Genomic DNA, 56,317 nt, shown 5'->3' on the forward strand with positions numbered 1-56,317 from the left:
CGGCCTTTGAATGGGTTCATGTGCAGCTCCATCAGCAAAAGGGGATGATAAGTTTATCACCACCGACTATTTGCAACAGTGCCGTCCAGCGGATATCAGCGCTGAAAGATGATGGCTGAGCGTGGAGGCAGGAATCTCAAGGTGCTTCTGCAGTTCGCCAACCGGCAGGCCTTCATGACCCGCCCTGACCAGCTCCCGGTATATGCTGAGACGTGTCGGGTGGCCCAGTTCTCGAAGTGCGTTTGCAGCAGTGTTTAAATCCATAATACCTCCTTTATCTATATTTCCAGAATAATAGAAATATAGCCTGCGTCAATCGTTTCTGCCGTGAGGGTACCGCTTTCCCAATCATGCTCTGTCCGCCAGGTTATGGGGGGCAGAGCCAGAGCACTACCGAAATCCTTGCGAATACCCGTGCAGGGAATAATTTCCGCCCCCTTTATGGCCGGAAAAAAAACTGATAAACGTCGCCTTTTCAGAAGGTTGCTTTCTTAACGTGGTTTTTCGCATGGTTGGACCTCAGACCCCGTTCCCTGTTTCAAGAATCTCAACGGTATCTCCATCCAGCACGCGCACAACCCTGCCGCTGACATCCGCGCTGGCAGAAAACGTCAGAACGATCATAACTATTGAACATAACAGGCGGATCATGCATATACCTCATGTGCTGTTCTGCTGCGATCTTCCTCATTACCAATCAACTGCACGGCATAACTAATATTTAATCCTGTCATGTTGGTATTCAGCCCCTTCATCATTCCTGCGCTCGTATACCGGACACTGTCCTTCAGGCTGCCCTGATAGCCTTTTGAGGTGACAACCGTCAACTGTTCAGGTGCTCGTAGCGTGTACCTTCCCGCGAGAAGGTCTGATTCCACGGCACGCAGGTATACTGGGGAGGCCGCCACTACAAACCGATCGTCAGGCCTTGTCTGCATCAGCATTTTCAGGGAGGTACACCGTCGTTCCGAAAGTGGACGTGTTGTCAGTCGTTCCCAGTGAGTGCGATGGCAGAACGGCATCGAGGAAAATGTCGCCTCATACGGGACCACGGGATCAGAGGCATGTAGTAGCCCCAGGCCAGCTGAAATCACCCACATTTCGGCACCGTTTCGCGCCGCAGCTGCAACTGCCCTGCACCAGTGCTGGCCCGTATACAGTTCGCCGGCGGTCATGGGGGGCGATCCGCGACGGGCCTGCGCCAGTCTTTCCATCCAGAGCCCGTAAGCTCTCTCCACGTCACGTTCATCCGGAAAGACCGCATCACCTGCAGGCACGGTTTTGCGGCGCGTGCAGGTTACAATCAAATGGACGTTGCCTGTGCTCATGACGGCGTCCCCGCGCTGTGGTTGTTCCAGACGATCACCGTGGCCAGATGTTCCGCCACCTCCTGCCCCGTGTAGCCGGCCAGGATCGCCAACGCCCGGGCGCCTGCGTCACGGGACAGCGGACTGCAGAACCCGAATCCGTCTGTAATCAGGAGCCACTGCAGACGGTCAGTCCAGCGCTCGCCGGGTTGGCGGACCGGTGAAAACACAATCTCAGTCAGCTGCTCGCGGTTGCAGTACAGCTGTCGCTGTTCCAGTTCATCCAGCAGGCTGTTCAGCTCGCGCCGGTCATATTCTTCCTGACTCATCAGCGGCCAGCGGATAAGGCGGATGAGGCGGGAAGCCTGGTCCGGCGTGAACCCGAATCCGTCCAGCAACTCTGTCAGCAGCGGGCCGGCATCCTCTTCATACCGATCCGAACGAAGGGCACCAGGGGTCCCTTCCACCGTTTTCGCCAGTGCCAGAAAACGTTCCTGTAGCGGTTGTTCCTTATTACGCCTGCCGGGCTTCACTGCGTTAAGGTGCTCCGGGTTTGTGGCGGACAGCCCCTGCACATCGTATTGTCGCAGTGCCCTCAGCAGGTACCGGTACCAGGTTTCCGTCGTGTCTGCAGCCTGCCCGCCGGGAAACTCAGCCCCTTTCAGTGAAGGTGTACCCTGTTCCGGCGCGGTGCTTTCGTTGATCTGCAGGCGGATATCAATGCCGGCATCGTGACAGGCCTGTAACCACTCAGCCACCTGCAGGGGGTCGCCTTCCTGTCGCATCACTTGCCCGGCCGTGTTCCACAGCTGCAGGCAGGTGGTGCCGTCGAGACGGATAACGTAGTCGCCCCGGCACGCCAGGTGCCAGCGACCGTCCAGCTCCACCGGCCGGTCGTCACCGAACCTGTCAGACTCGTATACCGGTTTTATCCGGACCAGGGGCAGAACCCGGATCTCCGTCGTGCGTTGCTCCGCCAGGACACGCGCCTGTTCGTCAGCCAGAAGCGGAGCGGCCAGCGCACGGCCGGCGTCCGTCAGCTCGACGGCCAGCTGCAGGTTCGGGGCGCGCAGGGTGCGCAGCCAGCCTGCGGCCTCCATACGCCGGCAGGAGGCGCGCAGGTTCGGCCCGTACACCGGGGCGTCCCCGCCCTGCTCCAGCATCCGCTCAATATCCCGCGTGGCCACCGGTCCCGGACGTTTCGCATCGAGGGCGGCCAGCACAATCAGCACCCGCCGCTGCAGCGGCGATGGTCGGCGTGTCTTAGTCATTACTTATCCGTCTCTGGCCAGATGAGCTTTCTGAGACGCTGATGATCGGCGTCGATGAGCGCTTTGGTTTGTTCGTAATTTTTCATTGGCGCACCAGTAATGGCCAGTTCATACCAGAATCCCAGAAGGGTGCTGGCCTTACTCGATTCGCTGATGTATTTGGCGCCCTGGCTGTCCAGCTCGCATTCACGGATACGTTCTTCCGCTATCCGGGTCAGTTGCTCATAGCTGAGTGAAAAATTCACTTCTTTCTCATCCATCCTGCACGCTCCGTCTGAAAATGTCGCTTGAGTAAAAAAATCATATCATGAGTGATTTTCTACTCTGTGTGCAATAATCATATTAGATATGGTTATATGATTAATGATAAATATCAAATCTGATATGATTTTATGTATTTTGTTTAATTATCATATTCTTTACGGGTTTCCCACCGTGCAGATCCGAAAATTGTCTGTTCCGGATCTTCTCTCCGGCCTCCGGCGCGCAGCGGCGCAGAAACACAACATGTGCCATGCCATCAGCTGCGTTTTCTTCTATATGTTGTGTTTATCCCCTTCCCCGTGATCCGTCGCGCAGGGGCAGATATTGCCGCTTTGCTTATTTCGTGTGCGTGGTACACTTCCGGAAACTGTTAAATACGCAATAAATCGGATCACACCGAAACGGCCATCCGGTAATTTAACGGCGTGGCTATATGCCTGCTCATTATCCTCTTATAAATGATGACGGCAGGGGAAAATCATCCGGGTGACAGACGCAGGGTTGTGCGCAGACAGATCTGCCGCCCGTAATAATTACTCTGAGTGACTATTTTATGTGTAAACGATGTACTGCTGGTCGAACTGGTAACAGGACATTACTGGAAATAAGAATGGCTCTTGGTATCCCAAACAGCACTCCATTATGGATTAGGGATTTAGAATATCCGGTTAATCCGCGTTACCTGGTGAATTCATACGGTTTTGTTATTGCTATCCAGGAGCCAGACTGCGAATTCTGGCATCTAAGAGAGTTAAGCGACGTTTCTGATGTCAAGGATGGTTGTCTTCCCGATAAGGGGGAATTTGATGAAAAGCTGGCTGATGTTGGTGACACAATGCTGTATGACATTCGGCCTGACTTCTGGGCAAGCTTCAGATAGAAGCATTAACAGAGGGTAAGGCGGGATTTCTCAATAATAAAGGAACACTGGATGGAAAAGTTTAAGTTTGATCTGGAGACATTTGTTACCGACACGGAAGAGCAGGATTTCAGTCTTGACCAGCAGACGCTGAATGAACTGGCTGCCATGCGTCCACTTTACCCCGAACTGGCCCACTGGACCCGCTTTGCGTTTTTTGTGGCCTGGGGGGCTTACTCGCAGGACATTTACGCCATCAGTTGGGTGTACTGGCTGACCCGGAAGCGGGATGAGGGTTTTCTGGCCTACTGCTATGCCTGCCAGCGCTGGCCGGCGTTTGATTTTGGCGGGACTGGGCTGTATGACGACGATATTCAGGAACTGGCAGCGCAACATCCCTGGAATTGTTCTCCGCTGCCGCCGGCTCCCGGTTGGTTACCCGCCGCATATAAACTATAACGAGGAGCAACATGACAGTGTCAACATGGGATGGAATGGCTCTTGCCGATATTCCTGCTGATTATTTTGACGAACCTTTTGAAACGTGGACGGGTAAACTGCCGGTCCTGGTGCTTGCGTCGACTCGGACAGTACCGGTCAGCACCAACCGTCAGTGGCGGCTGGCCTCCGCATCCTGTGGCGGACACCGGGAGGATATCTTCCCTGCGGCGGTGCTGCAGCTGGATATCTGTCAGGAAATGGCCGGCGTGGTCAGGGGGATCGCCGATTCTGCTTTTACTGATGAGTATCTGGGGTATTTTGAGTCACTGCCTGAAGCAGAACGCCGGTCCATACTGTCTGATTATTCCCGGTATCTGGGAGCGGCAGGTCTCACATGCAGTGAAGATAATCTGTCGCTGTTCAGCCAGGATTTATATCCTCTGGACGCGACCCCCGCGAACCTGCACAGGCTGTCTTCTTCTGCCAGTGAGGCGGAGCTTGAACGTTGCCGCGACGGCCTGGTGATGTTTATTATCGGCCCTTCAGATTTTCCGGGGTGTTAAAGCAATGAGTCATCTCATGCCGGTCACTCAAACCAATGTTCCTGCAGCACAGCTACCTGTGGCCATCGATTACCCGGCGGCTCTGGCCCTGCGTCAGATGGCGATCGTCCAGGACGAACTGCCGAAGTATCTGCTGGCGCCGGAAGTAAGCGCCCTACTCCATTATGTCCCCGATCTGCACCGCAAGATGTTGCTGGCCACGCTGTGGAATACCGGCGCGCGCATTAACGAAGCGCTGGCGCTGACCCGGAGTGATTTTTCGCTGGCGCCACCCTACCCGTTTGTGCAGCTGGCCACCCTGAAACAGCGGGCAGAAAAGGCGGCCAGAACAGCAGGAAGAATGCCTGCTGGCAGCCAGGCTCATCGCCTGGTGCCGCTGTCAGATAAACAGTACGTCAGTCAGCTGGAGATGATGGTGGCCACGCTGAAAATTCCCCTCGAGCGCCGAAATAAACGTACTGGCAGAACAGAGAAAGCACGCATCTGGGAAATTACGGACCGCACCGTCAGAACCTGGCTGAGTGAAGCGGTTGAATCCGCTGCGGCCGACGGTGTGACATTCTCGGTAGCGGTGACTCCACATACTTTTCGGCATTCCTATGCCATGCATATGCTGTACAACGGTATTCCGCTGAAGGTGCTGCAGAGTCTGATGGGGCATAAGAGTATCAGTTCAACGGAGGTCTACACGAAGGTGTTTGCACTCGATGTGGCGGCACGGCACCGGGTACAGTTTCAGATGTCCGGGGCTGAGGCTGTTGCGATGATAAAAAAAATCTAAGATAGCAGTAAGATTCAGAAAAGATTGATTTGATGTTGTTTTAATATTAAAACAACATCAAATTGAAATTGCTTTCATTGTGTTTTAATGTTTTTAGTCGCTGATTTTCTTCTTGCCAGCAATTTGCAAACCATAGTCCAGTATGTTTATGCATGACATATTAATGAAAGCAGCGCGCGATTGCCCGTTCTCTGCAGCTGCTTCATCTATACGCTTAATCAGTTCAGGGTCCATCGTGATTGTGATCTGCTGTTTTTTACCTTTAACAACTCCCTTCGACGCGGGGAGTTTTGCATCGGGGGCTGAGTTTATGAAGTTTTCTACTGCCTCATTATTTGAAACAGATTGCTGGTTTTTGGGTTTTTTTTGGAGCGCCATTTCATATCACCTATACATTACTTTAATATTATTTTGATTGCATTTAACTATTCAAATAGTGTTGATATGAGAGTATCTAGCTCTTGCACTGCAATCTTTTCATGCGAACGTAATTTCAGTTCACTCACGGTCCTTCCACTGCCTGCAGCATTGGCGTAGACTTTTCTTTGATAGATGACTTTGTCGAGGATTGGGATGTCCTCTTTGTACTCTTCCATCATTTCCAGCATATCTCTGTTGTAGGAGGATCTGGCTTGAGTATCTGCTTTGTTCAAAAGCGAATAGCAGACCAACCCATCTCTTATGCTCCGCGCTTCTTTGATTAGTTCGGCGTTGGCATCCATAGCCCAAGCTTCGAAACTTCCCGGTGCTGAAGGGACTAAAAGGACGTCTGTGATTGTCAGAGCTGCCCTCATAGCAGTGGAGTCTCGGCCCCCACATTCGATGATGATATCGTCAAAGTTATCTTTCTGTTGTAAAACCTGGCTCCTTAATACCGGACCTTCAGGGTAATGCGAGCAAGCAATACCTGGCTCAACACCGTCCTCTGAACGAACCAAAATAGCTGTTTGCGACGAACCCTGTTTATCACCATCGACTAACCAAACTTTTTTCCCCTGAAGGGCTCTTTTTACGGCAATGTTGACCGCGAGCGTAGACTTACCTACGCCACCTTTTGTGTTAGCTATCGTAAGTATCATTGCAATCCCTTTTTAATATTAAAACAATATCATGATGATAGTTTTTTTGGCTGTCATGTCAACCGATAGCGATGCTTTTTGGTGAAAGTTACCTCAACTCAGTATGATATTAAAGTAATATTAAAATAATGTGTTTTCGATGTTCAAATGATTTGATTATGAGTTTGTTTTGATATTATCATGTTCGAAGGGACTCAAAGTGAGTAGTTGCACTGCCGTGAGAATAATTGTTAATACTCACTTTGAGTGTTATCGATATCTGGGCTAAGGAATGACAATGAATATTTTCTGTGACGACGGATCAACAAACGTAAAACTTGCCTGGTATGCCGGGAAAAAGCTGCAGACGTCAGTATCTGCGAACTCGTTCCGTACCGGCTGGAAGGTAGAGGGGCTGGGAAATCGACAGACTTTTAACTATGAGCTCGATGGCAAGAAGTACACCTATGATGAAGTCAGCAATCAGTCCATCCTGACGACTCATATTGAGTATCAGTACACGGATGTGAATGTTCTGGCTGTACATCATGCATTACTTAACAGCGGGCTGAAGCCACAGGCTGTTTCACTGACGGTGACACTGCCTATCAGTGAGTTCTATACAAAAGAATGCCAGAAGAATGAGCTCAACATTCAGCGCAAGATCGACAACCTTATGCGGCCGGTAAAACTGAATAAAGGTGAGACGTTCAGTATTGAACACGTTGAAGTTATGCCGGAATCCCTGCCTGCCGTGTTTACCCGTCTGGTAAAAGACAGTGTCGGGCCTTACGAGAAATCGCTGGTAATCGACCTTGGCGGGACGACTCTAGATGTTGGCGTCATTGTCGGGCAGTTTGATGCGGTCAGTGCCATTCATGGTAATTCGGATATTGGTGTGTCAATGGTCACTCAGAGTGCCCTCAGTGCGCTTCGTATGGCTTCAAGTGATACCAGTGCCATGGTGGCTGATGAATTGATAAAACACCGCCACGATATGGATTTTGTCCGTCAGGTGATTAATGACGAGAGCAAAATCCCACTGGTGATGGATACCATTGAAAGCGCAATCGCCAGTCTGGGGGCTCGGGTGGTGGATGACCTTGCCGATTTCCGTCATGTAAACCGGGTTTATATTGTCGGTGGTGGTGCACCGCTTATCGAAACGGCAGTCCAGGCGGCATGGCAACATCTGGGCCCGAAAGTGGTTATGATGGCCTCTCCACAGACCGCACTGGTAGAAGCGATCGCCGTATTTAAAGGGGAGTAATGAAGTGAGTGAGGAACGGAAAAAATTCACGTTATATCTGCATCCTGAGAAGGATGCAGACAGACAGGCTCTGGAAGTCATTGAAGCCGTTCCCCGTTCTACCCGGGGCGAGTTGTTCCGGAATGCGTTTATTTCCGGAATGGCTCTGCAGCAACTGGATCCTAGATTACCCGCGCTTCTGGCCGCGATGCTGAACAAGGAGTTTACAGCTGACCAGTTGACCGGGCTGCTCAGCCAGACCACCGGATGGAAACCTACGCAGGCTGATATTCGCTCAGTGCTTCAGGAACTGGGAGCTGGGCAGTTTACCCCTGCAATCAAGCCCGAAGTCGTAGAGGATGATGAGCAGCAGCGACTGGAAGAAGCCCGAGAAAAAATGAAGAGCTTTCTCTGATACTCAAATTGAGGCGCACGGTATATCAGTCCATTTAGTTGTGTATGCCGGCGACAGCATTTCTCTTTTCATCTGCCAGTCCGGCGCTATTCCGCGCCCAGCAAACCATACCCTCCCGAGCCCTGAATGGTTTATGCCATCCAGGGCTTTCATTAGCTCCTCGCTACATTCCCGCGGCTTAACGTCATCGAAAAGATTTAACTGTGCTACTCCCGTAGGGGTGAAGTCATTCAGCATTACTCCAGCCTTTGCATATCGATGCCCGTCGAGCCAGATACAGTCCAGGGCTTTTACTGAGGCATTAATGATGTCTCGGGTGTCGCGTGTAGGCACTAGAAGCTTTTCACTGGCCACGTTGCCGTAATAAGCTTCGTTGACTGCGAAAGGGGAGGTTTTGATAAAGACCGATATGTGCCGGCAGAACTGATGTTCTCCCCGCAATTTTTCAGCCGCGCGTTCGGCGTACTGGCAGATAGCCTGTCGCAACGCTTCGTAAGTCGTGATGCGCTCTCCGAATGATCGGCTGCAGACAATCTGCTGCTTTGCGGGCGGTGCCTCTTCAAGAGATATACAGGCCTCACCGTTCAGCTCGCGTACTGTCCGCTCCAGCACCACGGTAAAGTTCTTGCGTACAAAGGCAGGGTTCATGCGCGCCAGCTGCAGCGCAGTTGTCACGCCGTATGTATTCAGCTTTTTGCCTATGCGGCGACCAACCCCCCAGATTTCCTCCACTGGCTGCAGTGAGAGCAGTTTCTCTGTCCTACGGAGATTGCCAGTAGTCAGGGCCAGCACGCCCCCAAATTGCGGCCACTCCTTAGAAGCCCATTGTGCTGATTTTGCTAAAGTTTTTGTCGGTCCCATCCCGACACCAATTGTCAGTCCGGTTCCTCTTAGGACGTGCTCGCGCAGCTGCCGTCCGAAATCTTCAAAGTCAGTACAGCCATCGATGCCGCGAATATCCAGGAACATTTCGTCGATACTATACTGCTCAACGCGGGGCGCCAATTCTTCCAGATGTGCCATGACCCGGTTGCTCAGACTTGCGTACAGCTCATAATTACTGGAAAACGTTAGGACTTTCTCCGGGAACTGCATTGCTTTTAGCTGAAACCAGGGGATCCCCATTTTGATTCCAAGCCGCTTCGCTTCCTTAGATCTGGCTATAACACAACCATCGTTATTGCTAAGAACAACCACTGGTCTATCACGTAAGTCAGGACGAAAGACCTTCTCACAACTCGCATAAAAGCTGTTCACATCAGCCAGGGCGAACATCAATCATGTCCCCGGGTTTTGTGCACAAATGCCGTCACGACACCGAAGATCTGCAGGTTCTCCGGGTCTGGCCATAGAGTTGGGTAGGCTGGGTTCATCGCCTGCAGTCCAGGCCGTGGCCTCAGCAGCAATCTCTTAACCGTGAACTCTCCCTCTATCTCAGCTATGACGATGTCTCCGTGCTGAGCCTGTTCGGCTTTATCGACGATCATCAAGTCGCCCGAATGCAGGCCGATGTCGGTCATCGAGTTGCCGATAGCTCGTACAAAGTAGGTTGAGCTGGGCCGCGATATACAGTACTGGTTCAGGTCTAATTCGGCCTCCACGTAGTCCTGGGCCGGTGAGGGAAACCCAGCCTGGCAGCGATCGCTATAGAGAGGGATGGGCGTCAACTCTGGATTGCTGTCAGCACGTATAAACTCAAACATAACCACCTCAAATAACACTGTTTGCATATACAGTATTATTGCCTTATTGAAGACACTTTCAAGTATTGATTTTTTGCTGCCTTTAACCCTCTGTAGTTCCTGGAAAAACTCCACCGGTGATGTGGTACCTTGCACTCGTTGAGAGCTGGGTTACTTATCCACAGAATCGGGGGATAACGATGTGGGTATATCCAATGAAGTCACTTTGCTGCTCTATTGCAGTCAGATTATCTCCAGCCATCGCTTAAACAGTTGCACCGTGCCGGCAAAAATAAAGTCGCCTGCTGCTGCACCCGTTCGCACTCCCTCTGGTCGCTTGCGCTGCGGCTTTGCCTCCGGAACTTGATTTTTGCCTGATGGCACGTTGCCGCCTGTCGCTTATGGCGGGAGATATCCTCCCGTACGTAAAAGCTACGGCAGAAGAAGCCCGGTAAATCAAACGAAGGAGTACCCTATGAATCTTTATATGACTCTTGCACCAACCCGCAGCCGTCAGATCCTGTCAGAAAACAACTGGCCGTCGTCAGTCGTTGTCCAGCCTGATGCAAACTGTTATTGCTTCACTATTTCGGGCCATGTCACTACCGAATCTATTATGGCGATGCTGCCGGCGATTGCTTCACGTGGCCATCTTGATACCCGTGCGGTCCATGGCCTGCAGCAGATGTGCAGTGATCTCAACCTGTGTGCAAGCGTCAGCGGCGAAATCCTGAAAGGTGATCCTTGTGTTCGGGTTGATTTTGAGGAGGCGAATCCGATCTGTATTGGCCTGACTGAAGCGATTGAAGCCGATTTGATGGTCCTGTGCCGTCAGATCTTCATTGATGCCGGCATTATTAACGACATGACCGGAGCCCAGTATGAAGGGATTAATATTTTTGAGCGCCAGACACGCCACTTCTGGGTTTTTGGTGAAGCGTGGAATGATATGCCGCCGCTGATGCGCCCGGATGCTGAACAACAGCAACTATGGCTGACAGAAATTTTTCACCACGGGGCCGCAGTTGTTGCCGTTGGCCTCGCGATTTACCGTGATTTTGATATGGTCCGCGAAGGTGACCGCAGCGCCGGCATTTGCATTATTCGTCCGGGAGCGCCAGTACGCCATTGGCTACCGCTGAAAGCGCTTCATGCTCTGGCTGACGAGGTACGCCAGCGTATCATCCACGATCGGGAATTAACCTCCAGCTTTTCCTGAAGACGTCCCCGGGAAACCGGGGCTCATCATCTCTCCCCAGCCATCCACTGCCGGTATTGAACCGGCAGCGTCTGGTTATCCCATCTTCAGGCATGGGTGCGCCGTGCCTTCACTATAGCCCGACTGTGGTGAATGCAAGGGAAGCTGCGCCGCCAGCTGCACCCGGCCGCCTGTGATTTAACGTCTTATCGTCGTTCCTTCCGTCGGTTTTCCGCTCAATTTTCACGGAAAACCCGTTCGGAACGCCTCTGCTATTACCGGCTACCGGCCTTGCTGGCGCCCTTGCATTAACCACTGATCGTCGGGCTGTCGTGTCGGCACGGCGCAGATGGGTGCCGGGTTAAGGAGGGAAATATGTTTAAGCTGACGTGTATTACGCTGGATGATGGCCAGCATGCGGTGTTTCTCAATGGCCACTGTCTGGCCAGTGACGATGTAAGTGGCCATAAGTTTTCCCTGGGGGAGATCCTTGAGCGTCTGTCCCGGCTACCAGGCGTTCAGACCGAAATGGTGAAATGGCCGGTACCGCCAGGAGACTGGGAGTGGTTTGATGTGGCCAACGCAGTTTTCCCGACACCTGGTCTGTGGCGTCGTGAAATGACTGTATCGGGGATGATTGCCAGATTGCAGCAACATCCTCTGGATGCACTTTGTACAGGGACGTTCTGGCTGGCCGACGATTTCCTTTCGCTCGATAACACGCTGGACAACGAGACGATTGAGGCTGCGATGGCACTCGCTGATGAATGCCATGATGCCAATATCGGTTTCAACTGGGATCACCTGCAGTGGGCGATTGAAGAGGCAAAGAAATAATGAATACCTGGTTGATTGGCGTCGATATCGAAGTTTCTGATCTTGAGTTTCCGGCATATTTCCTGATCCAGGCGGAGAGTCTGGCGCTGGCGGAAGCCGGGGTTGTTTATATGGGGAGAACCTGGTGGCAGGAATGCCTGGAAGAGAGTGATGGCTGCCGATGGGCTTATCGTTCCGGAAAGTCGGTCTGGTTTAACAGCATCACACTGCTTGATGATGTTGAAAGTTCTATCCTGCAGGAGCTTAAATTCCTGGATGCCTGGGTTGTTACCGGTGATCTGACAAGCCCGCGGGTTCAGAATCAGTTCAACGAACACTGGGACGAATTCACCCGCTAACCGTGGCCGGGCTGCATTGTCAGCCCGCCAAATCAGCCATAAGGATGTCGTGGACTCCGCTTTTTATGCCGCGCCGGTGTCGCGGCGGGTGTCAACGCCGTGCCTCCACTATAGCCCGACTGCGGTTAATGCAAGGGACATGGCCGGGCCATCTCCACCATCGCCCGGTCGCAGTAAATTTTTTATGTTTTTCAACGTTCTTCCCGTCGTTCTCTCGCTCAGGTTTCGCTCGATAACCGTCCAGACCGTTTCTGCTTTTATCTGCGCTGCGGCCTCCGGTTCCGCCCTTGCATTTCCCGCGGATCGTCGGGCTGTCGTATCGGCACGGCGAAGCAGTCGCCGCGTCGAGACAAGGAGAAAACTATGACCACCGCTTATCGCTTTATGCACCGTCACACCCGTAACACGCTGGTTGCCCGTGGCTGGCCAGCCACGATGGATATCGATACCAGCCTGAATTATTCGCGTGGGGAAGGCGTCGCTTTCTATGGCCAACTGGGGGCGTCCGATCTGCTGCGCCTGTTGCCTGAAATTGCGCTGCGTGGCCTGATGCCGGATAGCGCACTGAATGAACTGCTGCCATTAGTTGGCGGGAGCGATCTGATTGTTCGTCTTTACCGCAACTCGCTGGGCCACCGCAAAGCCCACGCTGGCACGATTTCGCTGGAATACGATAACTGTCCTGCCGGGATGTCGGTAAAACAAATCCTGTGCCTCCTGAAAGCCCTGCGAGACGAAATCAACCATGTCTGTAGCTGTGTCGCCGCTGCCGGATACCGCCTGACAGAAGCCCTGCGTCCTGCTGCTGATCCTCTGGTGTTTACCCGCCGGACGCGCAACTTCACGCTCTCCGTGATTGAAGTGGAAGCCGGAAGCGATGATACCGAGTGGGATAACGACACTCTCGACGCGCGCCTGAAAGCCGTCCTCGACGGGCAGGAAACGTTTCGTCGCCTCCAGATCCGTCTCGAATGTCGCGGTCGCGTTGTTGGTGTCACGGACGTACCGTTCGCGCTGCGTCACCCGGACAGCCCATCACGCGTATGGTTTGAGCGCCGCTGGTTACGTGATGCGGTCAGCGAGGCCCGCGTCGAAATTGACGCGATGATGCGGTCATTCTCCGGAATCCGGATTGCTGCGTGACCGACGGGCGGGGCAGATTGCCCCGCAGTTCTGAACAGGAATCGGATGTCGCGCTGCTCCGCTATACCAGCGCGACCTCCACGCTGTTACGGGCGCGCGCGGGATGAGATTTCGTGCGGTCTGCGGCTAACGCCGTGCCTTCACTTTAGCCCGACCGCTGCGTATGCAAGGCACGTGGCTGGCGCCACCTCCACCGTCACCCGGTCGCAGTTATTTTTGATGATTATCGGCGTTCTTCCCGTTGTTTTTCTGCTCAAAAATTCGCAGAAAAACCGTCCAGACCGCCTCTGCTTTATCTGCGCTGCGGCCTCCGCTTCCGACCTTGCATCCTCCGCTTTTCGTCGGGCTGTCGTGTCGGCACGGCGTAAGCCGGTACTCAGATAACCTGGACTATGGAGGGAACACCCATGAACACTATCAGCACCACCACCCCGGCGGTATACGTTGGCACTTATCACAAATACAACTGTGGCAGCCTGGCCGGAAAATGGTTTGATTTGACCGATTTCGACGAGAAAGAAGACTTTCTGGAAGCCTGCCACGCGCTCCACGCGAATGAGCATGACCCGGAACTGATGTTTCAGGACTGGGAAGGCATTCCTTCTCAGTTTGCCTCTGAAAGCTCTGTGGACTGGGATTTCATCGATGCCTACAAACAGGCGAAGGATGTAGGTAAGGACGCGGCATTTATCGCGTGGGCCGAATACAGCGGCGAATGCGACTTTGACGCGTTCGAAGACGCCTACTATGGCGAGGCCGTGAGCGAAGAAGATTTTGCTGTGGACTACGTGAACGAACACAGCCTGCTGGCGGCTATCCCTGAGAGCCTGCGCGGCTACTTTGACTATGACGCGTTTGCCCGTGATTTGTTTATCGACACTTTCAACTTCATTGATGGCTATGTTTTTCGTCGCTAATTCAGATAAGGCAGGGGAAACCCTGCCGGAAAAAGGTTCCCTATGAAAATGACACCTGAAACACGCAAAATTCTGAAACACTACAAAACTCTGGTAAACGAACGCCGCAGGGAATTAGGCCTCAGACCTATAACGACGCCAATGCTCCTTGACGATATTTGTGATTTGTTGACTCGTCGCGAGCAACTTTTTATCGGCGGCCAGTTTATCCAGCAAAAAGTTAAATATTAGTCCCGGAGGCGGCCAATGAGCCGCCTGTTCGCGCGCGGGAAAACCCTGTCATCCCTGCGGGATGACGGCAGGGGAAAGCGCCTGCGGCGCATTCCCTCCGCCGGTGAAGCCGGTAATGAATCAGTTCTGAAATCTGCTTTTCCTGCTGTCGTTTCTGAAACATGCTGACCTGCGTGGGCGTGGGCGTGGGCGTGGGCGTGGGCGTGGGCGTGGGCGTGGGCGTGGGCGTGGACCGCGTGGCCAGAACCATAACCAGAACGATAAAAACCGGGGCTTTCAGATACTTTTTTTCCACGGGCTGGTTTACCCGGGCGACTTCCCTTCGGGAACCGGGGCTGTCATGCTTCGCACCGAGCCAGCTGCGCTGTCTCTGCCCGGCCCTCCGGTAAACCTTCGGGCAGCGGGTTTCCATCCCAGGCTGTCGCAACGTCAAAGGCTGGCTTGCAGCGACCGTTCCGGTCGCGCCGCCCTGTCGCGCCGTTCCTGCGCTCGATGCACCCCGTTCCGGGGTGTAAGGGGCAACGTTGTTGACGTTGCCGGCTCTCTCCCGCCACTTCCTCTGCGTTCATTCCCTGCTGAGTGCCTTTCCGGTCGCTGATACCGCCACAACCCGTCTTGCTGGCCAGGACCGCCGGGGCTTTATCAGCAAATTTTTTCCGGACGAGCCGGAATAAATTTCCCGCTAATCCTGGACAGCTTCACCGGGCCGTGCCCGTTACGCTCTCGCGGAAAGGTCCTCCGCAGTGTGTGAAAACACCAGAAAGAGGACGGCAGGAGAGGCTTTGCCTCTGAAAACCAGACCAGAGGGGTTTTGTGATGTGCAAATCGTTGAAGGATTTTCTGAATCAGCCTGAGTCATTACGGCAGCCTACGGCTGAGGATCATGCGCTGGCGGCGCTGCTGAATGGCGAAGTCGTCAATGCTCCTGCGCCACTGCTTCCGTTGGGCGCTTTTACACGCGAAGACGCGAAAAACGTGTCTGCGTATTACTCCAATGTGACGTTAGAAAACGATCAGTCATCGCATTTTCAGTTAGTTATGCGTGACGAACATGAGCAGTTGATTGAACGGGTCTGGAATTTCCAGCCGGATGCCGGACAGGTACTGAACGGCTACCTGAAAAGTCACGGCAGGGCAGTACAGCAGTAAACGAAAGGTGTTCTGCGGAGATGCACCTCCGCAGAACGCGACAATCATTAAAATGGAGGAAATAACGATGTCAGTAGCAAATGTTAAAGCAAAATCAGCCAAAAAGGCCAACCCGAAGAATAAAGTTATCAGCGCAGAACTGAAAAGCGCGCTTGATTCCGCTGTTATCACATACGTTCCGCTGTCCGATCTTATTAAATCTCCGCTGAACGTGCGTACTATCCCTTACACCGCTGACAGTGTTAAACGTCTGGCTAACTCGATTGAAAACCTCGGGCTTCTGCATAACCTCGTGGTTCACGTGCTGCCGGAGGGCAAATCCGGAGTTGCTGCAGGTGGTAGACGTCTCACCGCACTGAATCTGTTGTGCGAGACGGGACGTATTGGTGCTGATTATCAGGTTCCGGTTAAGTGTGTCAGTGACGAGTTGGCTGTTGAAGCGTCTTACGCTGAGAACAATGAACTGGAGGCGATGCACCCTGCCGAGCAAATTATGGCCTTTGGTAAGCTGGCGGCGCAGGGCAAAACCGCCGCGCAGATTGGTGATGGTCTGGGCTATGGTTCCCGCCATGTTCAGCGCATGTTGAAACTGGCAAACCTTGCCCCAGCACTGCTGGATAAGCTGGCACAGGATGAAATCACTGTTGAGCAGTGTCAGGCTCTGTGCCTTGAATCCAGTCAGGAACGTCAGGTTCAGGTGTTTGACAGCGTCTACGCGCAGTGGGGATCTGTTCAGGCTCATTTACTAAAACGTGCGATCACAGAAACCGAAATTTCTGTTACCAGTTCAGCCTTTCTCTTTGTGGGTCGTGAAGCATATGAAACCGCTGGCGGTGTGGTTCGTGAAGATTTGTTTTCCAAGGAAGAGGGGGCTGGAACGGCTGACAGCGTACTGGTTCAGCGCCTTGTACAGGAAAAACTGGACACGATTGCACTGCAACACGAACTGAGCGAGGGCTGGTCGTGGAGTATGGGTCGTCCAGAAACGGTAAGTCGTTATGGTCAGGACGGGCAAGACTACCTGCTGCTGGAAAAACCAGAAACCGTCTATACCGATGAAGAACAGGCGCGTCTGGATGAACTGAAAGAGAAATTTAGTACGTTTGACAGTGCCTGTGATGAAGCTGACGAGCTTGATGCCGAAATCTGTCGTATGCAGGAAGAAGCAGGACAACGTGCCTGGACGGATGGGATGAAAGCCTCTGCGGGTGTTGTGGTCAGCTACCAGTATGGCGAACTGGTCATTCAGCGCGGTGTCTGCCGTATTGCAGACCTTCCGACAAAAGAGAACGGAGAAACGGAAAGTGGGGAGGATCCTGTACCTGCGGTGACTTCGATAAAAAAAGATATCACCGAAGGGGTTACCGCGCCGCAACTGCTGAAAATGTCGTCTGAAAGGACGCTTGCTGTTCAGGCAGCGTTGATGAACCAGCCAACCAAAGCCGTGGCGCTGCTGGCATGGCGTATGTGTGCTGAGGTCTTTACGGGGCGTGGAGAGCAGGATAATCCATTTGGTGTTCGCGTGACTGTAGGTCATTACTCACAGACCATGAATGCACCGTCGGGCAAGGAGGGTAAAGCATATACCGCAATCCGGACCGAAGGTGAGCGTCTTGAGGCGCTGTTGCCAGAGGGCTGGCGACAGGATTTAACCTCGTTCTTCTCGCTGGATGGTGGCGTGCTCATGTCTCTTATGGCGTTTTGTACGGCCTGTTCCGTTGACGGTGTTCAGACTCGCGATAACGGTCATACCTCCCGAAGTAAACTTGACGCGCTGGAGACTGCGATCGATTTCAACTTTCGCGACTGGTGGCATCCAACCAAAGACGGATATTTCAAAGGCGTTAAGCATGACCAGATTGTCGAATCCCTGAAAGAGGCTGGAATGGAAGGGGCAGCGTCCGATGCGGCGAAGATGAAGAAGGGCGATGCTGCCGAGCTTGCCGAAGATCGTCTGAAAGACAGTTGCTGGGTTCCTGCGTGGTTATGCGCTCCGCAGCCGAAAGCGATTGAAGAAAACCAGACTGAAACTGACCACTCGGCATTAGCCGCCTGATATGGAGAGCCGCCCCGATGGGGCGGCAATAAGGAGATACCCTATGAGTATTCATCATTCCCGTCTTGCCGCGATGACCGCCGAAGAGTTTGAAGCCCATCGAGCAGCGGGTTTTCAGTATCGCAGTGAACTCACTAATGCCGTCATGAATTCCTTCGCGCTTCCTGACAAATGGGACATGAACGGAGAATTTCGCAGTGAGTTCGGCGGCTTGTTTCCGGTTCAGATTCGCTTTACCCCCGAACATGAGCGCTTTGAAGTGGTGGTATGCAGCCCTGGTGAAATCAGTGATTACTGGCTTGTGCTGATTTCCATGTCTCAGGGAGAGCGTCTGGCCTGTGTTCACCAGTCCTCGTTCTTCGATGCCAGTGAAATCAGCCGCATTTTGTGCCAGATCAGTGGCCTTCACTGGGATGGATACGGACTATGCGACATCATGTCTATTCTGAAAGAGGAGATACCAGCATGAGCATTCCACGCCATCTCTCTCTTGTGACGCAACTGCCAGAACGTGAAGCTGCACTCCGTGCCATTATGCACGTTGAGGAAACAACCCAGAAGGACAGGCGGTTCGGTAATCCGCCGCACCCTTATGCCCGGGCCTTTTTCCGGTTCCTGTGTGGGAGCAGCAAAATTAGCGGTCGCGCCATTAACCAGGTACGCGGCGTGTACTGGTACAAGGACGACAAAGTCCCGCTCGCTCAGTATGAGGAAGCATTTGATACTCTGATTCGCTCGCGGGGTCGGCATTGTTATTCACCGCTTGATACCTCGATGGTGACATCGCTGTTTCCGGAGCAGGCGTTCAGTGTGGGAGAGCGTCAGGCAAGCCGTTACCAGCGTGAAGATGATCTATACAGCCGTCAGGAGGCACGCCGAGAAAGAGAGCGGGAAGAGAAGTATGACAATCTGACCGGGCAGGCCGAAATTGACCTGGCATTTCACACACCGGAGACTATCCGCACCTGGTATGCCCACTGGTCACAACAGGATATCCGGGACTACGATCTGGAAAAAATGCTGTGGGCGTGGACAGAACGTTGTCCGTCACTGGCATCTCTGGTTCGCGGGTATAACCTGTCGGCGCTGGAGGTTGTGCTGGATGTTCACGACGTTGCGGGAGCCAGTTCGCCTGAAGAACGCGAGCTTGAACGCTGGATGGTACCGAACAAGATCACTCTTCGGGAGGTCTGGCCGTGAGAAAACGAAACCCGTTCCGCGAGGAACTGAAACTCGCACGCAGTCAGCGTAAGAAGCTGCAGACCATCGTCGACAAACTGAATGATATGTCTGCCGAATGGGCCGACTGGCATGGCGGACTGGAGACAGATTTTTATCTGTTGGCTGAGGCGGTATACCCGCAACTTGCCGTGCTGGATGAGCAGATTACTGAGTGGGCCAGAGGGGAGGGCGATCCCCGGGAAGACGGATAAGCAGGATAAATTAAGACAGTTAGCTGCCTATTCCTGGGCAGAAAGAGGGATGAACGGTATAATGGCGGTGGCGCTTGAGGCTTTTTGCCTCAGGATGTTCCGGTGGTTTGTACCTGTGTCGTGAGGCAGAAAGACAAAAGCCCCAGTTAATTTTCATTAACCGAGGCCCCTGCATGAATCGACACCATCAGGATAGCCTCTTAGATGCCGTAAGGCAAGGAGAAGAAGGCCATGAAACTGCCGCGAAGTCCCGTTATCTGGTGTGTGCTTATAGTGTGTTTAACACTGCTGGCATTCACATACCTGACCCGAAAATCGCTTTGCGAAATCAGGCTGAAGGACGGAGAACGGGAGGTCGCTGCAATACTGGCTTACGAATCCGCTAAGTAGCTAACCCCGGCGGGGGGAAACCCCCGCCATTCAGGGTATCGGATGTTGTCGGACCATTGCCGCAAGCGCTTTTAGAAGGGCTTCCCTGTTCGCAGGGAGGCCCTTTTCCCTGTCTGGCCTGGCATGAACAACCTGCTGCAGGGCGCCCAGCTGGAAGGGCGGGGGAGAGGCGCTGCGCGCCTCCCATCCTCCCCTCCGTTTATGTCCTCATTATGGTCATTTAGTCGTCTTCCGCTTTCTTCCTGCCGTCTGTTTCTCTTTACTCACTTCTGTACCACTTTCCCTGATAGCTGTGCCATTTTCTCCCGGATTTTTGCTGTTTCAAACCAGAAAGGCGAAGAACCCGACCACCTTCGGCTCCCCGTCGCGCCAGCGCGCCAGGTCGTCAGGCCACACTCCGCCAGGGCAACTGCTTAACGCACCCGCCAGGCTCCGCCGAACCCCTGCGGGTTTCGGGCTATTCGCTAGTGTCCGATGGAGAAGGTCAACCCCACGCTTGCTGCGGCCGTTCCGGCCACGCCGCTCTCACCATCCCGTCGCCGGCGACGGGATTCTGCAGGGCAACATCGCTACGCTGCCGCGTATCGCCGTTGCGGCGGGTCCCGGCTCGTCTTCTCCGTTGTGCGTTTCGCCCTTTGAGATCCTCCTCCTGGGTGCTGAATCACGCCACAGTCCTCCTTGTCATCCAGGGCCGCTGCCGCTCTCCAGCGAAAACTTTTTCCAGGTAAAAACTTTGCGCTTCCGCCCCGGATTCCGGCGTCGGCCGGTGGCGTGCTGCACCTGCGGCGAAGGTTCTCAAACGGGTGAAGTGAAACAACCCGGGAAACTTCAGCAGGTTCCCGCAAAACGTCAAAACCGCGGCTCCCGTAACTCAACGGGTGATGTGATTAAAAGAAAGGAGATCCTTATGCACGTATATCAGACCGAACCGACCCACACGCTGGACATGAACGCGACCGCCGAGGCCGAGCGCGCCTACTGGCTGACCCGCGAAAAAGCGGCTGTCACTGCACCCGTCGAAATCGACGTGTACAAGTTCCATGACGCGGCAGGGATGATGCCGCCAATGAACTGGCGTAGCGACACCGCGCAGGACACTGAAACGTTCATGATGCAGGAAATGTATTGCGGGAACGTGACTGATATTTTCGTGCGCTGCGGCAAGCGTTATTTCCGTCTGCGTGATTACAGCCACCTGAATCACGCCGTCATTGTGGCGAAGGTCAAAGCGACCTTCATTCCTGAAAGCCAGAAAACACACTGATACACGGAGCCGCCCCTGAAGGGGCGGCAAGCAGGGGGAACTATGTCACAACTGAGTTTTGCAGAATTTTTCAACCAGGCGCGTGAGTCTGACAACGTTATTCCAATTGTTCCGGTTTCCAAAAAGAAGCCGATTATCGGATTGATGCACGTGGATGCAGCACGTAAGCAGTTTATCCGCCTGTTTAACGATACCGCGCGTTATATGCGCCGCTGGGATGTGTTCTGCGATTTCATCACGCTTTCTGCCAGTGAGCTGGATCTGGCGCGGATTCTTACACCGGAGAATATCGAGCGTAGCCGCAAAGTCTGCGAGCGCTACGAGGCCGCAGATATTCAGAAAATGCATGATCTTTTCATCCTGATGGTGTGCGCGCTCGATGCCAAATTTCATGATTTTCTCGGCGCGATTTTCATGGAGCTGGAGCTGGGATCTAATGGCATGGGGCAATACTTCACGCCGTATTCCGTTCAGTCGATGATGGCACGAATGATGATGCCCGGCGTGAAAGAGTCGATCCGCCGCGAGGGTTTTGTCACCGTCAGTGACCCTGCGAGCGGCGCGGCGGGGATGATTATCGCCTATGCCGAATGCCTGTTAGATGCCGGATATGACCATTCGAATCACATGTTCGGAAGCTGTATCGATATTGACCCGATCGCCGCCGATATGGCGTTTGTTCAGCTTTCGTTACTGGGTATCCCGGCGGAAGTTATCACAGGCAACACGCTGACAATGAACCTGCATCGTGCGCGGTATACCCCGGTTTATTACTGGAACGACTTTAAAAACAAGCTGGAGTTCCAGAGACGCATGAAAGCAATGAAGGACTTTATGTACGGCCTCGATATTGCCGCCTGACATATAGCGTTTGCAGCTGCCGTTCCGGCAGCGCCACTTAAACTGGCCGCCACTGGCGGCCACTAAGGAAAGCCGAATAATGATGACTTCCACAATGATTGCCCCGACTGCCAGCATTGAAATCACTGACCCGCGCCAGCGTCTGGCCTTTATTCCTGAATTATTCTTCACGCCGCAGGGCGACCAGCTGGTCGCCTCCTGGTTACAGGTACATAGCCAGTATGACGGAGGTTTCTGGCGTTACTTTGCCGTTCCGCGTGGTATCAGCGGTCGAATTGACGGATGGACTGAGGACTGTATTACCCGACCGACCGGGTATCTGGTACCGCCGGAAGGGGTGTATCACGTGACCATGCCGGGAAATTACTTCGATGCTGAGGTTTCAGCGGAGGCCGCCGGGATCATTGCGACACTGATGTCCCTCAATCGTCTGAACTGGCAGGTCTATGAAATGGGGGAGCGCATGGCGAAAGTCTGCCAGGGGCTTGTCGATCGTCAGGACGCGCTGAAGGACTATATCAGCATCATCAAACACCCGGAACGCGATCTGATTTACCGGGCCATTGACTGAAAAATCAGGCCCGGCGATTGCCGGGCCACACCGAAAGAGGACGTATGAGCAAACCCCACAAACTGGAAATCCTGCTGGCGTGGCTGGAGGATAACGTGGCGATGGGCACAGAGATAATTTTTGATGAAGGGATCGATTCGGGTGATGTGCTTCCGGCAGTTCGCGCGGCGGTTGAACTGCTGAATATGCCCAAAGCGGTCAGTCATCCGCCGCCATGGGATGCTTACTATACCTGTGAAGCCATTGATTCAGAGGAACTGAGCAAAGATGAAGCGCGAGTCTGGAATATGGCGCAAAAATATGTGCAGGACACGTTGCAGGGGAGGCCCGCAGGGAAGGGCCGTTAATCCGGATGGATCGCATCATCGATCATCGTATTGAGCATTTCACGCATTTTGTCGCCGCTGGTCCGGTTCTGTCTGAATCGGGGCAGCTGGTCCTGTAGTGATAGCGTCACTGTTGCCAGCGCAATGCTACGTTTCAGGCGGGGCGCGTTTTCGTAGTCTTTATAGGTTCGCAGGCTGATATCCAGTTGTTCAGCCGCCTTGTCACGGCTCCAGCCGAGGCCTTTTCTCCAGAGTCGAAGCTCGTAACCTGTCATTATTTATCCTTAAAAAAGTGCAGAAATTGCACTTATTTTATAATGAAATTATGGTTTTTTTGAAGGTTAAAAGGTGCAGAAATTGCACTTTTTTTGATGTTGAAATTGACAGCGAAAAGAGAAAGGAAAATGCGAAAGGTGCGCCCCCTTCGGCTCCCCGTCGCGCCAGCGCGCCGGGTCGTCAGGCCACACTCCGCCGGGCAGCTGCTGACGCACCGGCCAGGCTCCGCCGAACCCGCAAGCGGTTTCGGGCTATTCGCTAGTGTCCGATGTCGAACGGCAACCCCCGCGCTTGCTGCGACCGTTCCGGCCGCGCCGCTTTCACTGGCCGCCGCTGGCGTCCGCTAAGGAAAGCCGGCTTCACCGGCTTCTTCTGCCGTCCTTTTTCCCCTCCGCACGCACGAAAGCCTCTCATTGCTGATGCAGACTGACATCTCCCGTAAGCGTCTGAAAGGGTCGCAGCAGAGCTGCTTAAGGCCTGATTTTTTCCGGTGTGACGCAGAAAAAATAAGTCCTTAACCCTTGCAGCCTCTTTCGGGCGCTGCCGGATCGTCTGCGCAATGAGGGCGTTTCGTTCTGGCCCGGAAGCCGAAGAAAAAAGAGACGGCAGAAGGAGCCGGGGGGGAACAACTGAAGGCTTGCGTCATCGACGCAGAAAGGATTGCCGGATCACAGGCAATAAAAAAGCAGAGCGCGAACTCTGCTTCTTCCAGACCAGATGCAACTGGTCCTCATCAAAACCAAAGGAGTTAACTATGATTTTCGACCCGCAAATAGTCGCACAGGCGAAGGCGTTTGTAAACGCCCTGAAGAGTGGCCGCCGCGCGCATGTACCTGCGCTGCGATTTGAATACTGGCAGCAGTTCATGACTACCGTGAACGCCGAGTTGGGCTACATCTGACAGCCGCCGCCCCGCAACGGGGCGGCTTTTGATCGCCATTGCGGAGAATAACCAATGCCAAAATATTATCTACAAAATGCGCCACGCGGCGTAACAGGTATCCGTCTTGAGAACGGCGAGGAGGCCATTTATCTGGATGGTGAATATATTGCAGGCCGCGATCTTCAGGAACGTAATGAGGATGTGATCTCGATAGGTAAGAAAATTGCGGAGAAAATCGGGGTTCCTTTCCAGTTGCTGGAGTGCCCTATTCCTGGTGATGATGAATGGGCGTGGAACGATATTACGGATTCATTGGGATGGGGGAAAAGTATCATCGCTCCGCGTATGATGCTGCGCCCGGTTATGGAATGTCGAATATCTCATATCACGTTAGAAGATAATTATTTATTGCAGGAATTGACCCAATCAGAGAACGAATGGCCGTGGATTCTGGATACCGATGTCGGGTATCTTCTGCGCCTCGATGCTCCCACACGTCCGCTTCTCCGGCTGAAACGTCTGGGCATTTCACGAACCACACGGGCGTTAATTTATCGGTCTATTAAGCAGGCCAATATTAGCATGATCCATTTCTCATCTGTGGGGGATAATGTGGAAGGTGCGCCAGTATTTGACTGGTAAGTATCAGCCCGGCACGCCCGGGCATAATTCTCCACCTCCGGCGCACGGGCTTGCAGCTGCCGTCCCGACAGCGCCGCCCTGACTGGGGCCACCTGGCGGCCCCAGAAAGGAAACGGGCTTCGCCCGCCGGATAATTCCAGCTTTCACCTTTTGAGTACTTTGCTCACCGCGTGCTGCCTTACCCGTGAAAGACTCTGGCCCGACCCGGAGTCTATGCAAGGGCACATCACTCACCCGTTCGCACTCCCTCTGGTCGCTTGCGCTGCGGCTTCCTGCTGCACCCTTGCATCTCCTCCTTGTAGGTCAGGCCGTTCGCTTTATCACGGGAACGGCCACCCGCGATGGTGAATCATCATCAAAAAGGCGACGGCAGAAGCAATTTTATAATCATCATGAGGAGAATCACTATGGCCCGTTTAGCATCTCGTTTTGCATCAATGAATGTCATCCGTCGCGAACGTCCACTGACGAACGATGAACTGATGCATGTTGTTCCGAGTATTTTTTCCGAGGACAAACATGATTCCCGTAGCGAACGCTACACGTACATTCCAACGATTACCGTTCTGGAAAAATTGCGCGAAGAAGGTTTCCTGCCGTTCTTTGCTTGCCAGACACGCACCCGTGATGAAGGAAAACGTGGTCACACCAAACATATGATGCGTTTGCGTCGCGCCGGGCAAATTGCAGGTAAAGAGGTTCCGGAAATAATTCTTTTGAATAGCCACGATGGTAGCAGCAGTTATCAGATGATTCCGGGAATGTTCCGCTTCGTCTGCACCAACGGGATGATTTGCGGGCAGACGTTCGGGGAGATCCGTGTCCCGCACAAAGGCGATGTAGTCGAGCAAGTTATAGAAGGTGCATACGAGGTTCTGGGAATTTTTGACGAAATAACAGAGTCACGAGAAATAATGAAAGACACCGCGCTGACACGCGAGGAGCAGGAAATTTTTGCACAGACCGCTCTGGGCTGGCGTTATGATGAAAACTCAGAAGGAAAGCACATCCCTCTGGCACCATCCGATTTGCTCAATGTTCGCCGAAATGAAGATAAATCTAATGATCTTTGGACGACGTATCAGCGTGTTCAGGAGAATATGACAAAGGGTGGTTTACTGGGAAAAACAGCGCAAGGAAAGAGACAGCGTACACGTGCAGTGACCGGAATTGATGGGGATGTAAAACTGAACCGTGCATTGTGGGGAATGGCAGAAATGATGCAAAAGTTGAAGTCATGAATGATGCAATGCGGGAGGAAACTCCCGCTAATTATGGTGCTGGGCGTGACAAACTCAGGTATTGAATCAGTTTTCAGCTAATTACACAGTTCGGAATTATCTAACCACTATCGTGGTAAAATAATGCCTCTCATCAGGTTCCAGTGTTCTCCGTAAAAATTCTTAACTTTCTTGATTCACTGGAGTTTGATTAGAATTTTTAGTCGTTCTGTTACGAGAAAAACCTGCCCCTTTTGTTGTTTTTTTCTGCTTACTTAATATTTCACGAATAGCTTTAACACTTGTCTGGATACCCACACCCTCTAAAGCCGAACGGATATCATCTACAGAATAGCCTTTATGACCAGAAAGCAAAATTATCTGGTCTTGCAGTTTATTCAATACGTCGGATTTGGTAAGACGTTTCTCGGTTAAATCAGGTAGAGAATCTAACGTCATTTTTGCCAGTTCAACGTCTTCCGTTGTGAACCATTTTTTATCTGCCATATCAAATTTTTCCTTTCACATATTGCCGCTATGATTTTCATGTCAATCATACCATTGCCAAATAAAAAGTGGCAGTGTCTCGCACTGCCGATGCCGTCAAATCGCCACTAGGCGAAACAGCCAGCGAAGCGTATAATGGCCGAAAAAACGGGACAGGATGTGCATTTGTAATACCGCGCACGCACGATATTACAAATGCCACCTGGTCAGGGCTCCGCCCCGACACCCGAGTAAGGAGCACACATGAGCGACAAAGTATCCCGAAGAGGAAGTGATAAACGGCAGAAAACCGTTATCAAGACTCTGAGGTTTACCCCTGATGAAATCGAAGAAATTGAAGGGAAAGCGGAAGAGGTTGGACAAAGCGTATCGGCTTACATTCGTAACGCTGCGATGAACAGAAAGGTCATTTCACTCATCGACGACAGCTTTATGACTGAGCTATTGAGGCTGGGAAGACTGCAAAAGCATCTGTTTGTTGAAGGGAAAAGAGTCGGGGATAAAGAATACTCCACGGTCCTTGTAGCAATATCAGAATTGTCCACCACGCTCAGAAAAAAACTTATGAGCAACGACTAGTACGGAGAGAATCAGAACATCATGATCGCAGTTATTCCACCGAAACGACAAGACGGAAAGTCCTCCTTTGGGGATTTGGTGTCTTACGTTTCTGTTCGTGATGAACCGCGCGATGATGATTTGATGGAAGCTGTTAAAGCATCCGGAACAAAACCGGAAATGCCGCACAGCAGTCGCTTTTCTCGTCTTGTTGATTATGCCACGAAACTGCGTGATGAGTCGTTTATCTCGCTTGTTGACGTGATGCCGGACGGCAGTGAATGGGTAAATTTTTACGGCGTGACCTGTTTCCACAACTGTACGTCAATTGAAAGCGCAGCCGAAGAGATGGAGTTCTCGGCCCGTAAAGCGAAGTTCGCCCATAACAAAAGTGATCCTGTATTCCACTATATTCTGAGCTGGCAGTCGCATGAAAGCCCACGTCCAGAACAGATTTATGATTCGGTCAGCCATACGCTTTCTCGCCTAGGATTAGCCGGCCATCAGTTCGTCTCTGCCGTTCACACTGACACGGATAATCTGCATGTTCACATCGCTGTAAACCGCGTTCACCCGGAGACCGGTTATCTTAACCGTCTCGCTTACAGCCAGGAAAAACTGAGTAAGGCCTGCCGTGAGCTGGAGCTTAAGCATGGCTTTTCGCCCGATAATGGGTGCTATGTGATTGCACCTGACAATCGTATTGTTCGTCGTACTTCGATTGAACGTGATCGTCAAAGTGCCTGGAAGCGTGGTCGTATTCAGAGCCTGAGAGAATACATCGCTGACACTGCTATAGCCGGTTTACGGGAAGCACCTGTGACTGACTGGTCTTCTCTCCATCAGCGTTTTGCTAAAGAAGGTTTGTTCCTGTCAGCGGATAACGGCGAGCTGAAAGTGAAGGATGGCTGGGACAGTGAGCGTCCTGGCGTAACGCTTTCGGCATTTGGTCACGCTTTCGATACCGAAAAACTTATTCGTAAACTGGGTGAGTTTACTCCTCCTGCACAGGATATCTTTTCGCAAGTCCAGGCTGTTGGCCGTTACGAACCTGAGAAAATTACAGTGCCGTCGCGTCCTGAACGAATGACAGAGAAAGATACCTTAACTGACTATGCGACCGCACGTTTACGCGCACCGCTGATTGCACTTGATCAGGACCCGTCGCAACGAACTATACAGTCGGTACATACACTCCTCGCAAAGTCGGGTTTGTATCTTAAAGAACAACATGATCGACTGGTTATCTGTGATGGATATGATCCAACGCGCACACCAGTCAGGGCAGAACGGGTATGGCCTGCGCTAACGAAAGCGGTCCTGGACTCGTATAAAGGTGGCTGGAAGCCGGTACCAAAAGACATTTTCCAGCAGGTTCCTCCTGCAGAACAGTTCACTGGTGGCGGTCTGGAAGCAACTCCAGTTTCCGATCGGGAATGGCGAAAATTGCGTACAGGATCGGGTCCACAGGGAGCCCTGAAACGCGAGATTTTCTCCGATAAGGAAAGCCTCTGGGGCTATGCTGTTTCGCACTGCCGTCAGGAGATTGAAACGCTTATAAGCAGTAAACACTTTTCCTGGGAACGCTGTCATGAACAGTTTGCGAAACAAGGGTTGTTGTTAGTTCGTGAGCAGCAGGGGCTGGTTGTGATGGATGCCTATAATCGCGAACAGACTCCTGTTAAGGCAAGTCATGTTCATCCGGATCTTACACTTGCGCGTGCGGAACCTCATGCTGGTTCATTTGTTCCAGTGCCGGCAGACATCTTTGAACGTGTTAAGCCGGTAAGCCGTTACAATCCGGAACTGGCCGTGAGCGATCGCGATATTCCTGGTATGAAACGTGACCCTGAATTGCGTCGCCAGCGCCGTGAAGCGCGCGCAGCTGCAAGAGAAGATCTGAAAGCCCGTTATGCAGCCTGGCGGGCTAACTGGCAGCGTCCGGATTTGCGTGGTCGTGAGCGCTACCAGGCTATACATGATGAATGCCGGATGCGTAAAGCGCGCATCCGTATCGAACATCGAGACCCTCTGGTGAGAAAGCTGTATTACCATATTGTAGAACTGCAGCGTATGCAGGCTCTGATTACACTGAAAGAAGCTATGAAAGCTGAACGCGCTGAACTCATCGGACAGGGAACATGGTATCCGCCGTCTTACCGGCAGTGGGTTGAAGCTGAAGCGGTGAAAGGTGACAAGGCTGCGATATCACAGCTAAGGGGATGGGATTACAAGGATCGTCGTGGTAATGCAGTGAAATCCACTACAGACAGCAGATGTGTTGTTATCTGTGAACCTGGTGGTACGCCGATGTATTCCGGTGTACCTGGCCTACAGGCTTCACTGAAGAAAAATGGTCGCGTCCAGTTCCGGGATCCGGAGACAGGTCGTCACATTTGCACTGACTATGGCGACAGGGTTATTTTCAGAAACACCGGCGATTACGATTCGCTGAAGCGGGATATGGTCAAAGTCGCACCGGTTCTCTTCAGTCGTTCTCCGACCGTCGCGATGGCACCAGAAGGGAATGATGAACAGTTCAATACAGCATTTGCCAAAATGGTGGCATGGCACAATGTGAACCACCGCGATGAAGCTGAATACCATATCGCACGGCCGGATGTAGACCAGGTACGTGTTGAGCATGAGCAACAATTCACAAATGTGTTGAATCAAAGCAGTTATGCTCCGGATGCTCAAGCTTCACATCAGAATACCTGGGAACCACCGACGCCAAGATAAACAGAGTCAGCCTCTGTATTAAAGCTTTTTTTAACTAGTGATATTGTTATTAAAGGATGTTTTAATAACTATCTAGCTTATTAAAAGGAGCTTTAATGAATCGAGTAACAGGCCACTACAAAACCACCCAAAGCCACAATGAGGCTGTTCATGCCTTTGTGCCATTTCCTCTGCCACCAACGAAACCAGAACTGGATCCCCATGTATGGCAAGAACAAAATACACGAGCTGAACTTGCCCTGGCCAGGCTTTCAGGTATGTCTGGTCTCGTTGCCTCCGGAGAGTGGCTCATTTACAGCGCCTTGCGCCGCGAGGCATTGCTAACTTCCCAGCTGGAAGGTACCCAAGCTACCCTGACAGACGTTTTTGATGACGAAGCAGGTTTATCCGTTGCCAATGCGGATGATGTTGAAGAAGTTACACAATATCTGCAGGCATTCCGGTATGTCCGGGAACAAATTAACTCACCTGAAGGTCTTCCTGTATCGGTGCGGTTGATTACGGAAGCGCATAAGGTTCTTCTCAATGGTATTCGTGGCGCTAATAAACAACCCGGCAACATCAGAACCAGCCAGAACTGGATAGGCGGAACTCGTCCTGGTAATGCGGTCTATGTTCCTCCTCCCCCGGAAGAAGTCACGAACCTCTTGTCTGATCTGGAGCTGTTTATTCACGACCAAAATCAGACGTTACCTCCACTCGTTAAGATTGCCCTGGTGCATGCGCAATTCGAAACTATTCACCCCTTTCTGGACGGTAATGGACGCATTGGCCGACTGCTTATTGCAATCCTGCTGGAAGAATGGGGTGTCCTGCCCGAACCTCTTTTATATGTTTCCGGGTACCTGAAAAGCCATCAGGAAGAATATTACCGGTGTCTGTCAGAGATACGGAGCTATGGGAACTGGGAGCAATGGGTATCGTTCTTCCTGGAAGGGGTGGAGATAGCTGCTGAGGAGGCTCAACGGAGTATTATTCAGATAGCTTCTCTCATCGCCATGCATCGAAAGATGCTACTTGCGAACACCTCGACGTCCTTGCAAACCATGCGTCTTTTTGAGTTACTGCCAGTTATGCCAAGATTAACTGTCGAACGTGCTCAGTCTGAACTTGCGGTAACGTTTCCTACTGCCAGTACTGCGATCAAGGTACTCGAAGCTACAGGCATTCTTGTTGAAACGACTGGCAGAGCTCGCGGGAAAAGCTATGTCTATAAGGATTATGTCGACCTCTTGAGAAATGAGTGAGGGTTATAGCTACTCCAATACTTTTTAACGTCGCCTGCAAGGGTTTCTGTGCCTTGTCTTAGCTTTTTCTTCACGAATACACTGTGGCCTCCACCGCGGCATAGGGTATGCCCAGGAAATATGATTTGAAAATTGATGAGCAATTTTTCTGGAAAATATTTCGCGTTTTTTTTCCAGAACTACGTAAGTGGGTCACCAGGGCGCTGATAGCTGCCGGTATATCGATGTTGTCAGGGCCACTTTGGGTCCCCTATGTGAACGCATTTTTATCCAGGTACGCAAGCATTAATATACCAGATACGAGCACGAGTGGATGGGTATGTCTGGGGCTGGGTCTGCTCTGTTTGATAGCGAACGAAACACTGGATCGCTGGCCATCAAAAAAGAAGATGACTGCAGAAGACAAGGAAGATAAAAATACTCTTTATGAGTTATTCAGCCAGATGCACTTGCCTACTTATGACTGGTTTTTCCATCACGGAAAAATAACGTGGGTATATATTCCGGCACTTCATTACCACTACGGTGTTGAGGGTTATATTCAGGCTACTCAGTTCCATCTTCATGACAAAGAAATCAGGAAATCTGTAGAGCTATTTTACCAGTCATGCTCGCGGGCATTTTCTTATGCATGGTACTTCGTTGAAACCAATAACCCTCATCTGCAGAAGTTCGGCCATCAGCACAATGTACATACTGATCCGTTGGCAAAGGCTGCTCATGATGATTTCCGGAACGCAGTATGTGAAGCAGAAGGGCACCTGAAAGACCTGTGCAAAGCGGTTAAAACAAAATATCCGGACTTTGATATGGAAGAAACGAGCAAGATCGCTAAGGATGAGCAACGGTCGTATTCGAAAGCACTGAATTTTGACTCAGCTACCTCCAAAGCAGAACTATAAAAACAAAAAAGGCCGCTTTCGCGGCCTTTTTTAGTTAAATGCAATGCGTGGAACTACTTCCCATTCCGCGTGGTCATTCTTTAAAACACATTTGTATTCAGAACCATCATGTTTAATCTGCAACCCGACGGTATAAAGCTTCTCGCCATCGGAGCAGGCGTACGCCTTCTGCTGGTTCGTGAGGAGGATGTTACGGATTTCAGTCAACTGCGCCACGGCATTGGCGTCTACAACAGGTTGGGGCGCTGCAGCGGCAACGGCTGAAAAACCAAAGAGTGCGGCAAATATTAGTTTCTTCATTTCATTTCCTTTTGTGCTATATCATTTTGATTATCGGCAGTTGTTCCTAAAACCCGACAAATTTTTGAACTGTCACTCTGGCCATTCCATATCTGGCTGTGGTGAACTTGTCTGTTTTGGGGAGAAGAATGGCTCGTTTCTGTGCCGGGCAGGAGGAACATAGGCAGGTTGTGGAAGTGTCAGGTTCCTCAATATTGCATCCGGCGCCAGCTGAATTTCTTCAGCGTTTACTTCCGTCGATTCTGACTCAGGTTTATTGAGTGTGATGTACCGGATTGTTCGTTCCGCCATAGTGGTTGTTCTGATGATCTCCAGCGCTTCTGCCCAGAGGTTTTCTTCCCGTCCTCCGTGGTCCATGTCATATTCTGTCATCAGATTGTGTGCTTCCTGCCGATTGGCCAGCCGCTGCTGGAAGGTATCGATTATCTTCCAGGGTTCAGTTCTGGCCGCTTTACGCCGGCGCGAGGGTTTTTCTGTAAGTACACCAATGATTTTGCTGACGTTCTCCGCTGCCGGCAGACGGCGCTGTGCTGTTCGTGGGACAAGTTTTCGCAGTTGCTTAAGATTCGGTGGGTTAATCGTGATATATCTATTGATAATGACGGGGGCATTGCATGTTTTATCCTGAGGTTCGATGTAGAAAGATGCTCCTGGAACTGGATCACCTTGAAACACTGTGTAGTTCTCACCGGGTTGTAGCTTAATCAGGTCCTGCACATTGATTTTGTTCTCCATCTGGATATTGATGTGGTCACCATCGATCCAGGAAGTGCCAATGAGACCGTCTTGCCGCTGCAGGCTGACCATATTCGCCCGGGCTTCCTGCCCTGCAGCATTACTGATTGTTCTTGCCGTTTTATCATCACTCACGATTTTTCCGGCGACTTTGGTGCCTGCGTTCTGCATAAGGGTTGCGACGTTGGCCGCTGAGGTCTGATTTTCAATGCGCTCCTGGTCCTGACTCATCATTACAAGTGCAAACTCAAGAGAGCGTACCTGTGTAGCCTGAACGGCTATTCGCTCAGTGTAGTAGGCTCCCACCTCATCGAGATAATTCATGTAGGGGAATTTGCCTTTGTATTTGGTGATTTCAAGCGCTTCTGAGTCCAGTCCCTCCAGCTTGTGTCCAAGGTCCCGGGCCAGGATCATGCTCTGCTGGGTAACAAACATTCTCCCCAGTGCAGAGGTTGTGTGCTGCGACGTGTTCATGGCTGGGATCAACACCAGGAGTATGCGGTCGCTGTGAATACTGTCACGAATATCGATGTCGCCGGCATCCTCAGCGAAGATATTGCCGAACGTTTCTGTGAATGTGTTGAAGGTTTCCAGAAACTGGCCCGTCAGGTAGCTGTGCTGCTTGCGCGGCTCTTCTGTCCAGGCTGAAGGCTGCCGCACGGTGGCCATATCGAAACCCGGTACGTCTACCAGATAATTATAGAGCGGAGAGACAGCTTCTTCTGGCCACTGATCATCCACGGCACGGCAGTAAAGCCCGGCCAGTTTCTCCAGCGGCATAAACTCGCGGAGCAACTGCAATGACATGGTTTTGTTTTCACGGACACAGTAAAACTTTGTGCCAAAGACCAGCGCCTTGTTCATTGCAATAGCTCTGGACTGCCATTCTCCACCCTGTACGTTGGTCGGCAGCATTGATTGCATCGTCTCAGCCACAAAGGCCTCAGTGCTGTAGCAGAAGGGGTTCCACTGGTGAGACTGTGGCCGACTTTTATCTCCGTTCTGGATCATCTCACTGCGGGACATGCCGCTGTTCATGAAGTTGATGTACTCCACATCGTCCTCACGCCCAAAGCGGCGAGCCAGATAGTAGCAGGTACGTGCAGTGTCGTTCTGCGCCTTGCCGTCAACAAAGGTGAATCCCCGTCCCCAGCAAAATGAATTGAGCATCCACGCATAGATGGTTTCGGTTTTCCCGCCACCGGTCGAGGCAAAGAACATTACATGGCGGGTCAGATCATCAAGGGTGAGCCACAGCTCGCGTCCGATATCATTCATTCGCTTATAGCCAATGTAGAATATCCCCTTACCTTTGCTTTCCTGCGTTGTTTCGTACTGAAACAGTGAGGGAAATGCTCTGAAAAAACTGCGTCGTACCTTCCTGTCTTCAGACGGATCTACTTTATTGAGGTGGACTGGCATTCGCATCGGCATGCGCCAGCGGTGGGTACCGAAGCTGATGCTGGCCACTATGGTCAGCAAAAGAAAGAGCGGTATGGCGAGTGGCCAGATAAAACCCGCCACCACACTTCCAGCCATAATTCCGGCATACAGCAGGTGGTCGCGCATAAGCTCAAGAACAGGGGAATTCCAGGCATTGCGCTTCATTAGCGCCTGATTTACGGGCGTATTATTCATCAGAATGCCTCCGGGAAACCCCGGCCTTTAGGCCGGGGAGGAAAGGAAGCGGTTTTCCGGCTAACTGCCTTTTGCATAATCAAATTGTCCTCTTTAGTATGTGAAACGATGAAACGCGCCTATAAATACCGGTTTTACCCGACACCAGAGCAGACTGAGCTTTTAGCTCAGACGTTTGGCTGTGTACGTTTTGTCTATAACAGCATCCTCCGCTGGCGCACGGATGCGTACTACGAGCGAAAGGAAAAGATCGGCTATATACAAGCCAGCGCGCGATTAACTGCACTGAAAAAAGAGCCAGAATTCGCCTGGCTGAATAACGTTTCCTGCGTACCCATGCAACAGGCGCTACGCCACCAACAAATGGCCTTTGCTAACTTCTTCGCCGGACGAGCCGCATATCCAGCCTTCAAAAGCAAACGCCACAAGCAGGCGGTTGAGTTCACTGCGAGCGCGTTTAAATATCGTGACGGCAAGTTGTACATGGCAAAGAGCAAGGCGCCGTTATATGTGCGCTGGAGCCGTCAGTTGCCGTCTGCGCCATCCACTGTCACTATCACCAAAGATGCCGCCGGACGATATTTCGTATCCTGTCTTTGCGAGTTTGAACCTGTATCACTGCCGATTACCGTTTCCACGGTCGGCATTGATGTTGGTTTAAAAGATTTGTTCGTCACCGACAGCGGATTCAAAACCAGCAATCCACGCCACACGGCTAAATATGCGAAGCGACTGGCTTTGCAGCAACGCATGTTAAGCAGGAAGAAAAAAGGCTCAAACAATCGTGCCAAAGCCCGCTTAAAGCTCGCCAAACTCCACGCGAAAATGTCCGATTGCCGGATGGATAACCTGCATAAGTTGTCCCGCAAACTGATTAACGAAAACCAAGTTGTTTGCGTCGAATCCCTTAAGGTGAAAAACATGATCCGCAACCCAAAGCTGTCAAAAGCGATAGCTGACGCAAGCTGGAGCGAACTTGTTCGCCAGCTACAGTACAAAGGGGAATGGGCAGGGCGTAGCGTTGTCGCTATCGACCAGTATTTCCCTTCTTCCAGACGTTGTAGCTGTTGCGGCTTTACCATGAAAAACATGCCTCTTGATATTCGTCAGTGGCTCTGTCCTGAATGCGGGGCAGACCATGATCGTGATATCAACGCGGCCCGTAATATAAAAGCTGCCGGGCTGGCAGTGTTAGCCCATGGAGAGCCTGTAAATCCTGAACCGCATCACGCGGCTTAGGTTCGGCTCGTTGAAGTGGGAATCCCCGTTCTTCAGGGCTGGGAGCAGTCAAGGGTTACTCCTGGATGCTAAGGGAACTCACAAAACGGTCGACCTGTTCTTGTGTCATTGGATCGGTAATTTTCATGAAGTGAGCAATTTTATCAGGTGCGGCCAGCATGCCTGTTGCCAGACGAATGCCTGTGTCAGTCAGCACTGTCGGTGTACCTGAGAAACCAAATGCGCGGAAGCCTGTATCGTTTACGGCCACTACGGCTTGAGCCGACACGGAACAGTCTGAACTCACCTGTTGAGAGGTCGCCTGTCCAGGAACCTGCATGCCTGCGTCCGGGCGAAAAAGGTCGCTCCATGCTAAAGCACGGGCAGTCAGGTCTTTCTCGCACAATACCGGAACGATTTTATCTACGGCATCGCCACCGTCATTGACTACAGATACAGGGAAAATGACCACGTTGTAATTTTGTGCCAGCTGTTCGATTGCTGGTTCCATGCTTTTGCAAACCGCACAGGTTGGGTCGAGGAATGCATACAGCGTACGTTCATGTCCGGTTGAGAGTGGGATGGTGAACAGACCCCGATCGGCGCTGCGCTTCAGTATGGCTACCATCTTCTGTCGGGCTGACTGTTCCGTCGCTTCTGTTGTTACTGGCGTGGGTGGAGTTATCGGTGTTGCTGCCGTCTGCAATGCTTCAGCAGGAGAGGCCGGTAAGGATTCATGGCTTTCCTTCATAATATTCTGCATGTTGGCGGATTCAGCCTGTACAGCGTGGCTGACAGTATTGTCAGTCGACGGGAGAACCGTCATTTTAGGTTGTCCCTGAATAGCGGCAGACTGTTGTGGCTGAACAGGGGCAGGCCCTTCAGGTATTGTCAGTTCTGTGCTACTGAAATTAAGTGAGGTATGGTTGCTTGTACCCATGAACCATAACGAGGACGCAATCAACGCACCGCCAACAAACAGGACAAGGGCTTTAATTCGCCGTTTTATCACCGCCTTACTCTGAGTTTTGAGTTGCAGTGCAATGGTGTTGAAGACTTCTGCGGCATCGTGCATCGGGTCATCAAGAAGTGTCACGGCTTCTTTTGAAAGCTCATAAAAGGCAATGAGTTTTTTATCATGAATGGCCATACGCTGTGGTTCGCGGAATATGAGCAGGGCCTGAGGATCGCCGTCTCCGCTTTGATGTAAAACCACAATTGTGTCGTAAATGAAATCGTTACAACGAAAGGTGGTGTAGGTGCTTTTCTGTGACATAAGGAGACTCCAGTAGAAGGTATGTTAATTCGCGTTAGATATGTTCGGATTTTCAGAAGATGGGAGCGTCGTCGCCTCCCGGGCGAGTGATAACATCTTCCGTCAGTGACCAGTTGGTCCGGATGCGGCGCTTGCGGTCTAGGTCTGGCTGAGGTTCGTCCCAGATTAGCCCCAAGGACAGCATATCGATGCGCAGTCCCTCAATGGCTTCATCGACGCAGGCTTGCGGGCAGGGCAGGCCAAGTCGTATAGCCTCACTCTCGGTGCGGGCGACGGCGACGATACCTGCTCCTTCAATAAATCCTTTGGTGGTGTTTGCCCGGTGCAGGGCATAGAAGAGGGGACGATCCACTCCCTTGAGCCATAACCAGTTAGGCGGTGTCAGCCGTAAATCATGTGCGTACAGCCAGACCATGCCACTTCTGACGTAGCGGTGCTCATGCAACCACTTTTTCGCGCCTTCGCTCTGGATGACACGCTTAAAGGCAGTTCTGGCCAGCGCATAGACTGGTACTGAGAATTTCCCCTTATCACGGCGACTTTTGAGACGGCAGGAACGGTTCAGTTCATCCATCAGCGCTTTTGCTGCCGGGCGATCGTCCAGGAAAAACTGAAGGCCGAATATTGCGAACAGAGTTTTTTCATGCGGCGCAAGGCTTTTCCATCCATTCAGCGGACGTCCCAGCTGCGCCATGAAAACAGCCCGGCAGCGGGCAACATCGAGCTGCATGTTACTGATGAGTTGATGTTCTTCTACGAAACCTTCCGGGGTTTGTGCCGGACGTCTTTCCGGACGACGTTTATCCAACAAGAGACGACTGGCATCTCCCTCACTAAGGATGGGGGAAATTGCAGGAGAAATAGCTTCCATGGCGAACGGCAATGTACTTATGTCGAGTACCCGCCGAGTTTGCCAGTTGCGGGCTGGATGGTGTAACCAGCTCCACAGGGAAGCGGTGGACAGGGGAATGAGGAATATCATCAAGATCCCTGTCGTTTGCTCCATCACGTTGATCCACTGATCGTACGTGATGTATTGGGCATTGTTGGCGGTGACGGCCAACAGGTTATAGCGCGGTGCGGCCCAGGTATGGAATGGTCCAAAGTCAGCCATACCCCACAGGATATGCAAAATGAAACATGACCAATACACAAACTCGGGCAAGTACAGCCAAGCGACAAGCAGAACCATAATTCCCAGGATGGCGAGGGCGCCGAGAAATTCAAGCGGGTCATTCGATCCCACGCGAGCGGATGTCATGGATAAACTCCCAAGATGAAGACTAACTGAATAAAAAAGGGCAACAACGCATGGACTTATCTAAAGTCTGTAGGCGTGTTTACTGATGGCAACGGAAGGTGAAAATATATTGATTGGTTAAAAATTAAATTATTGTGGATCTGATATGGATCCCCTTTATTTGAGTAATAATCAATAAGGAGTCAGATTGTGGTTTTAATTATCATTATCTGTTTTAGAGTGAATTTTCAGGGCAATGATCTACTTTAATAAAAATAGCCGGTAATTAAACCGGCTATTTATTGGAGGGGAGTAGATGTGTTTTAGGCAAGAACGGGAACTGGTAGTCCTGTCAGAACTTCGATCTCGGCACGTTTTTTATTCACGACATCATTGAAGTTAAAGTTATAGCTGTATCCTTTATTGTTCATTGCGTGCAAATGGTTAGCAATACTGGATGCAGCGCCGGTATCAATAAGAATCATCGGCAACGATGTAAACTTTGTGAACAGGCGCAGCTTTGAGTCTTCAACCTCTGTACGGGTAAGGCTGTAAGCATCGAAACCAATGACATCCATAACGTTGCCAGGATAGATTCTGATGTACAAAAACGTTCCTTGCTGGAAGTCGAAACCCAGATAGGTACTTTGCCAGAAGAGCCAGCCTTCTGAGTTGATGTCCGGCTTGAAGTGCCCTGTATCCTTGATTTTCTCAATAACAGCAAGGATCTTTTTTTTACGATTATTGGCTATGCCGTAATTTATGATGAATGGGGCGAACAGCATAAACCAAAGACTAAAGAGAAAAATATAGTCACTTCCAATAACATAATCCCCGCTCGATACATATAAAGTAAATAGCGGAGCAAGTAAAACTAATGTAATAACTCCGAACCGCAAGAATAGAGTTCTGACTACATAATATGGAAGCCACCATTTAGGGAATCTATCTTTCACAGTCAACCCTCCTTAGGTATTTCAATCAATATTATAGCACTACTGGATAGATGTCCACATCTCAACTTTTGATTCCATCATTATTTGTTCCATCGGGGCCATTCATACCCTTTGTATTAACTCCAGGGGTATGGCGTATATTTCTCCCACCGGCTATAAACATATCTTTCACTGAGCCAGCCATACTGCCAAGGGTATTGGCTGCATCCCTTCCGCCCAAGAATGAAATCACGTAGTCCGGTAGATATGCCTGTAATGCAAACATACTGGATACCAGTGCTGTACACAGGCGTGCATAAATCATTAAGAATCCAACAAGACTGAAAACTCCGGTCAAAGAATTTGCCTGAACATTGACCAGAGCTGCTCCGAACAATGCGTGTAAGATTGTACCTACAGCTATAATCGCGACAGATGCGAAAAAGAATCCAAACACCATGAGGGTTGGGCGTATCATCGTGTCGATCAAGTAGATATAGCCGTACGCAGCACGACTACCTCGATCCTGTGAAGTACCTAGATGTGTAGCTCCCCACAGAGGGCCTGCAGCACAGCCAACAAGAACACTGACAATCCAGTTTCCAATCCCTGTCATCCAGAAAATGAATGGTATAAACGGTAAGTAGATTGATAAGGTAAACCCAGCCGTAAACATGAGCAGCAGCAGGAAGTATATTGCTGGAGATATAGCATCCAGACCTTTATTAATCGCGCTGACTGTGCCGGTAGATAAATCTAGCGCTTTACCTACCAAGCTTCCTTCCCCAGCAGCTGCAATGATTCGAACAGCTGTGTATGCAGTTAATGTGCCTTCGGCAGCTCCAAACGTGTAATCGCCTACATTTTTCATCTTAATAAGCGGGTTAACTTGCCCATTTACAGAACCTGTTCCACTTAATGAAGTTGCTAAGTAGTTGGTTAACCTCTGCATGGGCCCACCGACAGTTTTCATGAAATAACTATTTGGATCATTCCCATCTACTGCCGTTTGTTCATCGTTTGAGATAGTGGTCCCCAACGCCGGACTGTAACTCGAATTCTGCAATTGAGTTCTGTATGCGCTCATTACTGCACTGAAAAGTTCTCCGCTGCCAATTTCCCCTAGAGAGGACATCCCACTGGTCGCCGGTGCGCGACTGGCAACTTCAGTCAGGCGTTGGTTGGCCGTTGCGAAAGTCTGATACCAGGCGCCGAGAGACGCCCAGCCGTATGTATCGAGGTAATTCCTGACAGCATCCTGAATGCCATTTTGCTCACTCTGTGCCGGCAGCGCACGCTGTACTGTTTGTTCATAGTTGTTGGCAGCTCGTTGAATGCGCGTTTCTATATCCGGGAGTGTGCCGTTTCCGGTCGTTCGCTTATTCATAAATCCTGTAACAAACTCGCTGGCAGCGCTATCCATATCCTGAATCATGGCTTCCATCGCTTTGTTTTGTGCGTCCACGACTTCACGTGTGTCGCTATTACTGAAGGGATTAAAGAAGCTCCCAGAGCCAGACGAGGAGCCTGATTTCTGTTGTTCCGGAATTGTTGCTGTGCCACACACTCCACTGCCGTTCGTGACCCGGTAGGTATAATTTCCTCCAGACGAACCGAATCTCTCAGTCATTTTTGCTGTGGTGGAATTGGCAGTGCTGCTGTAATCGTCCAGTGCCGTATTGATGGCGTATTTGCACAGCTGCATCTCAAAAATACCGCGTGCAGATGTACGGGTCGAGGCCTGGGTGGGCTGCACCGTCAGGGAGTAGCCGCTGGCAATATCACTTGCAGCTTTGGACACCATCAGGTTGGCAGAGCCCACGCCCATAATCGATGCGCCCCAGAGGATGATGAGCTGAGACATGCTCCAGCCATTGGCTGTCGGGATAATCATCAAGAATCCTGAGACTGTACTCAGTGTACTGGTGATATCGCGATCGCCACTGAATACCTTGCCCTGATGCCCCGTTTTGTTGATGTGCTTCAGGCCAATAATCACAAACCAGACGACGGCAAGGACGGCAATAATTCCGTTAAACAGCGCAAACAGATTCCCGATCATCGTGGTATTACCGGCGGCGAGAGGGTCTAGCACCACGTCGCCGAAGATAGTGACCAGAGCCTGTCGGGAAAGGTCCTGGGCATTGGTCGCAGCAGAGACTATATCATCGTAAGTGACACCGGCGCGTGCCGGGATAACAGGTATAAGCAGCCCTGCACAAAGCGCACGAATGAGATTTTTCACGGTAACTCCGGATAAAACATGAATGCCGGGATGGCGGTTGGGGCAGAAGAGGGCCGTTATTTTCCGAGAATGGAATCTCGTAAGGCATGTGTTTCCGTCCTGAAATGCTGAAAGGTGCCTCCTTCAGCAAGACTCACACGCCGGTTGCGTAACTGCCACAGTCGATAGGTTACGATTAGCGCTTTTGACCACGCCACGCCAGCGCCGGAAAACAGCACCACACAGGTGCTGATCTGGTGTGCAGTGATACTCCCACAGATGATGAATGTTGTCAGTGGTGCAAGCGGAACGAGTATAATCATAAGCCAGAACAGAAATCGCCAGCGCCGGCGCTGGCTAACATACCCCTTATCCAGCTGTTCGGTAGTACAGCCGGATTCCTCAACGGCTTTTTCCCAATCAGGAGAAGCAGGCAGTTTGTCGTCGGTGTTAAGCTCAGGAAAGGCATCACGCATTCGCTCCAGATTGCGTGATGTCATGTGTCGAGCTGATCGTAGAAACCACTTTGTTTCCTGCACAGGTAGAAAGATGCTAAGCAATCCGATGGTGATACGCCCGGTGAGGCTTTTTTTTCGTGAGACTATTTTTTCAGATGTCATTTGGCCGCTCCCTGGTTCATGGCTGATTCGAGTTGTTTTAGTCGTGGGGCATAGGACTGACGGGCAAAGGCAGCGAGCAACTGGCCGTCGATAACGTTCCCTTTGCGTATCAACTCTTTAATGTCATTAAGTTGCCAGTTCATCTGCGCCGTGGTTCGGATGAGTTCGCGCATAAGGTTATCTCCGTTCATTTGCTGCAGGTCAGAGAGATAGGCTGTATTGGCATATCGACGTCCGGCCTCAAAGGATTCAAATTCTCGCTGGCTCATGTAGCCTTTCGCTTTCGCCTCCGGTGAAGCCACATCATCAAAATACTGCGCTGCGGAAGGGGACTGCAGTGCTTCTTTCAGGGCATCACGGGTGGTTTCACTGGGCTTACTGTCGGCAATCAGCGAGAGCTGAGGTTCAGAGGCGGCATCGGTGATACCGTTGTACTCGTTGAGCAATCCTACATACGTCCGTCCGGTTACGGTGTTGACTTCACCTTTACCGGGCGTGCGACCGGCCGAAGGGCGCGATGTGTTTTTCATGTAGGCCATTGCGGCGTCGGTCTGTTCCTGTGTCCAGGACAGTGCTGGTGCCGTCCCTTCCGGTCCTGCTCCACCATAGATCGAGCGTACTTGGCTGTCACCACCGGGCATTTTGCTGACGGCTGGGCAGATCCCCGTCCCACCAAAACGCTCATATTCTGCTGCTGTGCAGTACGCTGCATGCACGTTCGCACCGTCATAAGCGTCGCGGGCCTGCTCTTCTGATGCAGTGGAAATCCTCTTACGCACCGCTGAGTTGGAAACGCCTTTGCCGGAAGAGAGTTTTGATGCGGTACTACCTGACGCACTTTTACTTTGTGCAGCAACGCCGGAGGCTGAATCACTGCAGATCGAATCCGGTACCGAAAAACTCTGTCGAGCTTCTTCCAGCCGTTGGGTTTCATTATTGAAAATCATTTGCTGACGGGTGGCCTGTCCATCCTGATTAATCAGCGCGCCGAGCTTGTCAGCATTCTGTGTGATTGCTGTACCGGTGGCCTGCTGCATCTGTAGTATTTCGACCAGCGTTGCCTGGATGGTGGCCATCTCAGGCAGAACCTGAGTAGTTATCGGAACACTGGAGTTCACGTTGACGGTGAAAGCACTGGCAACTGTGGGAAGGCTGGACGCGATGGCAAGCGCCAGCGCGGGGAGATGGCGTTGTATCATGAAATTCTCCATTTAGTTGAGCGGGGTAAATACGTTGGGAAGGCGAGCTGACTGTGGGTCGGGGGCGAGGGCTACCAGAGGGAAGGTCTGAAAGCGTCTGCTGATACGTCCTTCCCGGCTGCGGGTGTCTATGATAGTCAACCCACGACGAGCGATCCGTGAGTGAGTTGAAGGGGTAATATCCAGTACCGGCCAGTCTCCTGGGCTGAGTTGTGGGGTCTCTGCCCCCTCCGGCCATAACCAGGTATCATCACTTAACACCGTCCTTATATCCTCAGGTAACAGCCACTGGACCACATGACGCGATTCTCGCACCTGTTCGCCTGGCTCTTTTACCTGCCATATGGCCGTAGTAACCAACTGGCGAGGACGATCTTTGATCGTAAGAAGAACGCCACAGGCTTCTTGTGGAGCCCGACGATCAGTAGCGTATACAGCACGAGAGTTCACTGCACTGTCTGTACGAAAGTGACGAGATGGTAGAACAAACTCCACGCCGTCAACATCGATCATCAGGCGTGAAAGTCTGACCTGTCCCTTTGCCGGGCGACGGCAGCGTGGCGTCAGGTGGATGGAACACATCACAGGTCATACCCCAGTTCGTTAATCATTTCGTCCGCCATCAGTTCGATGACACCCTTATCACCACGGACGCCACTGTTACGCTCTCTGTACTCAATGAGTTTTTTTGCAGACCCACGTGGGAACTTATCTGCCAGCAACTGACGGGCACGGGCAGTGCCGATCGTCGCGGAGAGATTTTTGCGTAGCGCACCATCTTTTTTGTCTGAGTTAAGCGACCACAGCTCCAGCGGTCCGAGCGTAAACCGGACAATCCGCGCCAGCGTGCCCTGGGTCGTGCGCATCATACACAGCATCGGTACTCCACTACCGTCTGCAGCAGGACCGGCTGGCATACGCAGGAAAGCATGGAGATTGTGTTCGGGGATCTTAAAACTGTCCCGTAAAAGAGGGATGTCTTCCTGGCGGTAGCGCAGCAGCCAGAGGGTGTTGGCAGAATCGAGCAGGCTTTTCGGGTAGTCGGTAAGGAACTGGGTACTTAACACCGTGCGGATGCCAAACTTACGCTGTTCCCTGTCCTGCGTGTCCAGCGCTTCGAAGATGAAATCAATGCCCTTGACGTTGTGTAACTCGTCGTAGATTTTGGTTTTCATTTCGCTGTCGAGTTGGTTGATACGCCGCATAATGCCCGGGAGATAGGCTTCTGGCACCGTTTTCACTATCTCTTCCTGATACTGAGGAAGCGTAAAATCACCAGCTGTTATGTGGCCAGCAAAGAGGAACATTATGCCGGTTTTCAGTCTGCCTGCCGGAGTCTTATCGCCGGCGACGTTGTTTAAGTCTACGGCAATAATGCGTGTGTTCGGGTTCAGCGCGAAACGAGTCCGACTGGCCATCATCGGATAGTCCTGACGAGCCTGAATCATGCAACGCTCAATGTATTCCAGCAGTGGCTCCTGTGAACCGTCACGCTGTACTCTGCCAAAACTCTCCTGAATTGCCTCACTGCGTAGTAGCGCTGGCATATCAGCGAGTTCGGGTACTGCCTGATAGTGCGCCCGTTGAGCCGCGGATAACTGCCCGCGCTCATGGAGGAGATCACGTACTTCATACCATGGCGTCGCAGTCCACCATTCCTGATCGTGCTCATCTCTCAACCCGGATGACTCCAGTGCCTCATCCACTTCTGGCTCTACGTTTGACCGGAACATGTTTGGCTCAATACCGCTGCGCATGTCGAACGCCAGATCAATCAGGCGGTTCACTATCTGCCGGGTATCGGTCGGGTTAGGAGGCGTCCCTTTATCCGGTTCTATACAGAAGGCCATCAACATGGACGCGATAAATTGCTTCTCCGGCGTTACTGGCTTATGGGCACCGTACAGGATATCGAAAACATTGCGCGACTTAGACGGGTCGTTGCTGAGAATAATACCGACGGCTTCGTCCTTTCGCTCCTCCGGCAGACTGTCACGAATCAGCTGGATGAACCCCATAGCGCTGAACCCTTTATCGATATGCGCCACATAGGGAAGTGAAACTTGGGCGGAAGATACCTGTATTTCCGTCAGGGTATTAATCAGTACCGACTTACCAAGACCTGAGTCACCTGGTGCAAGTTCGGTGTGCTTGTTCTGTCGTGAAGAACCCAGCCCAACTTCCCAGGCGCAGCCGTCTTCAGTGTGCAGCATCAAATTACCTTCCCCGCGCCAGACGGAACCTGGTCGGTTGAAGGGCAGCATAGAAAGCGCATGGGATAGTGGCGGATAAAGCGGGACGGGGCCTGAACCTGCTGACGCTGCCAGCATGCTGTTTACCCATCCCCGACGTGGATCACCGAAGGTTGTGGTCGTGTTACAGACTCCCCATCCCTGCATAGCTGATTCAAGCAGCATCTGATTACGGGTGCATATTTCACGGGTACGCCCCCAGGTGGAAGCCACAATGGTCATCACACAAACTGGATCTCGTTCATCCGTTTCAGCCAACTGCGTAAAAGCGTCGTAAAGAGGACGAATGGAGGGAATAAATTGTCCAAATGATGAAATATTCTTTTTCCAGCCCAGCGCCTTCATCCCACCCGGCATTATATCGATCCGAATACGCCAGGGAACGGCACGTGGAACCAGTTTAACCAGTTCATTGAAGGGGCTGGGGTTCTGAGGAGGCAGAGTTATGGCTACCATGCCATGCCATAGTCCCTCTGCAAACACAAGATTACCTTCAGTTTTTGGTGTACAACCAAAAACCTGAAAATTCAGGAAGGGAGCAAGCAGAGCCGTGGCGTCATCATCCTGAAGCGTACCCGAGGGTGCGGCTTTCCCCGGCAGTGCCGGGCGCCATGCTGCCGATGTGCTGTTACGTGCTGTTTCACGTCTGATTTCGTTACAGAACTCAGGCACGTCTAGCAGGCGGACAAGTAAGCCGTCTCCGCCGCGTACGAGTGCTTTTTCAAGAGTAGAGATAAAGCTGTCATGCCTGATCTTCAGACCAGACATTTGCCAGCGCCAGGGCTCCTGTCCAAAGCGCGCGACCGGCGCTTTATCCTGGATAGCCCGAACGGTGGTATTGAAATCTGCTCTTTCCTGATGGCTCACCAGTGTCGGTGAACTCCAGACGGCAAGCCAGCATCGCTCACGGACAAGCCAAGGTGAAATTACGTTTACCTTTTCATTGAGCAGGTCATCCAACTGGATGCCGATGTGCTGAATTGAGCGTTTTTGTGGGGCGATCATGGTGCTGACTTCGTCACGCCCTTTTTCCGGATCTCGTTCAAAAATGAAGGCCAACTTATGGCCGGTATTTTTCCAGGTCGTACTGAGTGTGGATGTGAGGTGCGCGATCATTCCTTCAAACGCATCCGGATGGTCGGCTGAGGCGGTTTCTGATAGTTCACGCAATGCCCCGGAAATTTCAAATGCAGAGAGGTAATAACCATGATGGGTTACGCCAATATAAGGTGCTTCCAGCCAGGGTCTGAGTTCCAGGTCGTGTTTGTCCAGTCCGATCACAGTGCGAATGTCGCAATAGTCGACAAAGTCAGCAGAGATGGTGAAACGGGAAAAGGTGTTCATAACGTCTTCAATGGCGAAGACAAGGCGGTTGATATTCATAGCAGTGAAGACTCCACCAGGATGGCGTGTATTGATGGGCTCGATGGCGCATCTGTGTGACGAGGTGCGCTTCAGTTTTGTGTGACAGTGGTGCCAGTGGGCAGCGCCGATACTATTTTTTTCTGCGGGATTTCTGACAGCACGTCACTGTCCGTTACTGAATCCGGTGTAAGGATCAACGCCACTCCATTCATTTTCTGTCGCATGTCATCGCGAATGACTGGCGGGAAGCGTTTAAGCGCGTCGGCATAATCAGCAGGCCGCCACCCTCCGAAACGTTCTTCCAGAGGCAATCGATGCCGGGTCAATTCCGACAGCACCCGGCGACCCTCCCGAATTTTGTAAGGAATGTTGCTGAAGACGGCCTGCAGCGCTTTTCGGTTCAGGGCGACGACATTACGTGGATGCAGATCCGGTAACCAGACCATTACCCCCTGAGCAGCAGCAAACCCGTTGAGGGCATGCCAGGCGTGGCAGATAAAACAGAGATTAAACGGCTGCGTGAGCCGTTCGAACTCAGCATATTCAGTATCAGACAGTAAACCGGTATCGGTCAGAAGCGCGGTGGGAATCTGGCGCAGGGCAAGGCGGCGGGCTGCAAGTGATGCGTGCTGCATCCCGGTTTGTGCGGCTTTCAGTGCACGAGTATGTTTTTCGTATTCAGCCGGTACCTGTGGCGTGGGGCGGGACGCCAGCTGAGCCAGCGTATCTTTCGCTCTGACGAGTCTGGCCTTTGCATCATGTGCTTCTTCCGCAAGTCGGGTTAAGGGCAGAGATTCTGGTAACATAAACAGATGTTTCATATCAGCACCGCAGCAATAGCAGCGTCCCCCTGAAACGCTCACAGGGGCAGGAAGCTGGGGGGCTGTGGTATGGACAACATCAGGTACTGGAAGTGAATGTAGCCACCGAAGGTCAGGTGTCTTTTTCTTATTACTCATCGTTTTCTCCTGAAAGGGTCGGTAAACACCGACCCTTTCCTGTGCTTAGCTGATATTGACGGAGCTGGTACCAAGCTGTTTCTGGGTACGACTCATAACTTCAGGGACAACGGCCAGCAGACCGCCAATAGCCAGACCTGCACAGCAGCGGCCCACGGTGATCTGCGGGTTGGTACCAACTTTTTTGAAAGCCAGCAGGGAACCGATGAAGATGAATACTCCGATCGCCTGGGCAATTTCCAGGCCAGAAGTTTTACCACTTTTAGCACCGGCAGCGGCGCTGCTAAGCATGTCAGCAAGATCGCCTTCGGCGAAGGCCATGCCGGGTAACAGGAACGTGGCCAGGGCACACAACCCCTGAATCATTCGCTCACGGCACTTCATCATGGTCAGCTGACAGAAAATAACAACGGCATAAATACGCGCGGAAATAGCACGGAAAAGTGACATGGTGTCTCCTTGGGTTATAAAAAAACGAATGGTGTTAAAAAGCGAGTCCGAAGGTGGCGAGCGCGGCATCGATGAGCTGAGGTGAAAAGACCATCGCGGTTCCGGCCATCAGTTTTACGGTCGCGGCACGAATGCTTTCGCTTGAACTGAGCGCGGTATGCCCTTCAAGTTCTGAACGTCGAAACATATCTAGTGCTGCATAGACAAATCCCACACCTGCGAGCCGAACCAGGGAAAGCACGGCGTTAGCGGCCCCTGCAGCAACGCCGTAGGTGGCGGGCTGCACATAAGCGATTGCATCAAAGGATGTAGCGCCAAAACCAAGCTGAGCACCACTGGCATTAATTATGGAGGGAAGGGATACCAGTGCGGCGCAGGAAAAAAGGCCAATAGCGAACCTGCCCGGGGATAAGGGACCACGACTGGAACGTTGCCGGACCAGTAGGGCGATGAGGCCAAAAAAACCAATCATCTCAGACCAACTGAACAGTAAATCCAGTCCAGCGGTGAAGATGCCCGAAGCCAGGTTCTCTATTAGCGTAATGGCATCCAGTGCCATTAGCGCAGGGTTCCTCCTGTTGTCACCACAGAGCGTGTGGCGGGATCAATCTGACGAATAGTGACTTTACCCAGCGTATCCCCCTCCCGGACGGACCAGGTACTGCCCTGCCATTTAATCCAGGCCATTCCCGACTCCAGTGACATGATTTTCATGCCTGAAATAGCACTGGCTACCTGCCGTTTTTGGGACCTGGAAGCGGGTTTTGAGGTATCAGTGACGCTTGCCCGGGCTTCCAGTACTGCCAGCTTTTGTATCAGGTCATTAAGCTGGGCACGCGTTTCTACCGCGTATGCCTCATCCCTCTTGATAGCATCAGACAGACGGGTGACGCTGTCTTTCAGTGACGTCATAGAGTCATTTATCTTTCGATCACGGTCGTTCAGCTCGTCACGAATATCCGTCATCATGCTCGCCGTATCGCCCTGGAGCATCGGAGGTGCAATTTGTGTCGCTGGCTGCGCTACGGGGATCGAAGCCCTCGTGTGCTGGATAGTCTCAACTGCATTTTGCGGTGCACCGTCGAGCGTACTTTCAACCTCACTGAAGCTGCTTTCAGACGGTGTGTTATTTGTAAATGACAGTGACGGACCGAACAGATACCAGAGGCTGGCCACTGCCAGAAGAGTTATCCCGAGAAGCCACGGTAGAGAATAGCCAAACAGCAGCTCCCGTTTCCATAAAGGTGGTTTCTGACGGGGGTCTGGCGCGCCAAAATCATCCTCGTTTTCCAGCGTATCTTCTTCAGGTATGTCAATTTGCTGATTCATCATTGTTCCTCACGGGTACGGTGTCGCCATATTGACGACGGATTTCAGCCTGGCGGCGCGCTATAGCTTCCTGCAGGCGGGATTCAGTTTGCTGCTCTGCTGCAACAGGTGTTGGTGCTGATGTACTGGCAGCGGAGAGTGCGGCCTTCTTATTACTGATAATGTCGTCTGAAGTTACTGATTCAACGAAGAGAATGGAGATAACCTCTTTCTGCTTAACTGTTACCTGGCGGAACGGCTCGCGGGCCATCTCCTGTTTGATGACTTCCGCACCTGTCTGTGCTGTGCCACCGACCATTACGCCAGCTACTGTGCTGCCGTCAGGTTTCCCTACGCGTCCGGTGACTGTTCCGACGCTGGACTGCATGACTTGAGTATTAGCATCCTTGTACAGCCCCCCCAGATCTCCAAGACCACCTAATACAGCTGGTAGAACGATGTGTGTCCCCCATCGATGGTTGACATCGGAAGCTATTGAAGACATCAGGTTTTTCTCGCTCTGTGCGCTTGCTTTTACGTTCAGTTCCATTCCTTTCCAGCTCATACTGGTGAATTTGATATCGAGTCCATTTCCGGCAAGTTTTACTGAAGGGCTATGGAGTCTGGCGCCAGCCAGCGGCCCTGCAGGTATGACCGCAACCACCTCTGAGTTGGGGTTATCCGAATCCACGGCAGTCTCCATATAACCGGACGCACGAGTGAGTGCAGGGACGAAGACCTGTGCGCTTTCTGTTTTAGCTGTGGATTCTGCCTGGCGGCCAGCACCAGACTCTGGTGAAGTCCGCGTAACGCTGGCCAGTGCAGTGGCCAGAACCGGTGCGTCACCGCCCGCCTGCGCGGCACTGATTCTCGTGAGCAGTTTCTGGAGTTGAGCCTGGCGCTTCTCGTTTGCCTGCTCTTCTCCGGCCGTGTTTTCCGTGCGTCGTGACGATTTTCCCGACTGTGGAGATGGCGAGTCTTGTGATGCCGGCTTTGTTACCGGCGGCTTATCAGGCGGGGGTTCCGTGACTTCAAGGCCTACCGGGAGGCTGGCGATAAAAGATGAATCAGTTCGTGCGGCTTCTTGCGCACCTAAGTCGTTTGAGGCTTTCAGTAGCTCACGGTATCGCGGGCTTTCTGTTGTGGTGGTTACGGCACTTGAGGCAGTGCCGTTAAGATTGACGGCAGAATCCTTTCCTGAAGGGTCATGTGCCAGCCATGACACTAACCAGTAACCGGCAGTCAGTAAAACCAGGGCTCCAAATCCGATTATTGAAATAAGTTTTTTGCCGTTATTTCCGGCATCCTGTTCTGCGCTCATTACTGAAGCTCCGGCGTGACGTGAACGGATTTCCCGTTCACTGAGAAGGTCAGTAACGGGGTGAGGGGGAGTTTCCAGAGATGTGTGCCGTCCGCTGAAGAGAGTGTCTGTTCAAACTCATCGCGAAGCATTGCCCGGGAACGGACCATCAGATCATCACCGCTTTGCCATATAACAGTGTCAGGAACGTTGCCCTGGAATTTGAGGCGGTGTGCATCTTCTGGTGGAGTGCCATCCAGAAAGGCCTGCAAAGTGGCACTATGGAGTGCGATTTTATCGACTGGCGCGCCTGGGGCCATGGTGCCGGGACCCAGGCGTGGGACGCGTAAATCCAGTCGGCTGTCGATCTCCTGGCTGGCTGTACGGGTGTCTGTCTCACCACTTGTCACGTTAATCATGACCGGTACATCGAGTCCTTTAAGATAGACGGATATGTTTCCTGCCGCCCACGGACGCAGTGGGGTGATAGTTAGCATGTTGCTACCAGCATTGAACTTCACATCAAAATTTTTCGGACTGGCATTAATTGGCGGATCCGACTGTGGCCACGGCGCACCACTGATGTCTGTCAGGGTAACGACGCTCTGGTTGTTCATGGCCGTACGTACCAACGGGATACTGGCTCCTGGTGAAAGATTAAGGGTTAACGAACTGATGCGCGGAACCACGCTTATCATTGGAGCATTTACCGACCGCTCGTTGTCTGTCAGTCGCAGACGCAGTTCGCGTATCTCATCCGCTGACAGAGGCGAGTCCATGCTTGCCGCTTCGTCTACCAGCGGTGAGCTTTGTCCTGGTGCCGGTAACTCCCCACTAATCCGGGTTGCGGGTACGTCCGTTGTATGTGGTTCAGCACCTTGCTGGGCTGGAGCTGCACTTGTTGCGCCAGGTGTCCTGGCGTTCTGCCAGCCAGTATTGTCAGCAGCGACTGCGAGAGCCGGACCACACAGCAGTAGCGTGGTCATGAGATAACGAAGTTTCATGGCGGGAGCCTCAGAGGTTGCGGGGGGCGTTGCGTGAGATCATCTGGCGGATTTCCATCCCGACAGGTTTCTGTCGTGGATCTACGCGCTGGATGGTGATTTCGAAAACAAAAGGTTGTTCGGGCTTGCTGGTTGTCTGACCAACCAGACGCAGACGTACCGGATATTGCATAGTCCAGAACCAGGTTCCATCAGACAGGCGTCCACGCCGGATGACGACACCAGCCCCAACGGAGCCGGTAAGGTTCATACGTTCACGCTTCAGGGCATCATAGATATTGGAGTTAGTGAGTGCCTGGATGTAACTGGCGTGCCCTTCTTCAGAGAACAGCGAGGCCGTAGAAGATACCTGCTCACGATAGTGAACGAAGTCCAGGTTAAAGGCCCGCATCAGAGCCTTGCTGCCAAAGGCGATTGCATCGTCCTGGCTCCATGCTGGTTCGGATGTGGGAGCCAGGCGAATCAGGCGTCCGCTGTCGGTGGCAAAGTAATCTCGTGGCTGTTGTATCAGAGCCCAGGTTAAACCGGCGTTGAGGATTATGCTGATAAGTAGACCAGTCCCCAGCCGGAGATTACTTTTCATCAGCTCTGGTGCCATTTTCTGGCGTTTTTCTGCCGTGATCATCATTTTCACAGCATCGTTCAGTGGATCCTCCGCAGGGGAGGAGGCCCGCCCCTTTGCAGGGGGGGCCGGTTGAGTCAGTTTTGTCATAGGTTTCAGGAGTTGAAGTTTTTCCAGGGATCGATGTTGTCTGGAATCTGTTCGTTGACCTTATCAAGGGCAGCTTCGCAGACCTTATTTTCCAGTTGAGAAATGATGTCATCGAGCCCGGGGAATTGCGGCAGGCTCACTTTGACGCTCTTGATACGGGACAGACAGGACTGCAGGGAGGATGAGACATTGCTTTCGCGTTGTTCCCAGGCTGTTGCGGCCGCCCTGGCTCGCTCATAACCAGCCTGACTACCCGCTTCAGCGGCACTTCCTGCTCGGCAGGTCGCCGCCGCAGCGGTGGTAGAAAAAAGCAAGAAGCCGGACAGGAGTCCGGCTTTAAGCATGTGATATCGCATTCTCTCTCCTTATCGGCTTAGCGGCCGGGGCTGTGGGAGTGTTCCTGATGAAGCGCCTTTTCCTGTCTGCCCTCCGGCTTTCGTGCGTCATCCCATTGTTTCCAGGTCTGTTCAAAACCCAGACGCTGGAACAGGGTGTCTGCCTGTTTTTCCGGTGTGTAGAGTCGGGCAGGAAGCGGTGTATCCTCTTCCCGACCTTTCAGGTGGAACTTCATCAGCTGAGGTGCGGCACGGGTGGTGCCGTCGGGTTCGAAATTCACCGCCTGCCCGTAACCCGCAAAGCGGGGGCCGTCGTCGGTGATGGCATTGATAACCAACTGACTATTGTCGGTAGTTGGTGTGGCCAGTGCCGGATACAGTGTGCCATCCAGTCGCACCATACCCTGCAGGTGTTCCCCCGCTGACTGTACAAGCAGCAGGTCTAACTGGTTTGACTGTGTGTCCATGGAGGCCATAACGGGTATCAACCTGTCTGGGGCGTCTGTGGATGGTGGCAAAATGCTTGCTGCAGCTACCGGTGACTTCACCGGGTGCCTGTCTTCACCCAGATAAAACTGCCGTTCTTCCAGGCGAGGTGGCAACTTCAGGTCTGTGGTGTACTCGGGCCAGGCCTGACGGATTTGCTGAGTGAGACGGCCAAACGTATCGACCGGAAAAACTTGCAGGGGTTGCCCCTGCTCTGGCCGATCGTGCGCCACGGCAAGGCCCGTCGAGGCGGATGTCAATGACCAGTTATTTTTTACGCGTCCATTTTCCTCTCCTGGTACATGCCAGCTGTCACGGGAGTTAAGCGTCAGTGTAACCACATCACCGGTTTTGTGGTTTTCGATAAGTTCTCTTAAATCCTGCCCCCAGTAGGTATGACTCCCTCCACGGTTCTGTAGCTCGATAAAGAAGCTCCCACCCTTTTTCTCTTTATTTTCGTAGGTCGCCTCGCCAAAGTTTTTCAATACCGCCGTGATGCTTTGTCCTGGCTTCAGTGCGGAGGGCGCTGGTTCAGCGGGCATTTCCGGGACCCGGATACTGTCGGCAGCCTTTGACGCGACAGCCTCAGTAGAGGATGAAAACGCCGGCTGAGGCGCGCCGGGTTCTTGTGCCTGTGATACCGGGTTCGGTGATGCAGGGGGTGTTGGTGTACCTGGCGCGTTAGAGGAAACAGCTTCAGGTGCGGCTGTTGCCGATGACTGTGGTGGTGCGGCATCAGGTGATGGTGTCTGCCGATTCAGGTCTGGCGTAGGTATATGCGTTGTGATTGAATCACTGGTCGTCCCCATCTGTTGCCGAAGTGCCTCAAGTTGAGCGCGCTGTGCAGGCAACTTCATGCGGATATCGAGGTCATTTTCGATAATGAGCCGCATAGCCTGCTCTTTAAACTCCATACTGCCGGTTAGCTCCACCACGCCGCCGTAAAAGCGTGATGCAACCGCCAGCGCGGCGAGTACCCTTCGTTTGTCCTGACTTGCACCGTTACACATTTCGAGGCGGTTGCCGAGATCGCGAAAGGCATCTTCCCCGTCGAGGCGGTAGAGCACCGTGTTGTCGCGCTGCTCTTCTGTTGACAAGGCTTTGATGATTTTATCCAGATCTTCCCGCTGCAGCGGTTCCGGTCTTCGCGGTCCATAGACAAGCCCATCCGCTTCATTCACCTCATTCTCTGCAGTTTTCGTCCAGTTTGGATTCAGCTCTGGCATGTCTGCATCTGCGTTGGCTGTCTGTGCCTGTTCCTGTTTTTTCCCGGTTAATGGTGCTCCGGGGGACTGTGGAGGGATTGGTAATTCAGACGAGACCGGCGCCGTGGGCTCAGCGTTTTTATCATGCAATGCAGCCTCAGGTTTTACAGCCTGTTCATCCGTTTCCTGCAGTTCGTGGGCTGTAAATTGTTCCTGAGCAGGCTTATGGGGTAAGTCGTCAGACTGACTGTGCATCCATTCACCAAACTGTGGGTCGTCCATTTGCGCGCGTATGTCTGCATAATCATCCAGGTCAGGTAACGGTGCATACGATCCTGCTTCGGCGACGCTCTGGCTACTCTGACCGATATCATCGGGAGATGTCACGAGCGTCCCATCCGGGTTGCTCTGCGTATCAGGAATTAAAACGTCAGATTCTATTGGGGGCATGGGGGATGGCTCATCGCGTACATCTGCAGGTTGAGGTTGTTCCGGCTCAGTCGGCGCGGGATTCTGTTCGTTAGCAGGAATTGCCGGCTCTGGTTTATTGGGTTCAGCAACGAATTTCTGGTCAGGGTTTATGTTTACAACAGCACTATCAATAATGCGACCCAGTTGCGCAGCGCTATCATCGTGATTCAGGTCAAGGCTTCTTATTGCCTCCGCATATAGTCGGTTTAAGGGGGTAATATTTGTTTTTCTATCAGGGGGACTATCAATAGTTTCAACGAATGTATGTGTAAGTAGAGCTGTCAATCTTTCAGCTTCTTCGGGCCGGTTTTGAGCCACTGTAAGATTTATTAGTTCAGAACGGATGGCTTCATAATGTATTGAAAGATTCTGTTCCTTTTGCAATATATTTGACAATCTTGATGCATCCTGAGCAACGTTACTTAATGCCTTATCTATATATTTCGTCATTTCTGCTTTTATATTTCCACCTGCAGAGCGCAAACGAATATTATCAATTAAATCCGTATTGATAATAGCGACATAACTATTGTCTTTTAATGCATCAACGCCTGCTTCTTTCAGAATGCTCATCCCCTGAGGGCTGCTGGCGAAGTTAAGAAAGGTGTCATCTATCGCCTTGCTGTCAGCGAGTTTATTTCCAAGCTCGGAGCGAGAAATGCTCTCGTTTTCATTGAGTTGCTGATGCCCCGAATTTCCAGCTTCTCTGATTCGTGCCCGCAGTTCTTCTGTTAATGTGGAATTATCCCAACGGTCTAAAATAACAGACTCAGAAGGGATCTCTAATTCATATACGTGATAGTCCTTATGATTTATTTCCTCCATTACATAGTGCACGCCTAAAACAGACGTATCAGTATAAAAACCTCTCCCCACGAGGTTTTGACCTAATCCTATTTTTTCAGAATCAATGGCACTGAAGGCTGCAGGTGAACCATGAAACAAAGTTATCGTTTCACGCCCGGCTTTATGTGACGCCTGGTTTTCCGGAGGCTGCACTGGTGCCCCCGTCGCTGGTTTTTCTGCTGCAGTGGCCTCGGCCAACTCACTGACGGTATGTTCACGGGCGATGTCATTATCGGATATATGTGCGATATCCGGAGATTCATGATTATCCATAGCAGTTTCCTGAACAGGGGTGAAGACGAGACCGCCCTCTACAAAGGCGTTACGGGTTTGTGAGTTTGTGTTGAATGGGGTTTCTATCCCCATAGCGTGAAGCTGAACATTGATGAGATGCCTGGCGAGGTCTTTTCCTCTGCTGAGGATTAAATCGTTGAAGTCAGTAAGGTTTTGTTCAAGCTCCGTCGGTGTAAATGCTGGTGCTATTACCTCTCCGTTCGTCAGTTCGGCGGCCTTGGTGGCACTTAGGATGCCCTTATTCTCTGGCTCACCAGTCTGCGGGTTTTTTAATTGATGGTCGTTGTCAGCGCAGAAGATAAATTGACTGTCTGGCCAGACGGCACGGGCGTTCTGACCAACGGCAATCATGTTTCCCGCATCA

General features: G+C 52.0%; 58 protein-coding genes and 3 pseudogenes (1 of these 61 cut by a window edge). 31 read left to right on the forward strand and 30 right to left on the reverse strand.

Annotated elements, in window-relative coordinates:
* Positions 1-84 precede the first annotated feature (84 nt).
* From JQ822_RS22755 to JQ822_RS22770, 5 genes and pseudogenes are all read right to left on the reverse strand, one after another.
* Positions 85-264 (reverse strand): annotated as a pseudogene (locus JQ822_RS22755) (ArsR/SmtB family transcription factor); the annotation flags it as partial.
* Between the two features lie 255 nt (positions 265-519).
* Entirely contained in the window at positions 520-651 is a 132-nt protein-coding gene (locus tag JQ822_RS24535) for a hypothetical protein (protein WP_274608469.1), read from the reverse strand.
* Positions 648-1,328, reverse strand: coding sequence for a DUF6884 domain-containing protein (locus JQ822_RS22760; protein ID WP_053389730.1), 681 nt, complete (start codon positions 1,326-1,328; stop codon positions 648-650). Before JQ822_RS22760 ends, JQ822_RS24535 begins: the two co-directional genes overlap by 4 nt.
* Positions 1,325-2,578 (reverse strand): hypothetical protein, encoded by a 1,254-nt coding sequence (locus tag JQ822_RS22765; protein WP_053389731.1) that lies wholly within the window; start codon positions 2,576-2,578, stop codon positions 1,325-1,327. Before JQ822_RS22765 ends, JQ822_RS22760 begins: the two co-directional genes overlap by 4 nt.
* Positions 2,578-2,838 (reverse strand): hypothetical protein, encoded by a 261-nt coding sequence (locus JQ822_RS22770; protein WP_053389732.1) that lies wholly within the window; start codon positions 2,836-2,838, stop codon positions 2,578-2,580. Before JQ822_RS22770 ends, JQ822_RS22765 begins: the two co-directional genes overlap by 1 nt.
* A 614-nt stretch (positions 2,839-3,452) precedes the next feature.
* Here JQ822_RS22770 and JQ822_RS22775 point away from each other — a divergent pair.
* From JQ822_RS22775 to JQ822_RS22790, 4 genes are read left to right on the forward strand one after another with little or no spacing between them, the layout of a single operon-like run.
* Entirely contained in the window at positions 3,453-3,722 is a 270-nt protein-coding gene (locus tag JQ822_RS22775; protein WP_053389733.1) for a hypothetical protein, read from the forward strand.
* Positions 3,723-3,773: 51 nt separating this feature from the next.
* Entirely contained in the window at positions 3,774-4,160 is a 387-nt protein-coding gene (locus JQ822_RS22780) for a hypothetical protein (protein ID WP_053389734.1), read from the forward strand.
* Between the two features lie 11 nt (positions 4,161-4,171).
* A complete protein-coding gene (locus tag JQ822_RS22785) occupies positions 4,172-4,705 on the forward strand; it encodes a hypothetical protein (protein WP_069325153.1) in 534 nt (177 codons plus the stop codon).
* 4 nt (positions 4,706-4,709) lie between these two features.
* Positions 4,710-5,486, forward strand: coding sequence for a site-specific integrase (locus JQ822_RS22790; protein WP_053389736.1), 777 nt, complete (start codon positions 4,710-4,712; stop codon positions 5,484-5,486).
* A 93-nt stretch (positions 5,487-5,579) separates the two neighbouring features.
* Here the strand turns inward: JQ822_RS22790 and JQ822_RS22795 are convergent, their stop codons facing one another.
* Together JQ822_RS22795 and JQ822_RS22800 are read right to left on the reverse strand one after the other, a co-directional pair.
* Positions 5,580-5,864: a ribbon-helix-helix protein, CopG family gene (locus JQ822_RS22795; protein WP_053389737.1), complete on the reverse strand. Its 285-nt coding sequence runs from the start codon at positions 5,862-5,864 to the stop codon at positions 5,580-5,582.
* Between the two features lie 47 nt (positions 5,865-5,911).
* Entirely contained in the window at positions 5,912-6,565 is a 654-nt protein-coding gene (locus JQ822_RS22800; protein ID WP_048227675.1) for an AAA family ATPase, read from the reverse strand.
* A gap of 277 nt (positions 6,566-6,842) precedes the next feature.
* Between JQ822_RS22800 and parM the strand changes: the two genes are divergently transcribed.
* Together parM and JQ822_RS22810 are read left to right on the forward strand one after the other, a co-directional pair.
* A complete protein-coding gene (parM, locus tag JQ822_RS22805; protein WP_048227674.1) occupies positions 6,843-7,814 on the forward strand; it encodes a plasmid segregation protein ParM domain-containing protein in 972 nt (323 codons plus the stop codon).
* A 70-nt stretch (positions 7,815-7,884) separates the two neighbouring features.
* Entirely contained in the window at positions 7,885-8,208 is a 324-nt protein-coding gene (locus tag JQ822_RS22810) for a plasmid partitioning/stability family protein (RefSeq protein WP_232926361.1), read from the forward strand.
* 3 nt (positions 8,209-8,211) lie between these two features.
* On the opposite strand, the gene JQ822_RS22815 is transcribed toward JQ822_RS22810, so the two are convergent.
* On the reverse strand, positions 8,212-9,483 hold the full coding sequence (locus JQ822_RS22815) for a Y-family DNA polymerase (protein ID WP_053389739.1): 1,272 nt from the start codon (positions 9,481-9,483) through the stop codon (positions 8,212-8,214).
* On the reverse strand, positions 9,483-9,911 hold the full coding sequence (umuD, locus tag JQ822_RS22820) for a translesion error-prone DNA polymerase V autoproteolytic subunit (RefSeq protein WP_048227699.1): 429 nt from the start codon (positions 9,909-9,911) through the stop codon (positions 9,483-9,485). The genes JQ822_RS22815 and umuD overlap by 1 nt, the downstream gene beginning before the upstream one ends.
* Before the next feature lie 454 nt (positions 9,912-10,365).
* Between umuD and JQ822_RS22825 the strand changes: the two genes are divergently transcribed.
* The 17 genes and pseudogenes from JQ822_RS22825 (at position 10,366) to JQ822_RS22900 (ending at position 22,625) form a co-directional block, all read left to right on the forward strand.
* Entirely contained in the window at positions 10,366-11,109 is a 744-nt protein-coding gene (locus JQ822_RS22825; RefSeq protein WP_053389740.1) for a hypothetical protein, read from the forward strand.
* Between the two features lie 354 nt (positions 11,110-11,463).
* Positions 11,464-11,925 (forward strand): hypothetical protein, encoded by a 462-nt coding sequence (locus JQ822_RS22830; RefSeq protein ID WP_072206635.1) that lies wholly within the window; start codon positions 11,464-11,466, stop codon positions 11,923-11,925.
* Complete coding sequence (locus JQ822_RS22835) at positions 11,925-12,263, forward strand: hypothetical protein (RefSeq protein WP_053389741.1); 339 nt, start codon at positions 11,925-11,927, stop codon at positions 12,261-12,263. Before JQ822_RS22830 ends, JQ822_RS22835 begins: the two co-directional genes overlap by 1 nt.
* 363 nt (positions 12,264-12,626) lie before the next feature.
* Positions 12,627-13,406: a hypothetical protein gene (locus JQ822_RS22840; RefSeq protein ID WP_053389742.1), complete on the forward strand. Its 780-nt coding sequence runs from the start codon at positions 12,627-12,629 to the stop codon at positions 13,404-13,406.
* Positions 13,407-13,813: 407 nt separating this feature from the next.
* Positions 13,814-14,323: an antirestriction protein ArdA gene (locus JQ822_RS22845; protein WP_053389743.1), complete on the forward strand. Its 510-nt coding sequence runs from the start codon at positions 13,814-13,816 to the stop codon at positions 14,321-14,323.
* 42 nt (positions 14,324-14,365) lie between these two features.
* Complete coding sequence (locus JQ822_RS22850; RefSeq protein ID WP_048227667.1) at positions 14,366-14,554, forward strand: hypothetical protein; 189 nt, start codon at positions 14,366-14,368, stop codon at positions 14,552-14,554.
* Between the two features lie 816 nt (positions 14,555-15,370).
* On the forward strand, positions 15,371-15,703 hold the full coding sequence (locus tag JQ822_RS22855; RefSeq protein ID WP_077223967.1) for a DUF905 family protein: 333 nt from the start codon (positions 15,371-15,373) through the stop codon (positions 15,701-15,703).
* 67 nt (positions 15,704-15,770) lie between these two features.
* Positions 15,771-17,759, forward strand: coding sequence for a ParB/RepB/Spo0J family partition protein (locus tag JQ822_RS22860; RefSeq protein ID WP_053389745.1), 1,989 nt, complete (start codon positions 15,771-15,773; stop codon positions 17,757-17,759).
* A 43-nt stretch (positions 17,760-17,802) separates the two neighbouring features.
* Positions 17,803-18,228, forward strand: coding sequence for a conjugation system SOS inhibitor PsiB (gene psiB / locus JQ822_RS22865; RefSeq protein WP_053389746.1), 426 nt, complete (start codon positions 17,803-17,805; stop codon positions 18,226-18,228).
* A complete protein-coding gene (locus JQ822_RS22870; protein WP_048227664.1) occupies positions 18,225-18,959 on the forward strand; it encodes a plasmid SOS inhibition protein A in 735 nt (244 codons plus the stop codon). Before psiB ends, JQ822_RS22870 begins: the two co-directional genes overlap by 4 nt.
* Positions 18,956-19,192, forward strand: a complete 237-nt coding sequence (locus JQ822_RS22875) for a hypothetical protein (RefSeq protein WP_048227663.1) — start codon at positions 18,956-18,958, stop codon at positions 19,190-19,192. The genes JQ822_RS22870 and JQ822_RS22875 overlap by 4 nt, the downstream gene beginning before the upstream one ends.
* 173 nt (positions 19,193-19,365) lie before the next feature.
* Positions 19,366-19,515 (forward strand): annotated as a pseudogene (locus JQ822_RS24475) (DUF5431 family protein); the annotation flags it as partial.
* Positions 19,457-19,582, forward strand: coding sequence for a type I toxin-antitoxin system Hok family toxin (locus JQ822_RS24480; RefSeq protein ID WP_228719026.1), 126 nt, complete (start codon positions 19,457-19,459; stop codon positions 19,580-19,582). The pseudogene JQ822_RS24475 and the gene JQ822_RS24480, both read left to right, overlap by 59 nt.
* 907 nt (positions 19,583-20,489) lie before the next feature.
* Positions 20,490-20,846 (forward strand): hypothetical protein, encoded by a 357-nt coding sequence (locus JQ822_RS22885; protein ID WP_040231230.1) that lies wholly within the window; start codon positions 20,490-20,492, stop codon positions 20,844-20,846.
* 42 nt (positions 20,847-20,888) lie between these two features.
* Positions 20,889-21,707: an N-6 DNA methylase gene (locus JQ822_RS22890; RefSeq protein ID WP_053389747.1), complete on the forward strand. Its 819-nt coding sequence runs from the start codon at positions 20,889-20,891 to the stop codon at positions 21,705-21,707.
* Between the two features lie 79 nt (positions 21,708-21,786).
* Entirely contained in the window at positions 21,787-22,278 is a 492-nt protein-coding gene (locus JQ822_RS22895) for an antirestriction protein (protein ID WP_053389748.1), read from the forward strand.
* 44 nt (positions 22,279-22,322) lie between these two features.
* A complete protein-coding gene (locus JQ822_RS22900) occupies positions 22,323-22,625 on the forward strand; it encodes a DUF957 domain-containing protein (protein WP_053389749.1) in 303 nt (100 codons plus the stop codon).
* Here the strand turns inward: JQ822_RS22900 and JQ822_RS22905 are convergent.
* On the reverse strand, positions 22,622-22,879 hold the full coding sequence (locus JQ822_RS22905) for a helix-turn-helix domain-containing protein (protein WP_053389750.1): 258 nt from the start codon (positions 22,877-22,879) through the stop codon (positions 22,622-22,624). The genes JQ822_RS22900 and JQ822_RS22905 overlap by 4 nt on opposite strands.
* Positions 22,880-23,634: 755 nt before the next feature.
* Between JQ822_RS22905 and JQ822_RS22910 the strand changes: the two genes are divergently transcribed.
* The 3 genes from JQ822_RS22910 to JQ822_RS22920 all read left to right on the forward strand — a co-directional run bounded on the left by JQ822_RS22910 (position 23,635) and on the right by JQ822_RS22920 (position 25,646).
* Positions 23,635-23,781, forward strand: coding sequence for a hypothetical protein (locus tag JQ822_RS22910; protein ID WP_048227658.1), 147 nt, complete (start codon positions 23,635-23,637; stop codon positions 23,779-23,781).
* Positions 23,782-23,835: 54 nt separating this feature from the next.
* A complete protein-coding gene (locus tag JQ822_RS22915) occupies positions 23,836-24,405 on the forward strand; it encodes a DUF5983 family protein (protein ID WP_053389751.1) in 570 nt (189 codons plus the stop codon).
* Between the two features lie 407 nt (positions 24,406-24,812).
* Positions 24,813-25,646 (forward strand): DUF932 domain-containing protein, encoded by an 834-nt coding sequence (locus JQ822_RS22920; protein ID WP_053389752.1) that lies wholly within the window; start codon positions 24,813-24,815, stop codon positions 25,644-25,646.
* A 162-nt stretch (positions 25,647-25,808) separates the two neighbouring features.
* Here the strand turns inward: JQ822_RS22920 and JQ822_RS22925 are convergent, their stop codons facing one another.
* Positions 25,809-26,132, reverse strand: coding sequence for a hypothetical protein (locus JQ822_RS22925; RefSeq protein ID WP_069325148.1), 324 nt, complete (start codon positions 26,130-26,132; stop codon positions 25,809-25,811).
* A gap of 243 nt (positions 26,133-26,375) precedes the next feature.
* On the opposite strand from JQ822_RS22925, the gene mobA reads away from it, so the two are divergent.
* From mobA to JQ822_RS22945, 4 genes are all read left to right on the forward strand, one after another.
* Positions 26,376-26,711, forward strand: a complete 336-nt coding sequence (gene mobA, locus JQ822_RS22930; RefSeq protein WP_048227655.1) for a plasmid mobilization protein MobA — start codon at positions 26,376-26,378, stop codon at positions 26,709-26,711.
* Between the two features lie 21 nt (positions 26,712-26,732).
* Positions 26,733-29,432 (forward strand): relaxase/mobilization nuclease domain-containing protein, encoded by a 2,700-nt coding sequence (locus JQ822_RS22935; RefSeq protein WP_058687263.1) that lies wholly within the window; start codon positions 26,733-26,735, stop codon positions 29,430-29,432.
* A gap of 95 nt (positions 29,433-29,527) precedes the next feature.
* Positions 29,528-30,679 carry a Fic family protein gene (locus JQ822_RS22940; protein WP_048227653.1) on the forward strand — a complete coding sequence of 384 codons (1,152 nt, stop codon included), beginning with the start codon at positions 29,528-29,530 and terminating at the stop codon, positions 30,677-30,679.
* Between the two features lie 125 nt (positions 30,680-30,804).
* Positions 30,805-31,581 carry a hypothetical protein gene (locus JQ822_RS22945; protein WP_094935554.1) on the forward strand — a complete coding sequence of 259 codons (777 nt, stop codon included), beginning with the start codon at positions 30,805-30,807 and terminating at the stop codon, positions 31,579-31,581.
* 30 nt (positions 31,582-31,611) lie between these two features.
* On the opposite strand, the gene JQ822_RS22950 is transcribed toward JQ822_RS22945, so the two are convergent.
* The gene (locus tag JQ822_RS22950; protein WP_048227650.1) at positions 31,612-31,881 is read right to left on the reverse strand and encodes a hypothetical protein; all 270 of its coding nucleotides are present in this window, start codon (positions 31,879-31,881) and stop codon (positions 31,612-31,614) included.
* 72 nt (positions 31,882-31,953) lie between these two features.
* Positions 31,954-34,254 (reverse strand): F-type conjugative transfer protein TrbC, encoded by a 2,301-nt coding sequence (gene trbC / locus JQ822_RS22955; protein ID WP_053389033.1) that lies wholly within the window; start codon positions 34,252-34,254, stop codon positions 31,954-31,956.
* 108 nt (positions 34,255-34,362) lie between these two features.
* Here trbC and JQ822_RS22960 point away from each other — a divergent pair, with 108 nt between their 5' ends.
* Entirely contained in the window at positions 34,363-35,493 is a 1,131-nt protein-coding gene (locus JQ822_RS22960) for an RNA-guided endonuclease InsQ/TnpB family protein (RefSeq protein ID WP_058687261.1), read from the forward strand.
* Between the two features lie 55 nt (positions 35,494-35,548).
* On the opposite strand, the gene JQ822_RS22965 is transcribed toward JQ822_RS22960, so the two are convergent.
* From JQ822_RS22965 to JQ822_RS24575, 17 genes and pseudogenes are all read right to left on the reverse strand, one after another.
* Positions 35,549-36,748, reverse strand: coding sequence for a thioredoxin fold domain-containing protein (locus JQ822_RS22965; RefSeq protein WP_053389035.1), 1,200 nt, complete (start codon positions 36,746-36,748; stop codon positions 35,549-35,551).
* Between the two features lie 52 nt (positions 36,749-36,800).
* Positions 36,801-38,009: a secretion/conjugation apparatus DotM-related subunit gene (locus JQ822_RS22970; RefSeq protein WP_053389036.1), complete on the reverse strand. Its 1,209-nt coding sequence runs from the start codon at positions 38,007-38,009 to the stop codon at positions 36,801-36,803.
* A gap of 302 nt (positions 38,010-38,311) precedes the next feature.
* On the reverse strand, positions 38,312-38,944 hold the full coding sequence (gene excA, locus JQ822_RS22975; protein WP_053069310.1) for a plasmid IncI1-type surface exclusion protein ExcA: 633 nt from the start codon (positions 38,942-38,944) through the stop codon (positions 38,312-38,314).
* Positions 38,945-39,005: 61 nt separating this feature from the next.
* Positions 39,006-41,168 (reverse strand): DotA/TraY family protein, encoded by a 2,163-nt coding sequence (locus JQ822_RS22980; protein ID WP_053389037.1) that lies wholly within the window; start codon positions 41,166-41,168, stop codon positions 39,006-39,008.
* A 56-nt stretch (positions 41,169-41,224) separates the two neighbouring features.
* Positions 41,225-41,767 (reverse strand): conjugal transfer protein TraX, encoded by a 543-nt coding sequence (gene traX / locus JQ822_RS22985; RefSeq protein ID WP_094935555.1) that lies wholly within the window; start codon positions 41,765-41,767, stop codon positions 41,225-41,227.
* Positions 41,764-42,966, reverse strand: a complete 1,203-nt coding sequence (gene traW / locus JQ822_RS22990; protein WP_048227644.1) for a conjugal transfer protein TraW — start codon at positions 42,964-42,966, stop codon at positions 41,764-41,766. Before traW ends, traX begins: the two co-directional genes overlap by 4 nt.
* Before the next feature lie 12 nt (positions 42,967-42,978).
* A complete protein-coding gene (locus JQ822_RS22995; protein WP_161556285.1) occupies positions 42,979-43,551 on the reverse strand; it encodes a conjugal transfer protein TraV in 573 nt (190 codons plus the stop codon).
* Positions 43,548-46,601 carry a conjugal transfer protein gene (locus JQ822_RS23000; RefSeq protein ID WP_053389039.1) on the reverse strand — a complete coding sequence of 1,018 codons (3,054 nt, stop codon included), beginning with the start codon at positions 46,599-46,601 and terminating at the stop codon, positions 43,548-43,550. Before JQ822_RS23000 ends, JQ822_RS22995 begins: the two co-directional genes overlap by 4 nt.
* A 71-nt stretch (positions 46,602-46,672) precedes the next feature.
* On the reverse strand, positions 46,673-47,404 hold the full coding sequence (locus JQ822_RS23005) for a hypothetical protein (protein WP_069325142.1): 732 nt from the start codon (positions 47,402-47,404) through the stop codon (positions 46,673-46,675).
* 183 nt (positions 47,405-47,587) lie between these two features.
* Positions 47,588-47,992, reverse strand: a complete 405-nt coding sequence (locus JQ822_RS23010; RefSeq protein ID WP_048227642.1) for a DUF6750 family protein — start codon at positions 47,990-47,992, stop codon at positions 47,588-47,590.
* Positions 47,993-48,026: 34 nt separating this feature from the next.
* Entirely contained in the window at positions 48,027-48,551 is a 525-nt protein-coding gene (gene traQ, locus JQ822_RS23015) for a conjugal transfer protein TraQ (protein WP_048227641.1), read from the reverse strand.
* Positions 48,551-49,321 (reverse strand): conjugal transfer protein TraP, encoded by a 771-nt coding sequence (gene traP, locus JQ822_RS23020; RefSeq protein ID WP_048227640.1) that lies wholly within the window; start codon positions 49,319-49,321, stop codon positions 48,551-48,553. Before traP ends, traQ begins: the two co-directional genes overlap by 1 nt.
* On the reverse strand, positions 49,305-50,621 hold the full coding sequence (gene traO, locus JQ822_RS23025) for a conjugal transfer protein TraO (RefSeq protein ID WP_053389040.1): 1,317 nt from the start codon (positions 50,619-50,621) through the stop codon (positions 49,305-49,307). Before traO ends, traP begins: the two co-directional genes overlap by 17 nt.
* Positions 50,621-51,604: a DotH/IcmK family type IV secretion protein gene (locus JQ822_RS23030; protein WP_053389041.1), complete on the reverse strand. Its 984-nt coding sequence runs from the start codon at positions 51,602-51,604 to the stop codon at positions 50,621-50,623. Before JQ822_RS23030 ends, traO begins: the two co-directional genes overlap by 1 nt.
* 10 nt (positions 51,605-51,614) lie before the next feature.
* Positions 51,615-52,232: a DotI/IcmL/TraM family protein gene (locus JQ822_RS23035; RefSeq protein WP_227525330.1), complete on the reverse strand. Its 618-nt coding sequence runs from the start codon at positions 52,230-52,232 to the stop codon at positions 51,615-51,617.
* Between the two features lie 89 nt (positions 52,233-52,321).
* The gene (locus JQ822_RS23040) at positions 52,322-52,672 is read right to left on the reverse strand and encodes a hypothetical protein (RefSeq protein WP_053389043.1); all 351 of its coding nucleotides are present in this window, start codon (positions 52,670-52,672) and stop codon (positions 52,322-52,324) included.
* 1,289 nt (positions 52,673-53,961) lie between these two features.
* Positions 53,962-56,317 (reverse strand): annotated as a pseudogene (locus JQ822_RS24575) (LPD7 domain-containing protein) (its annotated part continues 860 nt past the right edge of the window); the annotation flags it as partial.

The sequence above is a fragment of the Citrobacter sp. FP75 genome, from assembly GCF_018342065.1.
In the GTDB taxonomy this organism is placed as follows: Bacteria; Pseudomonadota; Gammaproteobacteria; order Enterobacterales; family Enterobacteriaceae; genus Citrobacter.

What these genes read in the sequence shown, in the direction of transcription:
- JQ822_RS24535 (WP_274608469.1), bottom strand. Translation starts at nt 651, where the DNA reads ATGATCCGCCTGTTATGTTCAATAGTTATGATCGTTCTGACGTTTTCT.
- JQ822_RS22760 (WP_053389730.1), bottom strand. Translation starts at nt 1,328, where the DNA reads ATGAGCACAGGCAACGTCCATTTGATTGTAACCTGCACGCGCCGCAAA.
- JQ822_RS22765 (WP_053389731.1), bottom strand. Translation starts at nt 2,578, where the DNA reads ATGACTAAGACACGCCGACCATCGCCGCTGCAGCGGCGGGTGCTGATT.
- JQ822_RS22770 (WP_053389732.1), bottom strand. Translation starts at nt 2,838, where the DNA reads ATGGATGAGAAAGAAGTGAATTTTTCACTCAGCTATGAGCAACTGACC.
- JQ822_RS22775 (WP_053389733.1), top strand. Translation starts at nt 3,453, where the DNA reads ATGGCTCTTGGTATCCCAAACAGCACTCCATTATGGATTAGGGATTTA.
- JQ822_RS22780 (WP_053389734.1), top strand. Translation starts at nt 3,774, where the DNA reads ATGGAAAAGTTTAAGTTTGATCTGGAGACATTTGTTACCGACACGGAA.
- JQ822_RS22785 (WP_069325153.1), top strand. Translation starts at nt 4,172, where the DNA reads ATGACAGTGTCAACATGGGATGGAATGGCTCTTGCCGATATTCCTGCT.
- JQ822_RS22790 (WP_053389736.1), top strand. Translation starts at nt 4,710, where the DNA reads ATGAGTCATCTCATGCCGGTCACTCAAACCAATGTTCCTGCAGCACAG.
- JQ822_RS22795 (WP_053389737.1), bottom strand. Translation starts at nt 5,864, where the DNA reads ATGGCGCTCCAAAAAAAACCCAAAAACCAGCAATCTGTTTCAAATAAT.
- JQ822_RS22800 (WP_048227675.1), bottom strand. Translation starts at nt 6,565, where the DNA reads ATGATACTTACGATAGCTAACACAAAAGGTGGCGTAGGTAAGTCTACG.
- parM (WP_048227674.1), top strand. Translation starts at nt 6,843, where the DNA reads ATGAATATTTTCTGTGACGACGGATCAACAAACGTAAAACTTGCCTGG.
- JQ822_RS22815 (WP_053389739.1), bottom strand. Translation starts at nt 9,483, where the DNA reads ATGTTCGCCCTGGCTGATGTGAACAGCTTTTATGCGAGTTGTGAGAAG.
- umuD (WP_048227699.1), bottom strand. Translation starts at nt 9,911, where the DNA reads ATGTTTGAGTTTATACGTGCTGACAGCAATCCAGAGTTGACGCCCATC.
- JQ822_RS22825 (WP_053389740.1), top strand. Translation starts at nt 10,366, where the DNA reads ATGAATCTTTATATGACTCTTGCACCAACCCGCAGCCGTCAGATCCTG.
- JQ822_RS22830 (WP_072206635.1), top strand. Translation starts at nt 11,464, where the DNA reads ATGTTTAAGCTGACGTGTATTACGCTGGATGATGGCCAGCATGCGGTG.
- JQ822_RS22835 (WP_053389741.1), top strand. Translation starts at nt 11,925, where the DNA reads ATGAATACCTGGTTGATTGGCGTCGATATCGAAGTTTCTGATCTTGAG.
- JQ822_RS22840 (WP_053389742.1), top strand. Translation starts at nt 12,627, where the DNA reads ATGACCACCGCTTATCGCTTTATGCACCGTCACACCCGTAACACGCTG.
- JQ822_RS22845 (WP_053389743.1), top strand. Translation starts at nt 13,814, where the DNA reads ATGAACACTATCAGCACCACCACCCCGGCGGTATACGTTGGCACTTAT.
- JQ822_RS22850 (WP_048227667.1), top strand. Translation starts at nt 14,366, where the DNA reads ATGAAAATGACACCTGAAACACGCAAAATTCTGAAACACTACAAAACT.
- JQ822_RS22855 (WP_077223967.1), top strand. Translation starts at nt 15,371, where the DNA reads ATGTGCAAATCGTTGAAGGATTTTCTGAATCAGCCTGAGTCATTACGG.
- JQ822_RS22860 (WP_053389745.1), top strand. Translation starts at nt 15,771, where the DNA reads ATGTCAGTAGCAAATGTTAAAGCAAAATCAGCCAAAAAGGCCAACCCG.
- psiB (WP_053389746.1), top strand. Translation starts at nt 17,803, where the DNA reads ATGAGTATTCATCATTCCCGTCTTGCCGCGATGACCGCCGAAGAGTTT.
- JQ822_RS22870 (WP_048227664.1), top strand. Translation starts at nt 18,225, where the DNA reads ATGAGCATTCCACGCCATCTCTCTCTTGTGACGCAACTGCCAGAACGT.
- JQ822_RS22885 (WP_040231230.1), top strand. Translation starts at nt 20,490, where the DNA reads ATGCACGTATATCAGACCGAACCGACCCACACGCTGGACATGAACGCG.
- JQ822_RS22890 (WP_053389747.1), top strand. Translation starts at nt 20,889, where the DNA reads ATGTCACAACTGAGTTTTGCAGAATTTTTCAACCAGGCGCGTGAGTCT.
- JQ822_RS22895 (WP_053389748.1), top strand. Translation starts at nt 21,787, where the DNA reads ATGATGACTTCCACAATGATTGCCCCGACTGCCAGCATTGAAATCACT.
- JQ822_RS22900 (WP_053389749.1), top strand. Translation starts at nt 22,323, where the DNA reads ATGAGCAAACCCCACAAACTGGAAATCCTGCTGGCGTGGCTGGAGGAT.
- JQ822_RS22905 (WP_053389750.1), bottom strand. Translation starts at nt 22,879, where the DNA reads ATGACAGGTTACGAGCTTCGACTCTGGAGAAAAGGCCTCGGCTGGAGC.
- JQ822_RS22910 (WP_048227658.1), top strand. Translation starts at nt 23,635, where the DNA reads ATGATTTTCGACCCGCAAATAGTCGCACAGGCGAAGGCGTTTGTAAAC.
- JQ822_RS22915 (WP_053389751.1), top strand. Translation starts at nt 23,836, where the DNA reads ATGCCAAAATATTATCTACAAAATGCGCCACGCGGCGTAACAGGTATC.
- JQ822_RS22920 (WP_053389752.1), top strand. Translation starts at nt 24,813, where the DNA reads ATGGCCCGTTTAGCATCTCGTTTTGCATCAATGAATGTCATCCGTCGC.
- JQ822_RS22925 (WP_069325148.1), bottom strand. Translation starts at nt 26,132, where the DNA reads ATGGCAGATAAAAAATGGTTCACAACGGAAGACGTTGAACTGGCAAAA.
- mobA (WP_048227655.1), top strand. Translation starts at nt 26,376, where the DNA reads ATGAGCGACAAAGTATCCCGAAGAGGAAGTGATAAACGGCAGAAAACC.
- JQ822_RS22935 (WP_058687263.1), top strand. Translation starts at nt 26,733, where the DNA reads ATGATCGCAGTTATTCCACCGAAACGACAAGACGGAAAGTCCTCCTTT.
- JQ822_RS22940 (WP_048227653.1), top strand. Translation starts at nt 29,528, where the DNA reads ATGAATCGAGTAACAGGCCACTACAAAACCACCCAAAGCCACAATGAG.
- JQ822_RS22950 (WP_048227650.1), bottom strand. Translation starts at nt 31,881, where the DNA reads ATGAAGAAACTAATATTTGCCGCACTCTTTGGTTTTTCAGCCGTTGCC.
- trbC (WP_053389033.1), bottom strand. Translation starts at nt 34,254, where the DNA reads ATGAATAATACGCCCGTAAATCAGGCGCTAATGAAGCGCAATGCCTGG.
- JQ822_RS22960 (WP_058687261.1), top strand. Translation starts at nt 34,363, where the DNA reads ATGAAACGCGCCTATAAATACCGGTTTTACCCGACACCAGAGCAGACT.
- JQ822_RS22965 (WP_053389035.1), bottom strand. Translation starts at nt 36,748, where the DNA reads ATGTCACAGAAAAGCACCTACACCACCTTTCGTTGTAACGATTTCATT.
- JQ822_RS22970 (WP_053389036.1), bottom strand. Translation starts at nt 38,009, where the DNA reads ATGACATCCGCTCGCGTGGGATCGAATGACCCGCTTGAATTTCTCGGC.
- traX (WP_094935555.1), bottom strand. Translation starts at nt 41,767, where the DNA reads ATGACATCTGAAAAAATAGTCTCACGAAAAAAAAGCCTCACCGGGCGT.
- traW (WP_048227644.1), bottom strand. Translation starts at nt 42,966, where the DNA reads ATGATACAACGCCATCTCCCCGCGCTGGCGCTTGCCATCGCGTCCAGC.
- JQ822_RS23000 (WP_053389039.1), bottom strand. Translation starts at nt 46,601, where the DNA reads ATGAATATCAACCGCCTTGTCTTCGCCATTGAAGACGTTATGAACACC.
- JQ822_RS23005 (WP_069325142.1), bottom strand. Translation starts at nt 47,404, where the DNA reads ATGAAACATCTGTTTATGTTACCAGAATCTCTGCCCTTAACCCGACTT.
- JQ822_RS23010 (WP_048227642.1), bottom strand. Translation starts at nt 47,992, where the DNA reads ATGTCACTTTTCCGTGCTATTTCCGCGCGTATTTATGCCGTTGTTATT.
- traQ (WP_048227641.1), bottom strand. Translation starts at nt 48,551, where the DNA reads ATGGCACTGGATGCCATTACGCTAATAGAGAACCTGGCTTCGGGCATC.
- traP (WP_048227640.1), bottom strand. Translation starts at nt 49,321, where the DNA reads ATGAATCAGCAAATTGACATACCTGAAGAAGATACGCTGGAAAACGAG.
- traO (WP_053389040.1), bottom strand. Translation starts at nt 50,621, where the DNA reads ATGAGCGCAGAACAGGATGCCGGAAATAACGGCAAAAAACTTATTTCA.
- JQ822_RS23030 (WP_053389041.1), bottom strand. Translation starts at nt 51,604, where the DNA reads ATGAAACTTCGTTATCTCATGACCACGCTACTGCTGTGTGGTCCGGCT.
- JQ822_RS23035 (WP_227525330.1), bottom strand. Translation starts at nt 52,232, where the DNA reads ATGATGATCACGGCAGAAAAACGCCAGAAAATGGCACCAGAGCTGATG.
- JQ822_RS23040 (WP_053389043.1), bottom strand. Translation starts at nt 52,672, where the DNA reads ATGCGATATCACATGCTTAAAGCCGGACTCCTGTCCGGCTTCTTGCTT.